At 64.2% G+C, this 52882-nt stretch carries 61 protein-coding genes (1 of these 61 cut by a window edge); 36 read left to right on the forward strand and 25 right to left on the reverse strand.

The genetic code is table 11. The features are described 5' to 3' along the window. Positions 1-140: 140 nt before the first annotated feature. Positions 141-1058 (reverse strand): AraC family transcriptional regulator, encoded by a 918-nt coding sequence (locus ACQ4N9_RS16540; protein WP_390970951.1) that lies wholly within the window; start codon positions 1056-1058, stop codon positions 141-143. Positions 1059-1160: 102 nt separating this feature from the next. Here ACQ4N9_RS16540 and ACQ4N9_RS16545 point away from each other — a divergent pair, with 102 nt between their 5' ends. The 5 genes from ACQ4N9_RS16545 to ACQ4N9_RS16565 are packed head-to-tail and all read left to right on the forward strand — an operon-like array spanning position 1161 to position 5595. After that, positions 1161-1721 carry a carboxymuconolactone decarboxylase family protein gene (locus tag ACQ4N9_RS16545; protein ID WP_258642108.1) on the forward strand — a complete coding sequence of 187 codons (561 nt, stop codon included), beginning with the start codon at positions 1161-1163 and terminating at the stop codon, positions 1719-1721. A gap of 8 nt (positions 1722-1729) precedes the next feature. Beyond that, entirely contained in the window at positions 1730-2830 is a 1101-nt protein-coding gene (locus ACQ4N9_RS16550; protein ID WP_390970953.1) for an acyl-CoA dehydrogenase family protein, read from the forward strand. Beyond that, a complete protein-coding gene (locus ACQ4N9_RS16555) occupies positions 2827-3648 on the forward strand; it encodes an ABC transporter ATP-binding protein (protein ID WP_390970955.1) in 822 nt (273 codons plus the stop codon). The genes ACQ4N9_RS16550 and ACQ4N9_RS16555 overlap by 4 nt, the downstream gene beginning before the upstream one ends. After that, entirely contained in the window at positions 3635-4840 is a 1206-nt protein-coding gene (locus ACQ4N9_RS16560; protein ID WP_390970957.1) for an ABC transporter substrate-binding protein, read from the forward strand. The genes ACQ4N9_RS16555 and ACQ4N9_RS16560 overlap by 14 nt, the downstream gene beginning before the upstream one ends. Beyond that, positions 4840-5595, forward strand: a complete 756-nt coding sequence (locus tag ACQ4N9_RS16565) for an ABC transporter permease (RefSeq protein WP_390970959.1) — start codon at positions 4840-4842, stop codon at positions 5593-5595. Before ACQ4N9_RS16560 ends, ACQ4N9_RS16565 begins: the two co-directional genes overlap by 1 nt. A 139-nt stretch (positions 5596-5734) precedes the next feature. Here ACQ4N9_RS16565 and ACQ4N9_RS16570 read toward each other — a convergent pair whose 3' ends face one another. Both ACQ4N9_RS16570 and argC read right to left on the reverse strand, forming a co-directional pair. Further along, positions 5735-6421, reverse strand: a complete 687-nt coding sequence (locus ACQ4N9_RS16570) for a GNAT family N-acetyltransferase (RefSeq protein WP_390970961.1) — start codon at positions 6419-6421, stop codon at positions 5735-5737. Between the two features lie 71 nt (positions 6422-6492). Continuing rightward, complete coding sequence (argC, locus tag ACQ4N9_RS16575) at positions 6493-7422, reverse strand: N-acetyl-gamma-glutamyl-phosphate reductase (RefSeq protein ID WP_390970963.1); 930 nt, start codon at positions 7420-7422, stop codon at positions 6493-6495. Positions 7423-7682: 260 nt separating this feature from the next. On the opposite strand from argC, the gene ACQ4N9_RS16580 reads away from it, so the two are divergent. Next, positions 7683-8564 (forward strand): LysR family transcriptional regulator, encoded by an 882-nt coding sequence (locus ACQ4N9_RS16580; protein WP_390970964.1) that lies wholly within the window; start codon positions 7683-7685, stop codon positions 8562-8564. Positions 8565-8572: 8 nt separating this feature from the next. Here the strand turns inward: ACQ4N9_RS16580 and ACQ4N9_RS16585 are convergent, their stop codons facing one another. Both ACQ4N9_RS16585 and ACQ4N9_RS16590 read right to left on the reverse strand, forming a co-directional pair. Then, positions 8573-8779 (reverse strand): tautomerase family protein, encoded by a 207-nt coding sequence (locus ACQ4N9_RS16585; RefSeq protein ID WP_390970966.1) that lies wholly within the window; start codon positions 8777-8779, stop codon positions 8573-8575. Positions 8780-8798: 19 nt separating this feature from the next. After that, positions 8799-9533: an SDR family NAD(P)-dependent oxidoreductase gene (locus ACQ4N9_RS16590; protein ID WP_390970968.1), complete on the reverse strand. Its 735-nt coding sequence runs from the start codon at positions 9531-9533 to the stop codon at positions 8799-8801. Positions 9534-9653: 120 nt separating this feature from the next. Here ACQ4N9_RS16590 and ACQ4N9_RS16595 point away from each other — a divergent pair, with 120 nt between their 5' ends. The 4 genes from ACQ4N9_RS16595 (at position 9654) to ACQ4N9_RS16610 (ending at position 12678) form a co-directional block, all read left to right on the forward strand. Then, complete coding sequence (locus ACQ4N9_RS16595) at positions 9654-10574, forward strand: LysR family transcriptional regulator (protein WP_390970970.1); 921 nt, start codon at positions 9654-9656, stop codon at positions 10572-10574. A gap of 102 nt (positions 10575-10676) precedes the next feature. Further along, positions 10677-10946: a hypothetical protein gene (locus tag ACQ4N9_RS16600; RefSeq protein ID WP_390970973.1), complete on the forward strand. Its 270-nt coding sequence runs from the start codon at positions 10677-10679 to the stop codon at positions 10944-10946. A 67-nt stretch (positions 10947-11013) separates the two neighbouring features. Next, complete coding sequence (locus ACQ4N9_RS16605) at positions 11014-11712, forward strand: MOSC domain-containing protein (RefSeq protein ID WP_390970976.1); 699 nt, start codon at positions 11014-11016, stop codon at positions 11710-11712. A 30-nt stretch (positions 11713-11742) separates the two neighbouring features. Continuing rightward, positions 11743-12678: a 5'-nucleotidase gene (locus tag ACQ4N9_RS16610; RefSeq protein ID WP_390970978.1), complete on the forward strand. Its 936-nt coding sequence runs from the start codon at positions 11743-11745 to the stop codon at positions 12676-12678. Positions 12679-12714: 36 nt separating this feature from the next. Here the strand turns inward: ACQ4N9_RS16610 and ACQ4N9_RS16615 are convergent, their stop codons facing one another. The 4 genes from ACQ4N9_RS16615 to ACQ4N9_RS16630 form a co-directional block, all read right to left on the reverse strand. Then, positions 12715-13365 carry a TIGR04211 family SH3 domain-containing protein gene (locus ACQ4N9_RS16615; protein ID WP_390970979.1) on the reverse strand — a complete coding sequence of 217 codons (651 nt, stop codon included), beginning with the start codon at positions 13363-13365 and terminating at the stop codon, positions 12715-12717. Positions 13366-13575: 210 nt separating this feature from the next. Beyond that, positions 13576-14595: a branched-chain amino acid aminotransferase gene (locus tag ACQ4N9_RS16620; protein ID WP_258704510.1), complete on the reverse strand. Its 1020-nt coding sequence runs from the start codon at positions 14593-14595 to the stop codon at positions 13576-13578. A 543-nt stretch (positions 14596-15138) separates the two neighbouring features. Next, the gene (locus ACQ4N9_RS16625; RefSeq protein WP_390971051.1) at positions 15139-15492 is read right to left on the reverse strand and encodes a hypothetical protein; all 354 of its coding nucleotides are present in this window, start codon (positions 15490-15492) and stop codon (positions 15139-15141) included. Further along, positions 15489-15857 (reverse strand): glyoxalase superfamily protein, encoded by a 369-nt coding sequence (locus ACQ4N9_RS16630; protein ID WP_347151530.1) that lies wholly within the window; start codon positions 15855-15857, stop codon positions 15489-15491. The genes ACQ4N9_RS16625 and ACQ4N9_RS16630 overlap by 4 nt, the downstream gene beginning before the upstream one ends. Before the next feature lie 278 nt (positions 15858-16135). Between ACQ4N9_RS16630 and ACQ4N9_RS16635 the strand changes: the two genes are divergently transcribed. The 11 genes from ACQ4N9_RS16635 to ACQ4N9_RS16685 all read left to right on the forward strand — a co-directional run bounded on the left by ACQ4N9_RS16635 (position 16136) and on the right by ACQ4N9_RS16685 (position 23689). Further along, positions 16136-16969, forward strand: coding sequence for an urease accessory protein UreD (locus ACQ4N9_RS16635; RefSeq protein ID WP_390970983.1), 834 nt, complete (start codon positions 16136-16138; stop codon positions 16967-16969). An 11-nt stretch (positions 16970-16980) separates the two neighbouring features. Continuing rightward, positions 16981-17283: an urease subunit gamma gene (locus tag ACQ4N9_RS16640; RefSeq protein WP_390970985.1), complete on the forward strand. Its 303-nt coding sequence runs from the start codon at positions 16981-16983 to the stop codon at positions 17281-17283. A gap of 10 nt (positions 17284-17293) precedes the next feature. Then, entirely contained in the window at positions 17294-17611 is a 318-nt protein-coding gene (locus ACQ4N9_RS16645; RefSeq protein ID WP_125861332.1) for an urease subunit beta, read from the forward strand. Beyond that, positions 17608-19311 carry an urease subunit alpha gene (gene ureC, locus ACQ4N9_RS16650; RefSeq protein ID WP_258704507.1) on the forward strand — a complete coding sequence of 568 codons (1704 nt, stop codon included), beginning with the start codon at positions 17608-17610 and terminating at the stop codon, positions 19309-19311. Before ACQ4N9_RS16645 ends, ureC begins: the two co-directional genes overlap by 4 nt. A 110-nt stretch (positions 19312-19421) precedes the next feature. Beyond that, positions 19422-19913: an urease accessory protein UreE gene (gene ureE / locus ACQ4N9_RS16655; protein ID WP_125464412.1), complete on the forward strand. Its 492-nt coding sequence runs from the start codon at positions 19422-19424 to the stop codon at positions 19911-19913. A gap of 19 nt (positions 19914-19932) precedes the next feature. Next, on the forward strand, positions 19933-20478 hold the full coding sequence (locus ACQ4N9_RS16660) for a HupE/UreJ family protein (protein ID WP_153786423.1): 546 nt from the start codon (positions 19933-19935) through the stop codon (positions 20476-20478). Then, positions 20478-21152: an urease accessory protein UreF gene (locus tag ACQ4N9_RS16665; protein ID WP_390970988.1), complete on the forward strand. Its 675-nt coding sequence runs from the start codon at positions 20478-20480 to the stop codon at positions 21150-21152. Before ACQ4N9_RS16660 ends, ACQ4N9_RS16665 begins: the two co-directional genes overlap by 1 nt. Before the next feature lie 11 nt (positions 21153-21163). Then, positions 21164-21787: an urease accessory protein UreG gene (gene ureG, locus ACQ4N9_RS16670; RefSeq protein ID WP_390970990.1), complete on the forward strand. Its 624-nt coding sequence runs from the start codon at positions 21164-21166 to the stop codon at positions 21785-21787. Between the two features lie 157 nt (positions 21788-21944). Beyond that, entirely contained in the window at positions 21945-22187 is a 243-nt protein-coding gene (locus ACQ4N9_RS16675; protein ID WP_390970991.1) for a hypothetical protein, read from the forward strand. 222 nt (positions 22188-22409) lie between these two features. Continuing rightward, a complete protein-coding gene (locus ACQ4N9_RS16680; RefSeq protein ID WP_390970993.1) occupies positions 22410-22556 on the forward strand; it encodes a hypothetical protein in 147 nt (48 codons plus the stop codon). Between the two features lie 227 nt (positions 22557-22783). Further along, entirely contained in the window at positions 22784-23689 is a 906-nt protein-coding gene (locus ACQ4N9_RS16685; RefSeq protein ID WP_153786428.1) for a LysR family transcriptional regulator, read from the forward strand. Positions 23690-23828: 139 nt separating this feature from the next. Here the strand turns inward: ACQ4N9_RS16685 and ACQ4N9_RS16690 are convergent, their stop codons facing one another. Then, a complete protein-coding gene (locus tag ACQ4N9_RS16690) occupies positions 23829-24062 on the reverse strand; it encodes a hypothetical protein (protein ID WP_390971053.1) in 234 nt (77 codons plus the stop codon). Between the two features lie 413 nt (positions 24063-24475). On the opposite strand from ACQ4N9_RS16690, the gene ACQ4N9_RS16695 reads away from it, so the two are divergent. Then, positions 24476-25108, forward strand: a complete 633-nt coding sequence (locus ACQ4N9_RS16695; RefSeq protein WP_390970995.1) for a LysE family translocator — start codon at positions 24476-24478, stop codon at positions 25106-25108. 36 nt (positions 25109-25144) lie between these two features. Here ACQ4N9_RS16695 and pbpG read toward each other — a convergent pair whose 3' ends face one another. After that, the gene (pbpG, locus tag ACQ4N9_RS16700) at positions 25145-26071 is read right to left on the reverse strand and encodes a D-alanyl-D-alanine endopeptidase (RefSeq protein ID WP_390970997.1); all 927 of its coding nucleotides are present in this window, start codon (positions 26069-26071) and stop codon (positions 25145-25147) included. Between the two features lie 272 nt (positions 26072-26343). Here pbpG and ACQ4N9_RS16705 point away from each other — a divergent pair, with 272 nt between their 5' ends. Further along, positions 26344-26640, forward strand: coding sequence for a hypothetical protein (locus tag ACQ4N9_RS16705; protein WP_390970999.1), 297 nt, complete (start codon positions 26344-26346; stop codon positions 26638-26640). Positions 26641-26781: 141 nt separating this feature from the next. On the opposite strand, the gene ACQ4N9_RS16710 is transcribed toward ACQ4N9_RS16705, so the two are convergent. From ACQ4N9_RS16710 to ACQ4N9_RS16725, 4 genes are all read right to left on the reverse strand, one after another. Further along, entirely contained in the window at positions 26782-27606 is an 825-nt protein-coding gene (locus ACQ4N9_RS16710; RefSeq protein WP_390971002.1) for a hypothetical protein, read from the reverse strand. Positions 27607-27819: 213 nt separating this feature from the next. Continuing rightward, positions 27820-28146 carry a DUF2388 domain-containing protein gene (locus ACQ4N9_RS16715; protein WP_390971004.1) on the reverse strand — a complete coding sequence of 109 codons (327 nt, stop codon included), beginning with the start codon at positions 28144-28146 and terminating at the stop codon, positions 27820-27822. Between the two features lie 157 nt (positions 28147-28303). Then, the gene (locus ACQ4N9_RS16720) at positions 28304-28486 is read right to left on the reverse strand and encodes a hypothetical protein (protein WP_390971006.1); all 183 of its coding nucleotides are present in this window, start codon (positions 28484-28486) and stop codon (positions 28304-28306) included. A 101-nt stretch (positions 28487-28587) separates the two neighbouring features. Further along, positions 28588-28932, reverse strand: a complete 345-nt coding sequence (locus tag ACQ4N9_RS16725) for a hypothetical protein (protein ID WP_110994624.1) — start codon at positions 28930-28932, stop codon at positions 28588-28590. 162 nt (positions 28933-29094) lie between these two features. Here ACQ4N9_RS16725 and ACQ4N9_RS16730 point away from each other — a divergent pair, with 162 nt between their 5' ends. Continuing rightward, positions 29095-29916 (forward strand): shikimate 5-dehydrogenase, encoded by an 822-nt coding sequence (locus ACQ4N9_RS16730; protein WP_390971008.1) that lies wholly within the window; start codon positions 29095-29097, stop codon positions 29914-29916. A 205-nt stretch (positions 29917-30121) separates the two neighbouring features. Here ACQ4N9_RS16730 and ACQ4N9_RS16735 read toward each other — a convergent pair whose 3' ends face one another. The 3 genes from ACQ4N9_RS16735 to ACQ4N9_RS16745 form a co-directional block, all read right to left on the reverse strand. Next, positions 30122-30364 carry a hypothetical protein gene (locus ACQ4N9_RS16735; RefSeq protein ID WP_125463705.1) on the reverse strand — a complete coding sequence of 81 codons (243 nt, stop codon included), beginning with the start codon at positions 30362-30364 and terminating at the stop codon, positions 30122-30124. Positions 30365-30458: 94 nt separating this feature from the next. Continuing rightward, a complete protein-coding gene (gene gloA / locus ACQ4N9_RS16740) occupies positions 30459-30986 on the reverse strand; it encodes a lactoylglutathione lyase (RefSeq protein ID WP_390971010.1) in 528 nt (175 codons plus the stop codon). A 350-nt stretch (positions 30987-31336) separates the two neighbouring features. Next, positions 31337-31696, reverse strand: coding sequence for a histone-like nucleoid-structuring protein, MvaT/MvaU family (locus ACQ4N9_RS16745; RefSeq protein ID WP_110994653.1), 360 nt, complete (start codon positions 31694-31696; stop codon positions 31337-31339). 356 nt (positions 31697-32052) lie between these two features. Between ACQ4N9_RS16745 and ACQ4N9_RS16750 the strand changes: the two genes are divergently transcribed. Beyond that, complete coding sequence (locus ACQ4N9_RS16750) at positions 32053-33342, forward strand: OprD family porin (RefSeq protein ID WP_390971012.1); 1290 nt, start codon at positions 32053-32055, stop codon at positions 33340-33342. A gap of 65 nt (positions 33343-33407) precedes the next feature. Beyond that, positions 33408-34157, forward strand: a complete 750-nt coding sequence (gene cobF, locus ACQ4N9_RS16755; protein ID WP_390971014.1) for a precorrin-6A synthase (deacetylating) — start codon at positions 33408-33410, stop codon at positions 34155-34157. Positions 34158-34187: 30 nt separating this feature from the next. Here cobF and ACQ4N9_RS16760 read toward each other — a convergent pair whose 3' ends face one another. Then, entirely contained in the window at positions 34188-35402 is a 1215-nt protein-coding gene (locus ACQ4N9_RS16760; RefSeq protein WP_390971016.1) for a glycosyltransferase family 4 protein, read from the reverse strand. A 143-nt stretch (positions 35403-35545) separates the two neighbouring features. Further along, complete coding sequence (locus tag ACQ4N9_RS16765; RefSeq protein WP_390971018.1) at positions 35546-35896, reverse strand: response regulator; 351 nt, start codon at positions 35894-35896, stop codon at positions 35546-35548. 257 nt (positions 35897-36153) lie between these two features. On the opposite strand from ACQ4N9_RS16765, the gene ACQ4N9_RS16770 reads away from it, so the two are divergent. The 6 genes from ACQ4N9_RS16770 to ACQ4N9_RS16795 all read left to right on the forward strand — a co-directional run bounded on the left by ACQ4N9_RS16770 (position 36154) and on the right by ACQ4N9_RS16795 (position 44767). Then, complete coding sequence (locus ACQ4N9_RS16770) at positions 36154-39621, forward strand: response regulator (RefSeq protein ID WP_390971020.1); 3468 nt, start codon at positions 36154-36156, stop codon at positions 39619-39621. Positions 39622-39625: 4 nt separating this feature from the next. Then, a complete protein-coding gene (locus ACQ4N9_RS16775; RefSeq protein WP_390971022.1) occupies positions 39626-40447 on the forward strand; it encodes a CheR family methyltransferase in 822 nt (273 codons plus the stop codon). Further along, positions 40444-41019, forward strand: a complete 576-nt coding sequence (locus ACQ4N9_RS16780) for a chemotaxis protein CheB (protein ID WP_390971024.1) — start codon at positions 40444-40446, stop codon at positions 41017-41019. The genes ACQ4N9_RS16775 and ACQ4N9_RS16780 overlap by 4 nt, the downstream gene beginning before the upstream one ends. Beyond that, the gene (locus ACQ4N9_RS16785; protein ID WP_390971025.1) at positions 41013-42239 is read left to right on the forward strand and encodes a hybrid sensor histidine kinase/response regulator; all 1227 of its coding nucleotides are present in this window, start codon (positions 41013-41015) and stop codon (positions 42237-42239) included. Before ACQ4N9_RS16780 ends, ACQ4N9_RS16785 begins: the two co-directional genes overlap by 7 nt. A gap of 45 nt (positions 42240-42284) precedes the next feature. Continuing rightward, positions 42285-42662, forward strand: a complete 378-nt coding sequence (locus tag ACQ4N9_RS16790) for a response regulator (protein ID WP_390971027.1) — start codon at positions 42285-42287, stop codon at positions 42660-42662. A gap of 464 nt (positions 42663-43126) precedes the next feature. Continuing rightward, positions 43127-44767 (forward strand): methyl-accepting chemotaxis protein, encoded by a 1641-nt coding sequence (locus ACQ4N9_RS16795; RefSeq protein ID WP_390971030.1) that lies wholly within the window; start codon positions 43127-43129, stop codon positions 44765-44767. 42 nt (positions 44768-44809) lie between these two features. Here the strand turns inward: ACQ4N9_RS16795 and ACQ4N9_RS16800 are convergent, their stop codons facing one another. The 5 genes from ACQ4N9_RS16800 to ACQ4N9_RS16820 form a co-directional block, all read right to left on the reverse strand. Further along, a complete protein-coding gene (locus tag ACQ4N9_RS16800) occupies positions 44810-45541 on the reverse strand; it encodes a peptidase (RefSeq protein ID WP_390971032.1) in 732 nt (243 codons plus the stop codon). A 68-nt stretch (positions 45542-45609) separates the two neighbouring features. Further along, positions 45610-46407, reverse strand: coding sequence for a transglutaminase family protein (locus ACQ4N9_RS16805; protein WP_390971034.1), 798 nt, complete (start codon positions 46405-46407; stop codon positions 45610-45612). Continuing rightward, positions 46404-47354: an alpha-E domain-containing protein gene (locus tag ACQ4N9_RS16810; RefSeq protein ID WP_125463716.1), complete on the reverse strand. Its 951-nt coding sequence runs from the start codon at positions 47352-47354 to the stop codon at positions 46404-46406. The genes ACQ4N9_RS16805 and ACQ4N9_RS16810 overlap by 4 nt, the downstream gene beginning before the upstream one ends. Positions 47355-47357: 3 nt before the next feature. Next, the gene (locus ACQ4N9_RS16815) at positions 47358-48767 is read right to left on the reverse strand and encodes a circularly permuted type 2 ATP-grasp protein (RefSeq protein WP_390971036.1); all 1410 of its coding nucleotides are present in this window, start codon (positions 48765-48767) and stop codon (positions 47358-47360) included. 394 nt (positions 48768-49161) lie between these two features. Further along, complete coding sequence (locus tag ACQ4N9_RS16820) at positions 49162-49866, reverse strand: FadR/GntR family transcriptional regulator (protein WP_390971038.1); 705 nt, start codon at positions 49864-49866, stop codon at positions 49162-49164. Between the two features lie 273 nt (positions 49867-50139). On the opposite strand from ACQ4N9_RS16820, the gene ACQ4N9_RS16825 reads away from it, so the two are divergent. The 4 genes in view from ACQ4N9_RS16825 to ACQ4N9_RS16840 are tightly spaced (at most 9 nt apart) and all read left to right on the forward strand, a layout consistent with a single transcriptional unit that may run on beyond the window. Then, complete coding sequence (locus ACQ4N9_RS16825; RefSeq protein WP_390971040.1) at positions 50140-50928, forward strand: transporter substrate-binding domain-containing protein; 789 nt, start codon at positions 50140-50142, stop codon at positions 50926-50928. Between the two features lie 9 nt (positions 50929-50937). Next, a complete protein-coding gene (locus ACQ4N9_RS16830) occupies positions 50938-51603 on the forward strand; it encodes an amino acid ABC transporter permease (RefSeq protein WP_390971055.1) in 666 nt (221 codons plus the stop codon). Beyond that, positions 51600-52250, forward strand: a complete 651-nt coding sequence (locus ACQ4N9_RS16835; RefSeq protein WP_347151459.1) for an amino acid ABC transporter permease — start codon at positions 51600-51602, stop codon at positions 52248-52250. The genes ACQ4N9_RS16830 and ACQ4N9_RS16835 overlap by 4 nt, the downstream gene beginning before the upstream one ends. After that, positions 52237-52882, forward strand: the 5' portion of a protein-coding gene (locus tag ACQ4N9_RS16840; protein WP_390971042.1) for an amino acid ABC transporter ATP-binding protein. The gene runs 83 nt beyond the window's last position; only the first 646 of its 729 coding nucleotides appear in the window; the start codon lies at positions 52237-52239; its stop codon lies beyond the right edge, outside the window. The genes ACQ4N9_RS16835 and ACQ4N9_RS16840 overlap by 14 nt, the downstream gene beginning before the upstream one ends.

Consider the following 52882-nt stretch of genomic DNA (forward strand, 5'->3'; position numbering starts at 1 on the left):
TTTGCCTACTTTGGCCAAGACCAAAGTAGGCCGCCGTAAGGGCGGAAAGGTGACTAAAAGTCGTCATCGCCGCCGAATGCGCATACATCTATCAAAACCAACACTTTGAAAGCCGAAGCCGAAGCCACACACCAAAAAAACTACCCCTCCCGCCCCTCATGCTGCTTGCGATAAGCCCCCGGCTGCACCCCCACCGCCTTGGCAAACGCCCGAGTAAACGCCGCCACCGACTGATACCCCACCCGCCCGCCAACCTGCTCGACCGTATTCCCCGCCTTGAGCAACTGACAAGCCTGGCGCATGCGCAGCGCCAGCAGCACCTGCCCAGGCGACTGCCCAGCCAGTTCATTGAAACGCTTGAAGAACGCCGATCGCGACAGCCCCGCACACGCCGCCATGCTCTCCAGCGTCCAAGCCTGCCCCGGCTCCTCTATCAGCCGCTCCAGCAGCCCGGCAAAAGCCGGCTGGCGGGCGAGGGCGACCAATCCACCCAGTGGCTGACCCGCGTGCACCTGCTGGCGCAGCACATACAGGAACAATAAGTGCGTCAGCCGCTCGAGCACCGTCTGCGACGGCTGCGGCGCCCGCCGGCATTCCTCGAGAATCAAGCCAAACAGCGCACGTGCCGCACTGCCGGCCGGATCATTGGCGCGCAGCAGGATCCAGTCCGCCAACCCCTCGACGATCAGCGACGACAAGCCCGTCTGGAAATGAAAGAAGCCACATACCAGCCCCACGCCATCGTCGGCCTGCAGGTCCAGCGCCTGCATGGCCCGGCGCGGCTGGGCGCAGGCGTCGGCGACGTCCTCGTCACCCGACAAGCGATAGGCAAGGTCACGCAGCAGAAACACCGCATCGCCACTCTCAAGCCGCACAGGCTCGGCATGGCCATCGACGTGCAGCCAGCAATGCCCCTGCACCACCAGATGAAAGCTTGCCCGGCCCATGCCCTGGGTGCTGGCGTGCCAGCCACCGCAATAACGCCCGACATGGAACAGGCTGGCATCAAGCTCAAGGCCTTCTAATAACCAATCGACAAGGTGGCTGGATGAAATCATCTAATGCAAGGACTCAGGAGCAAGGAAAGGCGACTGATGAATATGGATGCTACTTCTTATAACCAACAGACTGTAGCGACCTACATCAAAGGAGACCACTCCATGTCCGCGCGCATCACTCTACACAGCCTGCAGACCGCTCCGGAAGCCGCACGTCCGTTCCTCGAAAACGCACAGAAGAACTCCGGTTTCATCCCCAACCTGCTGGGTGTGCTGGCCAATGCCCCGGCCGCCCTGGAAACCTACGTCACCGTCTCGGCGCTCAACGGCAAGGCCGAGCTGACCCTGGCCGAGCGCGAAGTGGTGCAGTTGATTGCCGCTACCCAGCACGGTTGCGACTTCTGCGTTGCCGGCCACACCGCCGTGGCGCTGAACAAGGCCAAGCTGCCGCAGGCGGTGGTCGATGCCCTGCGCGCCCGTGGCGAGCTGCCAGACGCACGTTACGAAACCCTGGCCGAGTTCGCCCGTGAAGTCATCGCCACCCGCGGCAACGTCAGCGACGCCACCTACCAGGCTTTCCGCGAGGCCGGTTTCACCGAGGGCAACGCCCTGGAAGTGATTCTGGGCGTGAGCCTCGCAACCCTGTGCAACTTTGCTAATGTGTTCGCCCAGACGCCGCTCAATGACGAGCTGAGCAAATACCGCTGGCAGCCTTCGGCCTAAACCGCCCGATGCCGGCGTGTCCGGCGCACCAAAGGAGTAGGGACATGCTTGATAGCGCTTTTCGCCAATGGCTGGATGCCAACGCCGAGACCATCGACCAGGGCCAGTGCGACCCGCACCTGGTACTGGCGCACATCGCCGAATCGCAACTGCTGCGCATAGGCGTCGACCCGGCCCTCGGCGGCGCGGGCGGTGATGTCACCGAGGCGGTCGAAGCCATTGCCGCTATCGCCAGCCGCTCACTGGCGGCGGCTTTCGTTTGCTGGGGTCAGCGCGCCTTCATTGAATACCTGCTGCAAAGCCCCAACCAGGGGTTGCGCGAGCGCCTGCTGCCAGCGCTGCTCAAAGGTGAGCTGGCCGGCGCCACGGGGCTTTCCAATGCCATGAAGTTCCTCTCCGGCATCGAGGCACTGCAGGTGCGCGGGCGCCCCGCAGCCGATGGCTGGAACCTGGAAGGCCGGCTGCACTGGGTGACCAACCTGCGCAAGAGTGGTTTCGTGGTGGCTGCTGCCATCGAAGACGATGCCGGCGGCGCGCCGTTCGTGCTGGCCATCCCCTCCGATGCACCAGGGCTGGAGCGCTCCGACGACCTGCAGTTGATGGGCTTGCAGTCGAGCAACACCGCTGCGCTGGCCTTCCACCAGGTACCGTTGGCCCATGACTGGCTGCTGCACGACAACGCCCGCGAGTTCCTGCCCAAGGTGCGCCCGGCCTTCCTCGCCCTGCAGTGTGGCATGGCCATCGGCCTGGCGCGGCGTGCCCTGGACGAAGTGCAGGAACACCTGCAAGGCCGTGCTTCGTTCCTCGAAGAGGCGCGCCAGGTGCTCAAGGAACGCCTGGAAAACACCGTCGGCGAGCTCAAGCAGGGCCTGCTCGACGGCCGCTTCCTCAAGCAACCGGCCGCGTTGTTCAAACTGCGCATCACCCTCGCCGAAAGCGCTGCCGATGCCGTGCAGCTGGAGCTGCAGGCCAGTGGTGGCAAGGCTTACCTCACCGCCTATGGCGAAGGCTTCGCGCGCCGCTGGCGCGAGTCGGCGTTCGTGCCGATCGTCACGCCGAGCCTGGTGCAACTGCGCGCCGAACTGCAACGCCAGGCGAGTGCGGCATGACCGACGTGCTACTCGACGCCCGCGACATCAGCCTGGGCTACCCACGCGAGGGCGGCTGGCAGCCGGTGCTGGAGCAGTTCGACCTGGCGCTGGCGCCGGGCGAAGTGGTGACCATCCTCGGCCCCAGCGGGGTCGGTAAATCGAGCCTGCTGCGGGTGCTGGCCGGCCTGCAGCAGCCCCGTGGCGGCAGCGTGACCTTGCATGGCGAGGCGCTGCAAGGCCCGCACCCGCGCCTGGCGGTGGCGTTCCAGGACCCCAGCCTGCTGCCCTGGCTGAGCCTGGAGAAGAACGTCGCCTTCGGCCTCGACTTCGCCCGCCAGCCCAAGCTGGCCGCCAGCGAGCGCCGCGCACGCATCGACCACGCCATCGCCGCGGTGGGCCTGAGCCATGCTCGCAGCCAGTACCCGGCGCAGTTGTCCGGCGGCATGGCCCAACGCACCGCGCTGGCCCGCTGCCTGGCGCGGCAACCCGAAGTGCTGCTGCTGGACGAGCCGTTCGGCGCGTTGGACGAAGTGACCCGCGCCGACATGCAGCAACTGCTGCTGCAACTGATCGCCACCCACAACACCGCTGCGGTACTGATCACCCACGACATCGACGAAGCCTTGCTGCTGTCCGATCGCGTGCTGCTACTGGGCAACCACCCGGCGCGCACCCTCGGCCAATGGCACATCGACCTGCCGCAACCCCGGGCGCAGCGGGTCGAGGAACTGGGCGCGCTGCGCATCGAAATCCTCAAAACCCTACGGCGGGCAAGCCGCACAGCCGAACCCACCCCATCCCCCTTGCCCTCGGAGGCTGTCCATGTGCATGGATGACTGCTGTTCCACCACGTCCCGTCGCGATTTTCTCAAACTCAGCGCCATGCTCACCGCCGCTGGCGCCGTGCCGCTTTTGGCCAGCCTGCAGGCGCGCGCCGCCGCCGAGCCCGACGCGCCGGTGCGCATCGGCTACCTGCCGATCACCGACGCCACGCCTTTACTGGTGGCGCACAACAACGGCCTGTTCGAGGCCGAAGGCATCAAGGCCGAACGCCCGGTGCTGCTGCGTAGCTGGGCGCAGGTGATCGAGGCGTTCATTTCCGGCCAGGTCAACGTGATTCACCTGCTGTCGCCAATGACCGTGTGGGCCCGCTACGGCAGCAAGGTGCCGGCCAAAGTGGTGGCCTGGAACCATGTCGGTGGCTCAGGCCTGACCGTGGCCCCGGACATCACCGAGATGAAGCAGCTCGGCGGCAAGACCGTGGCCATCCCGTTCTGGTACTCCATCCACAACGTGGTGCTGCAGCAGATGCTCAACGACAACGGCCTCACGCCGGTGTCGAAACCGGTCAACGCACAGCTGGCTGCCAACGAGGTCAACCTGCTGGTGCTACCGCCGTCGGACATGCCGCCAGCCCTGGCCAGCAAGCGCATCGCCGGCTACATCGTCGCCGAGCCGTTCAACGCCCTGGCCGAGAACCTCAAGGTCGGCCGCGTGCAGCGCTTCACCGGTGACGTGTGGCGCAACCACGCCTGCTGCGTGGTGTTCATGCACGAACACGACCTCAACAACCGCCCGGAATGGTCGCAGAAGGTGGTCAACGCCATCGTCAAGGCCCAGCAATGGACCCGCGACCACCGCGCCGAGGCGGCCGCGCTGCTGTCCAAGGCCGGCCCCAACAAGTACACCCCGCACGAGCCTGCGGTGCTGACCAAGGTACTGGCGCCTGCCGCCGAGGACCGTGCCGGCTACATCGCCAGTGGCGCGATCCAGCACCAGCAGTGGGATGAAAAGCGCATCGACTTCCAACCGTACCCGTACCCCAGCTACACCGAGGAACTGGTCAAGCGCCTCAAAGGCACCCTGATCGAAGGCGAGAACGGCTTCCTCGCCGGGCTCGATCCCGCGCACGTCGCCCGCGACCTGGTCGATGACCGCTTCGTGCGCAACGCCATCGCCGCGGTGGGCGGCCCGGCAACCTTCGGCATTGCCGAGAACTTCCAGCGCAGCGAGGAGTTCGCGGTCTGATGCAAAGGCATGTCGTACATGGCGCCCTGGGCCTTGCCGGCCTGGCGCTGCTGTTGTTGCTGTGGTGGGCGGGGGTGCAGCTGTTCGGTGCGGCCGATGGCCTGTCGGCGCGCTTCTCGCCCCAGGCCACCTTGGCGAGCCTGGTGGAGTTGCTGGGGCAGGGCGAGGTGTACGGGCATATCTGGGTGAGCCTCAAGCGCATCCTGATCGGCCTGTTGCTGGCGCTGTTGATCGGCGTGCCGTTGGGCTTGCTGGTGGGCAGCTACCGGCACCTGGAGGCGGCAACCACGCCGGCGTTCCAGTTTCTGCGGATGATCTCGCCGCTGTCGTGGATGCCGGTGGTGGTGATGCTGATGGGCGTGGGCGACCAGCCGATCTACTTCCTGCTGGCCTTCGCCGCGCTGTGGCCGATCCTGCTCAACACCGCCGCCGGGGTGCGCCAGCTCGATCCGCGCTGGTTGCAGCTCTCGCGCAGCCTCAGCGCCACGCGCTGGGAGACCTTGTGCAAGGTGATCGTGCCGGGGGTCATCGGCCATGTACTGACCGGCGTGCGCCTGGCCATCGGCATCCTGTGGATCGTGCTGGTGCCGTGCGAGATGCTTGGGGTCAGTGCGGGGTTGGGGTATTTCATCCTCGATACCCGTGACCGGCTGGCGTATTCCGAGCTGATGGCGATGGTGCTGTTGATCGGGGTGCTGGGGTTCATGCTCGATGCGCTGGCCCGCGGGTTGCACCGGCGCTGGGTGCATGGCTGAAGATTGCCGGGGGCGCTTTGCGCGCCCTTTCGCCGGCAAGCCGGCTCCCACAGGTACAGCGCAAGTTTTGAAACCGGCGTGGTCGGTGTGGGAGCCGGCTTGCCGGCGATGGGCTGCAAGGCAGCCCCAGCGGTCTACATCAATGCCGCGTCAGCCGCTGCCTCACACACGCCTTGGCCTGTTCCGCCAACTCATCCAACCGCTCATCGCGCGATTGCTCCGCCTCCATCATCACGTCTTCCCCGTTCTGATTGAGCAGGTAGGTATGGATCTGCATCACCTCGACCGTCTGGTAGATCGGCGCAATATCCAGTCGGCCGATCAGCGCCCCGCTGGCACGCCCGGTACTGCTCATCAGCACCTGTGGCCCGGCGCTGGCAATCACCTGCAAACCCATGGCCTCGAACCACGGCACCTGCTCGGCGAAGGCGCTCAGCTCGACGCAGGCGTAGCGGCTGCGCAGGTCATCCAGCAAGGCGCGGGCGATGCCCTGGCGGCGATGGTCCTGATGCACGGCCAGGAACGCCAAGCTGCAAGCCTGCGCATCGTCCTGGGCCGGCAGCGCCAGGGCAAAGCCGAGCAACTGATCCGGGGCGTCGGCATCCAGCGCCAGGGTCAGCTGCACGGCCAGGCCGCGGGTGCCGTCCAGGGCCATCAGGTACTGGTGCACCTCCAGGCCGACGCCGTACTGGTACAGCGGGTACAGCGGGTTGGCCGGGCTGATGGCGACGCTGCTGAGCTGGCCGACATGGTCGATCACCAGCTGGCGGATCTGGTTCTGGAAGGACTCGGGCGGCACGCCGTCGAGGCGGCGGAGGATGAACATCGCGGGTAGGGCTCCGGGTGGGCTGAAACGCCCGCCTCGAACGAGGCGGGCGCCCAGTTTACCCGGTGTGGCTAGCGCAGCCCAGCCAGCAGCAGGTCGAGGTTCTGCACTGCGGCGCCCGAGGCCCCCTTGCCGAGGTTGTCGAACACCGCGGTCAGCAATACCTGGCCGTGCTCGGGGTTGGCGTACAGCGCCAGGCGCAGGTCATTGCTGTCGTTCAGCGCCTGCGGGTCAAGCGCCGGGGCTGGGCCTTGCTGATGCAAGGGCAGCACCTGCACATGGCGGGCGCCCTGGTAGTGCTGCTCCAGGCAGGCCTGCAGTTGTTGCGCGGTGACGCCGGGCAACAGCCGCAGTTGCAGGGGGATGCTCAGGACGATGCCCTGGCGATAGGCGCCGTAGCCGGGCACGAACAGCGGGCGGGCGCTGAGCCCGGCGTGCTGCTGGATTTCCGGCACATGCTTGTGCGCCAGCTCCAGGCCATACAGCTGCAAGGTCGGCAGATAGCCTTCGGCGGGCTGCTCATGGCGCTCGACCGCCGCCCGGCCACCGCCGCTGTAGCCGGAAATGGCATGGATGCTCAGCGGATAGTCCGCTGGCAGCAGCCCGGCCTTGACCAGCGGGTGCAGCAGGGCGATGGCACCGGTGGGGTAGCAGCCCGGGTTGCTGATGCGGCTGCTGGCGGCGATGCGCTCGGCCTGGTGCTGGTCGAGCTCCGGCAGGCCGTATACCCAGCCTGGCGCGGTACGGTGCGCGGAGCTGGCATCGATCACCCGCACCGCCGGGTTGCGGATGGTTGCCACGGCGTCACGGGCAGCGTCATCGGGCAGGCACAGCAGGGCGATGTCGGCGCTGTTGATCGCCTCGCTGCGCCGCGCGGGGTCTTTGCGTTCGGCCTCGGGCAGGGTGAGCAGGCGCAGGTCCTGGCGGCCGTGCAGGCGCGCGTGGATCTGCAGGCCGGTGGTGCCTTGGTCGCCGTCGATGAAAACGAGTGGCTGGTGCATGAGGAGTATCCGAATGAAAGGGGAGTGGGCCTATGCTCGCCTGCGGCTGGACGAAAGAAAATTTGAATATCATGATCGGTACGTTCATTAATTCTGAATCAGTTACCCAGCAGGCGACACTTCTCCTGTGGGAGCTGGCTTGCCAGCGATGAGGTCAGTCGCAACAGTGAGGTCGTCCAGGCTGACGTTTTCGCTGGCAAGCCAGCTCCCACAGAAGGGCGATGTCGTCTGTAAATGCTCATCCACCTGTCAGAGCCCCCATGCGAGAAATCAGCCTCGACCGCCTGCGCACCCTGGTGGTGATTGCCGAACACGGCTCCTTCGCCGACGCCGCCCGCCAGCTCAACCTGGCGCCGCCGACCATCAGCCTGCACGTGGCCGAGCTTGAGGCGCGCATCGGCGCGCCCTTGCTCACCCGCACCCGAGGCCAGGTGCGCCCGACCGTCATCGGCGAAACCCTGCTGGCCCGTGCCCGGCGGCTGCTGGCCGACGCCGACCAGGCGCTGGATGAGGTCCGTCGCCAGGTCGAGGGCCTGACTGGCCGGGTACGACTGGGCGCTTCGACGGGGGCCATCGCCCATTTGCTGCCGCAGGCTCTCGAAACATTGCGGGTAGACCATCCGGGCATCGATGTGCAGGTCCAGGTGCTCACTTCACAGGCCTCGCTGGCACGGTTGCGCGAAGGCAGCCTGGATATCGGCCTGGTGGCGCTGCCGCAGGTGGCGGGCAAGGGCGTCAGGCTGACGCCTTGGCGACGTGACCCGATCATGGCCTATGTGCCCGCCGACTGGCGCCCCCCGGCACGGGTCACCCCTGCTTGGCTGGCCGGACGCGCGCTGATCCTCAACGACAACACCACGCAATTGTCACGGGTGACCGGCGAGTGGTTCGCGGCTGCCGGCCTCTACCCGGATGCGCGTATCGAGCTGAACTACAACGACGCCATCAAGAGCCTGGTGGCGGCAGGTTACGGGGCCACGCTGCTGCCCCAGGAAGGCGAAATGCAGCAGCATGACCCGCGCATTGCACGGCGGCCGTTGCGGCCGGGGTTGTGGCGGCAGCTGGGTATTGCCTGCCGCGAGGGTGAGGTGGAGCGGGCGACGGCGCATGTGCTGGAGGCGCTGGACAAACTGCGCCAGTAACCCAGGCTTCAGCGCCGCTCGCGCTGCCTCAACGCTGTCACGGTCTCGCCGCCAACCCCCCAGTTGTCGGTGGGCACCTCTTCGATCACCACGAACGTGCTGGCCGGTGGTTTGCCCAGCACCTCCTGCAACAGTCGCGTGGTGCCTTCGATCAACTGGCGCTTGTGCTCGGCGCTGACGCCTTCATCGGTGACGCGGATATGGACATAAGGCATGGTTCGATCCTCTGCTTGTTCAGTGCCAGGTGCCGGCGGTGCTGCCACCGTCGACGGGCAGGATGACGCCGCTGACGAAGCGTGCGTCGGTCAGGTACAGCACGGCGTCCACCACATCCTGCGGCTTGCCGGTACGGCCACTCGGCGACAGCGCGCCCAGCCCTTCGGCCTGGTCGCCGTGCAGCGGGGTGTCGATGATCCCCGGGGCCACGGCGTTGACCTGCACGCCGCTGCCCGCCAGCTCCAGAGCCAGGCCCTTGACCGCCTGGTTCAGGCCGCCCTTGACCAGCACCGGCAGCAGCGCCGGCACCCGGGTATCGGGTTGCAGGGCGATCGAGGCCGTGATGGCGATGATGTGCCCGTGCCCCTGTTGCTGCATCACCCGCGCGGCGGCCTGGGCAGGGTAGAAGAAGCCCTTGAGGTTGGTGCCGACCAACGCATCGACGTCAGCCTCGCTGTAGTCCACCACCGGTTTCGGGATGAAGATGCCGGCATTGTTGACCAGGATATCCACCCGGCCAAAGGCCTTGAGCGCAGTGGCGAACAGGCGCTCGGCGGTGGCTTTTTCGGCGATGTCGCCGGCCACGCCGACGAACCCGGCCGGGTTGCCGAGCTGCGCGGCGGCGGCGTCCAGGCGCGCTTGGCTGCGGGCGTTGCCGACCACGTTGTCGCCGCGTTCGAGGAAGGCCTGGGCGAGGGCGAAGCCCAGGCCGCTGGATGCGCCGGTGATGATGACGGTGCGTGGGTTGCTCATGGGGTGATCTCCAGTGGATGAGCCTTGGCTCGGGGTGGAATCACTGTAAGTTGCAACGTTTGCTTGAAAAATGAGGTGCATGGCATTTCAATCGATACACCGTGTAATTAATCGAGCCGCATGACCCGCCATTTCGATGACCTGCAACTGGGCAGCCTGGAGCTGTTCTGCCTTGCCGCCGATGCCGGCAGCTTCACCGAGGCGGCCACCTTGGCCGGTGTCACGCCTGCCGCCGTGAGCCGGTCGGTGGCCCGCCTGGAAGAGCGCCTGGGCGTGCGCCTGTTCGTGCGTACCACCCGGCAGATGCGCCTGTCCGAGGCCGGGCAAGCCTACTACCAGCAATGCCGCCAGGCCTTGGGGCAATTGGTGGAGGCCGAGCGGCAGGTGACGGGCGGGCAGCTCGAACCCAGTGGCCGGCTGCGCATCAGCGCGCCGACGCCCTATGCCCACCACCGCCTGCTGCCGTTGTTGCCGCGCTTTCGCGAACGCTATCCGCAGGTGTTGGTGGATGTGCACGTCAGCAACCGCAATGTCGATTTCGCCGAGGAGCAGTTCGACCTGGCCATCCGCGGCCGTGCTCCGGCTGACTCGCGGCTGGTGGCTAGGCGCCTGGAGGACGCCGAGCTGGTGATCGTCGCCACCCCGGGCTATCTGGCCCGGGCGGGGGTGCCGCAGACACCGGATGACCTGGCCGGGTACGACTGCATCCAGTTCGAGATGCCCAGCAGTGGGCGCCGCCCGCCCTGGAGCTTCCAGCGCGACGGGCAACTGATCGAGCTGGACACCCAGGGCGCCTTCACCTGCCTGGGCGACTTCCTCGCCACCAGCACGTTGGTGCGCCACGGCGGCGGCCTGATGCAGGCCTACCGATTCACCGTGCAGGACGCCCTGGACAGCGGTGAACTGGTGGAGGTGCTGGCGGACTTTGGCGGCACCTCGCGGCCCTTCATGCTGGTTTACCCGCAGGCCAGGCACATGCCGTTGAAGGTGCGCGTGTTCATTGACTTCCTGGTGAGCGAACGGCCTCTGCCGTTTGGCTGAAGCCCACGCAGGGCGTGCGTTGGAGCACTATTCTTGTCGCTGCGTCGGCGCGTTGTGCCGCCGACCTTTCAGCAGTCCGGCTATTTCCCAGGAGAACGCTCCATGAAATCCATGACACTGCTAGTGATTGCCTCGGTACTGAGTTTTGCCGCACAGGCCGAGGACAGCGCGGCGACCAACTGTGATGCCAAGATCAATGACCTGGAGTACATCAGCAAAACCGAGGGCCAGGCGCTGCATGGCGGTATGGCGCACGACTACCATGAGCTGCTCAAGGAAGCCAAGGCCGCCAAGGCCAGCGGTGACATGGCCAAGTGTCAGGCCTCGGCCGACCGTGCCAAGACCATCTACAACAAAGCGCGCGGCAAGTAGCCAGGAGCCTTTGGGAGGGCGCGGGGTCTCGTGTAAGCTCGCTTGGGTCATCTCACGAGAGCTCTCCATGATCCCGTCCAGCCCGCGCCTCGACAGCCTGCTTACCGGTATCGCCCGGCCCTTCACCCGCCCAGGCTCGCACAGCGCTATCGACAAGCAGCCTCGCCAGGGGGCCTTGCAGGTGACCGCGCTCGGTATCGCGGGTGATGAACAAGGCGACCTGCGCGTACACGGCGGGGTCGACAAAGCCATTCATCACTACCCCCGTGAGCACTACGCCGCCTGGGCTGCCGAGCTGGGCGAGCACCCGCTGCTGGCGCAGCCCGGCGCCTTTGGCGAAAACTTCAGCAGCAGCGGTTGGACCGAGGCCGATGTCTGCCTGGGAGACCGCATCCGTGTGGGCTCCGCCTTGCTGGAAATCTCCCAGGGGCGCATGCCGTGCTGGAAACTCAACGACCGTTTCGACGTGGCGCAGATGGCCCTGCGGGTGCAGCAGAGCGGGCGCACCGGCTGGTACTACCGGGTCGTGGAGGAAGGCGAGGTGCAGGCGGGCGACAGCCTGCAACTGGTCGAACGCCCCCATGGGTTGTGGTCGGTGGCGCGGCTGTCGGCGGTGCTGTTCGACAAATGCCTGGAGCCTGAACTGCTGCAGGAATGCCTGGCGCTGCCGCTGGTACCGAACTGGCGGCGGACCCTGGAAAAGCGCCTGGCGCAACGCCAAGTCGAAGACTGGTCGTCGCGCCTGCAGGGGCGTAGCGACGCCTGAACATCTGCCCTACAAGACAAGGAACCCAGCATGCCCTTCGAACTGGACGACCGCCTGGTGATTGGCGTCGCGTCAAGCGCGGTGTTCGACCTCAGCGAAGCCGATGCGGTGTTCCGCCGCGATGGCGAGGCGCAGTACCGCAAATACCAGGAGCAGCACCTGGACGTGCCGCTGGGCAAGGGCATCGCCTACCCGTTCATCAAGCGCCTGCTGGCGCTCAATGACCTGCGCGAAGACCCGGAGGACCCGCTGGTGGAGGTGGTGCTGCTGTCGCAGAACGACCCCGACACCGGTTTGCGGGTGATGAAGACCATCGGCCACTACGGGCTGAACATGACCCGGGCGATCTTCACCCAGGGCCGCTCTCCTTATGAATACATTCCGGCACTGAACATCGCGCTGTTCCTGTCCGCCGACAAGCAGCATGTGGACGCGGCGATCCAGGCCGGTTACCCGGCCGGGCAGGTGCTCGACTCGCAGTTCGATGACGACGAAAGCGACGACAACCTGCGCATCGCCTTCGACTTCGATGGCGTGCTGGCCGGGGACGAGTCGGAGGCGGTGATGCAGTCCGGCGGGCTGGGCAGCTTCCATGCCCATGAAGTGCTGAACAAGGCCCAGCCGCACAACCCCGGCCCGCTGAAGGAGTTCTTCGTGCGCATCGCGCGGATACAGGCAGCGGAGGAGCAGTTCAAACTTGGCCACCCCGGCTACGAGAACCGCCTGCGGGTGTCGATCGTCACCGCGCGCAACGCGCCATCCCACGAGCGGGCGTTGAACACCTTGAAGAGCTGGGGGGTGATGGCCAACGATGCGTTCTTCCTCGGAGGCATTGAGAAACGCCGGGTGCTGCAGGTGCTCAAGCCGCACATCTTCTTCGATGACCAGTCCGGGCATTTGAAAAGCACCAGCACGGTGGTGCCGTCAGTGCATGTGCCGTTTGGGGTGACCAACCGTTCGGCGTGACATGATCGACCCTCATCGCGGGGCAAGAAGATCGCCTCAGAACCACCGGTCGTTACGCTTTCGCCCCCGGGTCAGCGCCGGCAGGATCAACCCCAGCAGCAACCCGGCACCGGCAATGCTGCCGCCGTAGACCATGTAGCGCATCATCACCTGCTTGTTTTCATCCCCCAGTCGGGCCTGGGTGTCGCGCAGGTTCGACTGGGCCTCGGCGAGCTGCTCGTTGAGCACCTTGTTGCGGGTTTCCAACTCGTCGATCAGCGCCTTGCGCGAGTCCAAGGTCTCCTGCATGCCTTGCACGCGGCTCTTCCAGCTGTCGTCGATGGTTTTCAACTGGCCGGACAGGTCGGCCACCTGCTGGTCGAGCTGCGGTAGGCGCTCGCTCTGGCCCGGCAGCGCCTGCAGGTCACTGCTGAGGATCCACACCAGGTCGCCGCTTTGGCCGCGCACCTGGCTGTAGTTGCCCTGGCTGGTCACCAGGCTGACTTTCTGCCCCGACTTCAGTGAGCCGACGATCCGATGGCCATCGGTGGGGCCACTGCGCACGTAGGTACTCAGGCTGTCGCTGACCCAGCGTGCATCGCTGGCCGGCTCTTCGGCATGGGCCGGGGCGGCGAGGGCGATCAGGGCGGCGATCAGGCTGCCACGCAGGGCGGGGAGGGCGGAGTTGGCGGGCTGCTTGTCTGGCATGGTGGTCTTCGCTGAAACGGGACAAATGAAGGCCCGATGACTGGGCCGGCGATCCGGTCGGGTGAATTGACCGTCAGCCAAAGACCGCTTTTTTGTAGGCAGGTTCACTGCTTGGTGCAGGAAATGCCTACAGAGTGTTGCCGGATGTACACATAAACGAAAACGGGGCAGGCCATCGCTGGCCTGCCCCGTTCATGTCAACGCGCCGGATCAGGCGACCTTGACGATCCAGCCTGCCGGTGCTTCGACGTCACCGCTCTGGATGCCGGTCAGCTCGTTGTAGAGCTTCTGGGTGACCGGGCCGACCTTTTCCAGGTCGTGGAATACGTGCAGCTTGCCGTTGTACTCGATGCCGCCGATCGGCGTGATCACCGCGGCAGTGCCGCAGGCGCCGGCTTCGATGAAGCGGTCGAGCTTGTTGATCTCGACATCGCCTTCGATCACGGTCAGGCCCAGGCGCGATTGCGCCAGTTCCATCAGCGACAGGCGGGTGATACCCGGCAGTACCGAAGCCGATTTCGGGGTGACGAACTCGTTGTTGGCGGTGATGCCGAAGAAGTTGGCCGAGCCGACTTCTTCGATCTTGGTGTGGGTCAGCGGGTCCAGGTAGATGGCGTCGGCGAAGTTGGCCTTCTTCGCTTCGGCGCCCGGCTGCAGGCTGGCGGCATAGTTGCCACCGACCTTGGCCGCGCCGGTGCCCTGAGGGGCGGCACGGTCGAAGCTGGAAATCTGGAAGTTGTGCGGCTTCATGCCGCCCTTGAAGTACGAACCCACCGGGATGGCGAAGATCGAGAAGATGAACTCGGGCGCGGTGCGCACGCCGATGTTGTCACCGGTGCCGATCACGAACGGGCGCAGGTACAGGGCACCCTTGCCGTGCGGCGGAACGAAGTGCTCGTTGGCCTTGACCACTTGCTTGCAGGCATCGATGAACACGTCGGTGGGCACGTGCGGCATCAGCAGGCGGGCGCAGCTGCGCTGCATGCGCGCGGCGTTCTGGTCGGGGCGGAACAGGTTGATCGAGCCGTCCTTGCAACGGTAGGCCTTCAGGCCCTCGAAGCATTGCTGGCCATAGTGCAGGGCGGTGGAGCCTTCACTGATGTGCAGCACGTTGTCGTCGGTCAGGGTGCCCTTGTCCCACTCGCCGTTACGCCATACGGACAGGTAACGCTTGTCGGTCTTGATGTAGTCGAAGCCCAGCTTGTCCCAGTTAATGCTTGCGTTGCTCATGACACCCTCATAGCTCAAAGCCCGAACACGGCGGGCTGCTGTTATATGCGCACCACGCCACCTTAATACATCCGGCGCGGATCGGAAACGGCCAGTCACGAATTGGCTGGGGGGGTGGCTGTGTTGTTGGTTGATTCAGGGTTTGAGTTGGGTCGTCAGGTGATCGTCGGGATACTGAGTGAAAGCCACCAGGTGCTCGTCGGTGTTTTTGCAGCGCCTATGAGATCGAGCGCCGCCCGCGCGGCGCATCGCTGGCAAGCCAGCTCCCACATCTGTTTCGGGCCAGTCACTCCTGCAAGCTCATCACTGTTCGCCTTTTTTGGTACGACGCGGTTTCAGCGTGGGCGTTGCCGCCGCCCCACATGACTTAAGACATGCACCAAGGCAGGCGCCGGTACTTTCACAGGAATAATTGGCCCGAAATAAACTGTGGGAGCTGGCTTGCCAGCGATGCGCCGCGCGGGCGGCGCTCGATCTTGAGAGCGCTGCAGATCTATCGCCTTGCACCTGCCGGCCCTCATACGATCCAAGATGGGCGCGAACTCAGCGCAACCGCCGATTCCAGTCCCCGCCATGATCGCGCCAGCACGCCTCTTCACTGTCATAGCGCACATGCCAGGCCACATGGTCCAACTGCACACCGGCCTCATCCAGCGCCTGGGTGGTCAGTGCCAGTATCCGCGCCTTGGCCGCACCGGCCAGGGCATCGGCCTTGGCCGTGTCGTCAGTGAACACCCAGGTGATGCGCAGGCTGGCGGGGAAGTCGTCGAGGTCGACCTGGTGGGTGAGCCAGGCAAAGCCGACGATCTCGGCCTGGGCAGTGGCGCAGGCCTCGGCGAGGCAGGCGACCATCTCCCGCTCCAGGCGCGCCAGCGCGCGTTTATTGCTGGCCATCAGGCGTCGTCGATCTGCTGGCAGAAGCGCAGGCGGTTGCCGAACGGGTCGGCGATCTGCATTTCCAGGCCCCAGTCGACCTTCTCGGCATGCGGGCGGGAGTAGCCGTACTGCTTGGCCTGTAGTTCCCCTTCCAGGGCCTTGAGGTCCTCGACCCGGGCGAAAATCGCCGACCCCGGGGTGGCATCGCCGTGGTGTTCGGACAGGTGCAGGATCAGCCCGTCGCGATGGACCTGCATGTACAGCGGCAGGTCGGCGGCGAAACGGTGCTCCCAGTCGAGGGTGAAACCGAGGAAATCAAGGTAGAACTCCCGGGCCTTGTCGACCGAGAAGATCCGCAGGATGGGGATGGCAGCGGCGAATTGCATTGGAGCTCCTGTGCTGTGCATTTTCCTGGGGCGTGAGTGTAACGCCGTCGGCACCGCTTGAGGGCGCGCTTTTGCCCCGCAATTGCGCAGTACGAGGCCCGTGGCAGCGTCGGTTGAATACATCGTAGGAAAATTCATTCGGATTCATCTGATTACTTGGCCTGCAACCTGCAACATCCCGTTCATCAATTTTGATCGATTGGTCAGGCAGCCGCGCTGGCATGGTGTTCAAGACGCCACGCCAGAGCGGCCCAGGCCACGGATGACGGGGGTTTTGCATGTCCTTGCCGGAGCCGCACACGGCACACGATGAGCAGGCGGGCTGGAGCGCGCACCTGCAGCTGCGCTTCGTCCAGCGCGAGGGCGTGACCCGGCTTGGTGCGCGCCGCCATGTCGGACCTCTTTTGGTGCAGCGGCCGTTCTACCCCGAGGGCGCCCCATGCCACGTTTATGTGCTGCACCCGCCTGGCGGCATCGTGGCCGGTGACCGCCTGGAGCTGGACATTCACCTTGAAGCGGGCAGCCACGCGCTGCTGACCATGCCCGGCGCCAGCAAGTTCTACCGCAGCATCGGCCCGACCGCACGGCTGGCGCAGCGCTTCCACCTGGCGGCCGGCAGCACCCTGGAGTGGCTGCCCCAGGACAGCATCTTCTTCAATGGTGCCCGCGCCAGCCTCGACAGCCGTTTCACCCTGGCGCCCGGTGCCCGCCTGCTGGCCTGGGAAACCCTGTGCCTGGGCCGCCCGGTGATGAATGAACGGTTCGAGCAGGGCGCCCTCGACAGCCGGCTGTGCATCGAACTGCCCGACGACCCCGGCTTGCACGAGCGCCTGCGCATCGACGGCGGGCGCCTGGACAAGCTCGGCGGCCACCCATTGCTCGCCACCTTCTGTGCAGCGCCTGCGAACGCACAGGTGCTGGAGCAGGTGCGCGCACTGCTGGATGAACTGCCCACGCCGGCCGGCGCAACCCTGCTCGGGCCACTGCTGGTGATCCGCCTGCTCGACCACGACAACCAACACCTGCAACACCACCTGCAGCGCCTCTGGCACTTGCTGCGCCCGGCCGTGCTCGGCCTGGCGCCTTGCCCGCCGCGCATCTGGGCCACCTGAAGAGAGCCTCCATGGAGCTGACCCCAAGAGAGAAAGACAAACTGCTGCTGTTCACCGCCGCCTTGCTGGCCGAACGGCGCCTGGCCCGTGGCCTGAAGCTCAACTACCCGGAGGCCGTGGCGCTGATCAGCGCGGCGGTGCTCGAAGGCGCCCGCGATGGCCGCACGGTGGCCGAGCTGATGAGCCTGGGCCGCGAAGTGCTGGTGCGCGAACAGGTGATGGAGGGCGTGCCGGAGATGCTCCACGACGTCCAGGTCGAAGCCACATTCCCCGACGGCACCAAGCTGGTGACCGTGCATGACCCTATCGTCTGAGGTGCTGCCCATGATCCCCGGAGAAATCCAGGTCGCCGCCGGCGACATCGAACTCAACGTCGGCCGCGCCACGGTCAGCGTCAGTGTGGCCAACCATGGCGACCGGCCGGTGCAAGTCGGCTCGCACTACCACTTTTATGAAGTCAACGATTGCCTGGTGTTCGAGCGCGAGCCGGCCCTGGGCTTTCGCCTGGACATCCCGGCCGGCACCGCCGTGCGTTTCGAGCCGGGCCAGGCGCGCACCGTGCAGTTGGTGGCCTATGCCGGCAAGCGTGAAGTGTATGGCTTCCAGGGCAAGGTGATGGGCGCGCTGGAGAGCAAGGTATGAGCCGTATTTCCCGTCGGGCCTATGCCGACATGTTCGGCCCCACCGTCGGCGATCGCGTGCGCCTGGCCGACACCGCGCTGTGGGTGGAGGTGGAGAAAGACTTCACGGTCTATGGCGAAGAGGTCAAGTTCGGCGGCGGCAAGGTGATCCGCGACGGCATGGGCCAGGGCCAGATGCTGGCGGCCGAGGCCATGGACCTGGTGCTGACCAACGCGCTGATCATCGACCACTGGGGCATCGTCAAGGCCGATATCGGCGTCAAGCACGGGCGCATCGCCGCAATCGGCAAGGCCGGCAACCCCGACGTGCAGCCCGGTGTGACCGTGGCGGTCGGGCCGGGCACCGAGGTGATCGCCGCCGAGGGCAAGATCGTCACCGCCGGTGGCATCGACTCGCACATTCATTTCATCTGCCCGCAGCAGGTGGAAGAAGCGCTGACCAGCGGCGTCACCACCTTCATCGGGGGCGGCACCGGGCCGGCCACCGGCACCAACGCCACCACCTGCACCCCCGGGCCCTGGTACCTGGCGCGCATGCTCCAGGCCGCCGACAGCCTGCCGATCAATATCGGCCTGCTGGGCAAGGGCAACGCCTCGCGCCCCGAGGCGCTGCGCGAGCAGATCGCCGCCGGTGCGGTGGGCCTCAAGCTCCACGAGGACTGGGGCTCGACCCCGGCGGCGATCGACTGCTGCCTGGGCGTGGCCGAAGAAATGGACATCCAGGTGGCGATCCACACCGACACCTTGAACGAGTCCGGTTGCATCGAAGACACCCTGGCCGCCATAGGCGATCGCACCATCCACACCTTCCACACCGAAGGTGCCGGCGGTGGCCACGCCCCGGACATCATCCGTGCGGCGGGGCAGGCCAACGTGCTGCCGTCATCGACCAACCCGACCCTGCCGTACACCGTCAACACGGTGGATGAGCACCTGGACATGCTGATGGTCTGCCACCACCTGGACCCGAGCATCGCCGAGGACGTGGCCTTCGCCGAGTCGCGCATCCGCCGCGAGACCATCGCCGCCGAGGACATCCTCCACGACATGGGCGCCTTCGCCATGACCTCGTCCGACTCCCAGGCCATGGGCCGGGTCGGCGAGGTGGTGCTGCGCACCTGGCAGGTGGCGCACCAGATGAAGCTGCGCCGCGGCCCGCTGGCGCCGGACAGCAGCTACAGCGACAACTTCCGGGTCAAGCGCTACATCGCCAAGTACACCATCAACCCGGCGCTGACCCATGGCATCGGCCACGAGGTCGGCTCGGTGGAGGTGGGCAAGCTGGCCGACCTGGTGCTGTGGGCACCGGCGTTTTTCGCGGTCAAGCCGGCGCTGGTGATCAAGGGCGGCATGATCGTCACCGCGCCCATGGGCGATATCAACGGCTCGATCCCTACGCCGCAGCCGGTGCACTACCGTCCGATGTTCGGAGCCCTGGGCGCGGCGCGGCATGCCACGCGCATGACCTTCCTGTCCCAGGCCGCCATGGACCGTGGCCTGCCCGAGGAGCTGAAGCTGCAAAGCCTGATCGGCGTGGCCCGCGGCTGCCGACAGGTGCGCAAGGCAGACATGCTGCACAACACCCTGCAGCCAGTGATCGAGGTCGACTCACAGACCTACCAGGTACGTGCCGACGGCGAGCTGCTGGTGTGCGAGCCGGCCAGCGAACTGCCGCTGGCCCAGCGTTATTTCCTGTTTTGAATGGTTTGGCTGGACGGGTATCTGTGGGAGCGGGCTTGCCCCGCGATGGATGGCACCGCCGTTCCCACGTCCCCAGGCCCGCAAGACCGATTTGTTTGAAAGGAGTGAACATGATCGTACTAACCCGCAGGGTCGCCGACGCCGAAACGGTGACCGGCAGCGTCACCCTGACTGTCGACAGCCGCATCAAGAGCCGCCTGCGCGTGACCCTCGACGACGGCCGTGATGCCGGTTTGATGCTCGAACGCGGCCACCTGCTGCGCGGTGGCGAGCTGCTCGCCGATGCCGAAGGCGGCCAGGTGATTCGTGTGCTCGCCGCGCCCGAAGCGGTATCCACCGTGCGTTGCAGCGACCCGCACCTGCTGGCGCGCGCCGCCTACCACCTGGGCAACCGCCATGTGCCGTTGCAGATCGAACCGGGCTTGCTGCGTTACCAGCACGACCATGTGCTCGACGACATGCTGCGTGGCCTGGGGCTGACGGTGGCTGCCGAACAGGCGCCGTTCGAGCCCGAGGCCGGCGCCTACCAGAGCGCACCGCATAGCCACAGCCATAGCCACGCTCACGACCATCCCTTCGTGCGCCTGCAAGCCCATTCCTGAACACCTCCTGGAGCTGACCATGAAAAAGACTTTCGCCCTGATGCTGCTGATGGTGGCCCTGCCGGCCTTCGCCCACCCAGGCCACGACGCCAACCCGTTGCAAGATGGCCTGCTGCACCCGCTGACCGGCCTCGATCATTTGCTGATGCTGCTCGGCACCGGCGTGCTCGCCGCGTTGACCGGCCGCACCCTGGCCCTGCCGCTGGCCACCTTGGCGGCCATGTTCGGCGGCGCGGTGTGCGGCCATCTGTTCGGTGATGTGGTCGGCATGGAGCAGATGATCCTCGGCTCCCTGCTGGTGGCCGCCGCGGCCATGCTGCTGCCCAGCCGCCAACTGCTGCTGTCGCTGATCATGCCGGTGTTCGCCCTGTTCCATGGCTGGGCCCATGGCGTCGAGGCCACGCCCAGCGCGTTCTGGCAGTTCAGCGCCGGCTTCGTCACCGTCAGCGGCTTGCTGCTGGCCGCAGGCTTTGCCGTCGGTTGCCTGCTGCGCCGCCATGCCGGCCTGCAGAAGGCCTTCGGCGGCGGCCTGCTGGCCGGTGCCGCGCTGGTGCTGGCCGGCTGATGAACAGCGACCTGGCGCTGCTGCGCCTGCTGCAGCTGGCCAGCCCCGGCCTGCCGGTGGGGGGCTTTACCTACTCGCAGGGCCTGGAGTGGGCGGTCGAAGCCGGCTGGGTACGGGATACCGCCAGCTTCGCCGCCTGGCAGCGTGAACAGCTGCACGACACCCTCGGCTACCTCGACTGGCCGCTGCTGGCGCGCCTGTACCGTGCCTGCCAGGCGGGCGACGCCCAAGCCTTCGCGCACTGGAGCCGCTTTCTGCTGGCCAACCGCGAAACCGCCGAGCTGCGCCTTGAAGAGCAGCAGCGCGGCAGCGCCCTGGCGCGCCTGCTCGATGGCTGGCAACTGGGCCAGGCGCCGGCCTGGCGGCCCAGCCTTGAACTCAGCCAGCTTGGCGGCATGGCCTGGCTTGGCGCGCACTGGTCGATCCCGCTGCGCCAGCTCGCCCTCGGCCTTGGCTTTGCCTGGCTGGAGGGGGCGGTGATGGCCGGGGTCAAGCTGGTGCCGTTCGGCCAGCAAGCGGCGCAGAGCCTGCTGCGTGATCTGGGCGAGGCGTTGCCTGCGGTACTCGATCAAGCCCTGGCGCTGGACGACGACCAGCTCGGCGGTGGCCTGCCACTGCTGGCCATCGCTTCGTCACGCCACGAAACCCAATACACCCGTTTGTTCCGTTCCTGAGGACTGCCTAGATGGAAAACTACCAGCAACCCCTGCGCGTCGGTGTCGGCGGCCCGGTCGGGTCCGGCAAGACCGCGCTGCTCGAATGCCTGTGCAAGGCCATGCGCGATCACTACCAGATTGCCGTGGTGACCAACGATATCTATACCAAGGAAGACCAGCGCATCCTCACCGAGGCCGGCGCGTTGGAGCCCGAGCGCATTGTCGGCGTGGAAACCGGTGGCTGCCCGCATACCGCGATCCGCGAGGATGCCTCGATGAACCTCGCGGCCGTGGAGGGGCTGGCGCGCAAGTTCGGCAACCTTGAAGTGATCTTCGTCGAGAGCGGCGGCGACAACCTCAGCGCCACCTTCAGCCCTGAGCTTGCCGACCTGACCATCTACGTGATCGACGTCGCCGAAGGCGAGAAGATCCCGCGCAAGGGTGGGCCAGGCATCACCAAGTCGGACTTCCTGGTGATCAACAAGACAGACCTGGCGCCCTACGTCGGTGCCTCGCTGGAGGTGATGGAGCGCGACACCAACCGCATGCGCCCCGAGCGACCCTGGACCTTCAGCAACCTGAAGAAGGGCGACGGGTTGCAGGCGGTGATCGACTTCATCGTTGAGCGGGGGATGCTCGGCGAAAGAGCTTGAATGCGCTTGCGATCTTGGGCTTGCGAGGGCGCTCCTACAAAACAAGAAAGGATTTCCGGGGGCGCATCGGCCTTCACCTGAATGCAGTGGCAAGGTTCAGGTCTAGAGTCTTTGACGTTGGCACGACTCGCCAGCGAAGCCCATTCAAGGAGTCGCAATGAGAAAGATCGCAACAATCGCGCTGTTGGCCGCTGCAAGTGTGCTCCAGGTTGCCTATGGCCAGGAGCCCACACCGCGGGATGTGGCCGAGCGTGAGGCCATTTCGCCGTTTGCCCCGCGCAACGCTGCCCCTGGCGTGAGCATTCGCTTGGCGAGCCTCGGCGTCCCACGAATGGCTTGCCCGAAAGGCACCTTGCGCACCCCGATGGGGCATTGTCAGCCGTCATTCGATTTTGATTGAACCTTGCGCGTTTGGTGGATGTTCATGCGGTCGCGCAGGAGGCGTAGCGCTGTGGCATAAGTTGTTCCTACGAGGTGTCGTTAAGTTTCCGAGGCATGCGTGGGGCTTTACCTAAAGTCGTAGGTTTGGACCGAAGGATAAGGTCTGTCTGGCTGTCGGCAGGGGAGTAAGACAACTCACCTGCCGCCGCTAAAAGCAGAAATCCCACTCAAGGAAACATGTATGAAAAAGCTCGTCCTGATCGCCCTGTTGACCACTGCTGGCCTGAGCCAACTGGCCCACGCGTATGGTGGGTACATTCCCCCTTGCCCAGAAGGCACATACCGGACTCCGATGGGCCACTGTCAGCCTGACTTTGACTTCGACTGAGTCGTCAGCCTTTTGAAACCACTCGACGGTCCTGGGATGTTCCGGGGCCGTCGGGAGGTTCTATCCAGTATTCGAGAATCGTAGCGAGGGCCAAGTTCAGCGCAACAAATAATATGCTCAACCCCTAGGTTAATCCTTGCCTGCCACAACCGTCCGAGACCCGGTCACACAGAGTAAGCTTGTGGGAAAAATCCCAGCGTGCCGGCCACGGCGCCACAGAGGTACCCATGGCTTCATACACCCTGCGTCAACTCAAGTACTTCGTCACCACCGTAGAGGCCGGCAGCGTTGCCGAAGCCTCGCGTCAGCTGTACATCGCCCAACCGTCCATCTCCACGGCGATCAAGAGCCTGGAAGAAAGTTTTGGCGTACAGCTGTTCATTCGTCATCACGCCCAGGGCGTGTCACTGACCCCCAGCGGCAAGCGTTTCTACGCCAAAACCCGCGCCTTGCTGCAGATGGCCCACGAGTTCGAACAGAACGCCCTGGCCGACAACGACACGGTGGCCGGGCATATCGATATCGGCTGTTTCGAGACCGTGGCGCCGCTTTACCTGCCACGACTGATCGCCGGTTTTCGCGCACGTTACCCCGGGGTGGACATCCGCCTGCGCGACGGTGAGCAGCAGGAGCTGATCCAGGGCCTGACCGCCGGAACCTTCGACCTTGCGTTCCTCTACGACCATGACCTGGACGGCACAATCGAAGCCGAGCCGCTGATGCCGCCGCAGAAGCCCTACGTGCTGTTGCCGGAGAAACACCGCTTTGCCGGCCAGGCCCAGGTGTCGCTGCGCGACCTGTGCCCGGAGCCGATGATCCTGCTCGACGTGGCGCCCAGCCGTACCTACTTCGTCAGCCTGTTCAACGAACTGGGGCTCACGCCGAACATCGTCTTCAGTTCGCCGTCGATCGAGATGGTGCGCGGGATGGTGGGGCAGGGCTTCGGGTTTTCGCTGCTGGTGACCCGGCCGCATACCGAGTTCACCTATGACGGCCAGCGCCTGGTGATGTTGGATATTGCCGAGCCGGTGACGCTGTCGGGGCTGGCCGCGGCGCACCTGAAACGGGTGCAGTTGACCAAGCCGGCACAGCTGTTCGTGGAGTTTTGCCGGGAAGAACTGGCCAGGTTCTGAATAAGTATCGCGGGGCAAGTCGCATCGGCGCACCGCTGCTCCCACGCCAGTTTAAGCGTGTGGGCTTGCCCCGCGATGCGCCGCGCGGGCGGCGCTCGCTCTTCAGAGTGCTGCGACCTCATCGCCCTGCACTCGAACGTCAGCCTGTTCGTCCTCGTGCATTCTTCACTTGCTGCATCTGCACACCATCAAGCAGCGCCTCGACCACCGCCTTGGCCGCATCCAGCCCATGGTCGTTGGCCAGCAGCAGATCCCGGCAGGTGCCGGTCGCCAGTTCCATCGCTTTCAGATTGGTCGCGAATGCCCCCTTGAGCAGGGTGGACAGGTGCACCAGCGCATCCTCGAAATCGACGCCATCGCGTACCGCGAACAAAGAAGGGTGGCTGCACTCGCAGTTGCCGAAGTCGGCATGCGCCGTGGTGGCGCGGGCAGGGGGATCAGGTAAGCCTTTTGTCATTGTGTCGCTCCTTGATTCAATGGAGCCGCCACATATCGCTACCAAACGAATGGTGACGGCTGTACGTAGGTTGGTAGACCGGGAATCAAGGAAACCGGCGCGCACGGAGGCGCCCTACGCACAGCCGCCATTGAACGAAACCGCGGGCACAAAAAAACGCCAACTGAATCGCAGAGCGGGCGCTTGTGCGCCTTGATTGATCGCGGGCTACCAAACCCGGCCGCTGGACTTACAGCAGCGCGCAAAGGTTACCGGGCATGGATCGGCGTTTCAAGGCGGGATCATCTGCGGATACACTTCGCCCACTCACCACCACAAGGACGTGCACGATGCCTGATTTCACCAGCCTGCTGGCCTTCGCCCTGATCTGCCTGGGCATGGTCCTCACCCCCGGCCCGAACATGATCTACCTGATCTCCCGCTCGATCTGCCAGGGCCGTGCGGCCGGGCTGATTTCGTTGGGTGGTGTGGCCCTGGGGTTCGTTATCTACATGCTGTGCGCGGCACTGGGCATCACCGCGTTGGTGATGGCGGTGCCGCTGGCCTACGACGCGTTGCGCATCGGCGGTGCAGTGTACTTGCTGTACCTGGCCTGGCAGGCGCTGCGCCCGGGTGGCCGCTCGCCGTTCCAGGTGCGCGACCTGCCGGCGGACAGCCCGCGCCGGTTGTTCGGCATGGGCCTGTTGACCAGCCTGCTCAACCCCAAGATCGCGGTGATGTACCTGTCGCTGATGCCACAGTTCATCGAACCGGGCCACGGCAGTGTGCTGGCCCAGTCGCTGGCGCTGGGCTGCACGCAGATCATGATCAGTGTGTCGGTGAATGCGTTGATCGCAGTGATGGCCGGCTCCATCGCGGTGTTTCTCGCCGGGCGGCCGGTGTGGCAGCAGGTTCAGCGTTGGCTGATGGGGACCGTGCTGGCGGGGCTGGCCGTGCGCATGCTGGCCGAAGGCCGCCGCTGAAGGCGTGCCCCGCGTCCTGCGGGGCGGCGCGGGCTTTCAGTCCTGAACCAGGCGCGGGCGGGTCTGGCGCTCGCTCTTGTACTGCATGGCCACCGACGGTGCCGCCTTGGCGCTACCGGTTTCCAGCCATTGGCGCATGCGGCTGGCATCGGCGAAGTGGGTGTACTTGCCGTAGGCGTCGAGAATCACCATGGCCACCGGGCGGTTGTCCATCCGGGTCAGCAGCACCAGGCAGTGGCCCGCCTCGTTGGTGAAGCCGGTCTTGGTCAGCTTGATGTCCCAGTTGCTCTTGTTGACCAGGTGATCGGTGTTACGAAAGCCCAGGGTGTAGTTGGGTTTGCGGAACGCCACGGTCTTTTCCGGGGTGGTCGAGAGTTCGCCGAGCATCGGGTACTTGCGCGAGGCCATCAGCAGTTTGGCCAGGTCCTGGGCGGTTGACACGTTCAGCGTCGACAGGCCGGTCGGCTCGACGTAGCGGGTATGGCTCATGCCCAGTGCGCGGGCCTTGGCGTTCATGGCCTTGATGAACGCGCCGTAGCCACCAGGGTAGTGGTTGGCCAGGGTGGTGGCGGCGCGGTTCTCCGACGACATCAGGGTAATCAGCAGCGTCTCGCGACGGTTCAGCTCGCTACCCAGGCGCACCCGCGAATACACGCCTTTCATCTCCGGGTTGTTGGCGATGGTCATGCTGAGCATTTCGTCCATGGGCAGCTTGGCGTCGAGCACGACCATCGCGGTCATCAGCTTGGTGACCGAGGCGATGGGGCGCACGCGATCGGCGTGGCTGGCGTACAGCTCCTGGTTGGTGTTGAGGTCGATCAGCAGGGCGCTGCCGGAGGCCAGGTGCAACTTGCTGGGGTCACGTTGGGCCTGGGCCGGGGGTTGTGCAGCAGCGGTCGACGGGAGGGTCGCAGTACCTGTGAGCAACAGCAGCAGGCTGAGGATGGACAGGGAAGTTTTCACGTTGAGGCTCACTAAATGTTGGTATGTCGTTGGCTGTGCAAGGGTTTTCCCCCAAAAACCGATGCATTGTGGAGTATGGCTTAAAGGCTGTCGAATGCCTTATATCCAAAGGGCGCAAGGTGAACGAAATTTAATCCTGTACCGATTCTGTACCCATTACCTTCTCTTCCGGCTTGGCGATTTTTGGCCCGGTCGTTGGTGCAGGGCGCTGGCGGCCAGCGCCAAATTGGACTACTGCTTCCGTCTCGATCAATCCACTCAAGGAATGTGAGATGAGGCGACTACTGCTGGGTGTCATGCTGGTTGCGTCGGGCGCTGCTCAGGCTGGAATTCCGCTAGTGAACGCCACGTGCCCAGGCAACATCGAGGTGCACGCCGACAAGGGTGGCCCTATCTACATCAATGGCAAGGAAGGCAAGCTGAAGAGGTTCAACGACAACTACTTCGAAGCCAAGGGCAGCGGTGTGACGATCTCGCTGTCGATCAACCCGGACGGCTCTGCGAGCGTTTCCTATACCGGTAAGAACCGAGCCAATGGCATCTGCCAGGTGAAGGGTGATGGCTCTTGAGGCGCTGTCGGGCAGAGCCGAAGTTCTAGTTGCGGATCAGCAGGCCTTATCCGATGCGATATAGGCCATGACTGGGCCGACCTGTGAGTGAACTTGCCAGTCACTCACAGGCTCTGCGCTTCAACGGCGAGACGTGCGCGGTTATACCCGCTCTCCCTTGGCCCACAACTGCTGCCTCCAGTTGTTATTCCAGTTCCTTTGATGCACTTCGACTGCGGAACCATCCCGGGGCGCTTTGCGAGCCTCAACTTTAGCCAGGATTTGCGCACTGATATCAATGGTCTTGGCGTAGTTTTGTCGATTGAACGCTATCGTGGCACTGAAACTCTCTGCGTCGAAGACTTCAATCTGAGCGTCGGCTAACTCATTGGCCTGTTTTACCAGGCGTTCAGATCCATTCAGTACCTTGAGCAGCCGGTCCGCTTGGTCCTTGCTGAGTTCGTCAGCGTTCACCAGGACTATTTCCCTGGCCGCGTTGACACTGAAACCGAAGGATAGCCCCCTTAAATCAGGGTGGTCGGTAGAGACTTTTTCAAGGACATCTAGATAAGTCGATTCGATCTGCGCGTCCGCAGCGCGGCGGCGAACATGTGCTACCTCCATGGACGCCAACTTCTGGTTGATCGTATCCCACTGTATGGCAATGGAGTCCCTGGACATGCTGGAAACTAACTGCCTGCTTTCTTCCTCCCCCAGTGCATCAGGGTCGAGGATCTTGGCTCCACCAGAAAGCGCATGCTCGGCACCGGCAGAGGCGGCCGCCTTCAGCGCTTCGGCGTAGTTGCTGTATTTATCCAATGCCTCTTGGCTAATGTGTACGTGGTTGCCGACTTCTATCTGGTCACCATCTTCATTCACCGTCGCTACTTGGCTTGGGTTGACCTCGGTGGGCTTGGTTGCCCGCCAAATCTGGATGGATTTGTTGTCGGTGACAGTAAATGAATTGAATGTCGGAATGTTACTCATGGAAAATCCCTTTCGTCGCCATCCTGGATTTAGAGTGCGTCGGCAGGCGCCTCCAATTCTTTAGTTTGAGCGTGACGAAACCCAAGGATTTCGTGGGATTGGCAACGCACTTAAGCTCAGCGAAACCCGACGAACACTGCCGGAGTACTGCTGAGTCGCTGTCGAATGCCTTGTAGCCAAAGCGCGCAACGCGTGGTTGTTTGATCCTGCAAGTCAATATGTCGTCACGATCGTCAAGGCCAATTGCTGGTCATTCATTAATGGCGCAGGAGCGCTTTCATGGTAATGGCGCACTGCCTGTTCGAACTGTGCGCCGCGAATACCCTCGTTCGAACCAATGAAGGCCAGAGCATCTGACTTGGCAGACTTGAAGATCTCGGGGATCAGCGTCGTCAGCCCGGTGGTTCCCGCAACAAGGATCGATGGCGCTATCGTGGTGATGAACAGTGCCTGGTCGAACGGGTTGTCACGGGGCTCTGCCAATGCACTGTTGCTTGACGATGCAAGCAGCGCGATCGCCATTATCTTCCAAGCATCCATGCCCTGGCGCCTCCCTGCTGCCTGGTTGAAAGTTTGCCACCCTAGCAGGCCTGGTTGCCGCGCAGAAGCCGCCGCTGTTTTGCGCAGGCAAAAAAAGCCCGCCATGAAGGCGGGCGAGGGGACGCTTGGGGGAGCAACACACAACAACAGATTCGGTTCAGGCAATAAGGCAGTTGTCGAGCAACTGCCCGGCCAGGGTCTCGGCCGAGGAGCGGGTGGTCAACGGGCCGCTGATGGCTTCGCCGTTGCGCATCAGGTACCAGCACGCCAGTTGGCCTTGGGCACGCAGGCTGGCCGGTACGGCGCTGCCGATGACGGACATGATCTGGATCGGGGCCATGGGGGATCTCCTGTGAAACATGGCCCCACATTACGCAGACGCCGTGAAGGTTTGAAATCGATGGCTTCGATAGTGGTCATTGATTTCATCAACTGTGCCGACTACCAGCGAGGCGGGCCGTAGTAGACCGGCGGCGGGCCGTAGTAGCGGCGATACACCGGTGGCGGCGGTGCCGGCACATACTGTTCGACCACATACGGCTGGTAGTAAACGGGCGGCGGCGGTGCCTGCACATACACCGGTGGCGGTGGGTAATAGGCGGGCTGGCGCTCGACGTAGACGGTACGGTCATGCCCACCGCTGACGGCTGCCCCGACCACCGCGCCCACCACTGCCGCGCCGATCACCGGCCCCGGGCCATACCAGCCGCCACCGTGGGCGGACGCCTGCCCGCTGACGGCCAGCGCGCCGACCAGCAGGGCGATTCCGGGGATGAAACGCTTCATGGTCAATCCTCGCAAGACAACCCCACGCTTGGGGCCTGATTACTATGACCGCAGTCAGGGTCAAGTGAGCGCAGGGGAAGGGTAAAGGTTGTGTAAGGGGCGACCGGCGGCTACCTCTGTTACGCTCAGTCAATCGTTTCAGCAGCCTCGACAGGAGCGGCAATGAATCCTTCCCCCAGCAGCGCCACCGTGCTGTGCATTTCCCTGGCCGGACGCCCCGGTACCTTCGGCGTGCGCTTTCACAATCACCTCTACCAGCAGCTCGGGCTGGATTACTACTACAAGGCCATGACCACCCAGGACCTGCCGGCCGCGGTGGCCGGCATCCGCGCCCTGGGCATTCGCGGCTGCGGTGTGTCGATGCCGTACAAGGAGGCTTGCATGGCGCTGGTGGATGAGGTCGATCCGTCTGCGCTGGCGATCGAGTCGGTCAACACGCTGGTCAACACCGACGGTCACCTCAAGGCCTACAACACCGACTATCTGGCGGTACGCCAGCTGCTGCAGCGCCACCAGGTCGACCCTGGCACCGGCTTTGCCTTGCGCGGCAGCGGTGGCATGGCCAAGGCGGTGGCCAGCGCGCTGCGTGACGCGGGCTTTGCCGACGGCACCATCGTCGCCCGCAACGAACAGGCCGGGCGGCACCTGGCGGATGTCTGTGGCTATCGTTGGTTGCCCGAGCTGGGCGATCTATGCCCGCCGATGCTGGTCAATGTCACGCCGATCGGCATGGCTGGCGGGCCAGAGGCCGATCAGCTGGCGTTTTCGGAAAATGCGATTGCCGCGGCCGAGCGGGTGTTCGACGTGGTGGCGATGCCAGCGCGCACACCGCTGATCCAGCGGGCGGAAACGCTGGGCAAGCCGGTGATCAGCGGGCTTGAGGTGATTGCCCTGCAGGCGCTGGAGCAGTTCGTGCTGTATACCGGGGTGCGGCCGACGGACGAGCAGGTGGCGGCGGCGGTGGCGTTTGCCCAGGGCGGCTGAACGCAGCGGCCCCCACAGGGTACGCATGGCTTGAAGTCAGCTCGGTCGGGGTGGGAGCAACTGTTTACTGTAGGAGCGGCCTTGTGCCGCAAAAGGGCCGCAACGCGGCCCCAGCAATCTCAGCATGGTTTGGAGATCCCGGGGCTGCTGCGCAGCCCTTTCGCGGCACAAGGCCGCTCCTACAGTGGGCGTGCATACGTTGGGCTCAAAACACCTTGTGCCCGTCATCCAACTGATGGTCCACCAGCGCTCGCCCATGGGCCAGTGACACATGCTGGGCGTTCTCCAGGTCGGCGAAGAATTTCATCGGCAGCGACAGGCGCTTGCTGGTATGCCCGCCTGGATCGGTAATCAGGCAGCCGGCGGCATAGGGCAGGGGGGAATCGGGGTGGGGCATCACACTGGCGGTGATGGTGTGCTCGCGGTATTCACAGTGAAGGGTTTGCATCGTCCTTACCTCGCTGTGGCTATGGAAGGGTTACTTCCATATACCACGGCAAGGGGCCGGTAGTTCCCGGCCCGACGAGCGCGAGCGCCGTCTGTCAGTCTTTCAGCGCGGTCGGTTGGATGACTTCGACCCAGTAACCATCCGGGTCCTTGACGAAGGCCAGGTGGTTCATGCGGCCATCGGCCAGGCGCTTCTGGAAGGGCACGTCCAGCGCCTCGAAACGCGCGCAGGCTTCGCGTACGTCCGGCACCGAAATGCAGATGTGGCCAAAGCCGCGCGGGTCGGTGTTGCCGTTGTGGTAGGCGAACTCAGGGTCGTTCTCGGTGCCGTGGTTGTGGGTCAGTTCGAGCACGCCAGGGATCGATTTCATCCACTGGTGGCGCTCGGCGTCGTCGGCAGGGATCTGCGCCGGGTCGACCAGGGCCAGGAAATACAGGCTGAAGGCCGCTTCCGGGAAGTCGCGCTTGTCCACTAGGCGGAAGCCCAGTACACGGGTGTAGAAGTCCAGCGATTTCTCGATGTCCTTGACCCGCAGCATGGTGTGGTTGAATACGAATCGGGCGGTGGCGGTGTCTGGCTGGGCGGTGACGCCGGGCAGGGTGTTCAGATCATGCAGGCTCATGGGAACTCCAGAATCAGGGCCTAGGGTTTGTACGAAAAGTCGCCGAGCGGCGATCAGGCAAGGCGAAAACAGGCGAGGAAGCGGAGTTGACTGGTTGTCAATGAGCATTCCGAGCCTGTTTTCAACGCAGCATGATCGTCGCGCAGGCACTTTTCGTACAAAGCCTAAATACAGACGGGCATGATACGGCAGTGAGCCTCGAGCGCAAACGAAAGCGCCCTGCACGAGTGCAGGGCGCCGGAATTAGAGGCCCGCATGTGCGGGCGCGTGATGGGGTCGCTAGTCCTTTAGCTGGTTCGATACTGTTACAGCGCTTGTGAAAAATGTGTGAAGCGGGTGTTGATATTTCATCAGCGAACCCAGCTTTCCACGGTCTGCGCCCCGTACTGTTCTTTCCAGGCCTTCAGCCCACGGTGGTTGCCGCCTTTGGTCTCGATCAGCTCGCCGGTGTGGGGGTTCTCGTACACCTTCACCACACGCGGGCGGCGTTGCTGTTTGGCGGCAACTGCCGGGCCCCGCGCGGTCGCTTTGGGGTCGAGAATGGCGATGATGTCGCGCAGGCTCTTGTCATAGCTTTTCATCAGGCCGACTAGTTTCTGCTCGAATTCGATTTCGCGTTTGAGGCCGGCATCCTTTTTCAGCGCTTCCAGTTGTGCCATCTGTTCCTGTAGCGCTTTTTCGGCAGCACGAAACTCTGCAAGTCTGGACACTGTCATCACTCCTGTAAGTCTGCCGTGGCATGGCGTAACGAACATGGAAATCACACTAGACGCCGGCCACGCGGGTGGGTATTGCTGTTCGCTGTTAGTGAGTGTAGTAGTCGCGGGCAGGGGGGTAAACAGTAAACTTTCAATTGATTATCCGGGAACTTTGCCGGTTTTTCGCAACCGCTTTGAAATTGCTTCAACAGCTGTTCTCGGCTGCGCTAGACCATGGTCCAATGGCTCATTCCAGAGCCTTCGGGGCAAAATTGGCGATGATGGTCGAGATCTGTTCGTTCATCGCGTAGTGCCGGTGCAGGTGACTGCCCGGATTGTTTTTTGCCTTTCTCTGGATGTTCCCTCGCATGTTTGCCCCTTTTCCTCTCGCCCCCGGGCGCAGTGTTGCCGGCTTGTTCTTGCTGTGCGCCGGTGTCAGTGCCCAGGCCGCCGGTTTTGTTGAAGACAGCAGTGCCAAGATCGAAGCCCGCAATGTCTATTTCAACCGCGACTTCCGTGATGGTCACAGCAGTTCCAGCCAGGGCGCGTCGAAGCGCGAAGAGTGGGCGCAAGGGTTCATCCTCAATGTCCAGTCCGGGTATACCCAAGGCCCGGTAGGGTTCGGGGTGGATGCCTTGGGGATGTTCGGTTTCAAACTGGATTCCAGCCCGGCTGACAGTAACAGCGGGCTGCTGCCGTCGTCCGGGCATGACCCGCGCCACTCCGCCGACCAGTACGCCAAGATGGGAATTGCCGGCAAGCTGAAGGTCTCCGAGACCGTGCTCAAGTACGGTTCGATGATGCCGGATGTACCCCTGCTCAAGTACAACGATGGCCGTTTGTTGCCGACCATGTTCCACGGTGCCTGGCTCACCTCCGAAGAAGTGCGTGACCTCAAGTTCACCCTGGCGCGCCTGAACCAGTACACCGCGCGGGATTCCACCGACCGCCAGGACATCCGCGTGCACTGCAAGAACAAGCGCTATGCCTGCGATATCGAGGCCAACCACTTCGACCTGGGCGGTATCGATTACCGCTTCAACGAACGTGTCAGCGCCCAGTACCAGGTGTCCAAGCTCGAGAACATCTATCGCCAACACTTCCTCGGCCTGGTTGCCAGCCAGCCGCTGCAGGTGGGTACGCTGTCGGCCGACCTGCGCCTGATCAAGAGCGATGACATCGGCAACGCCCGCGCAGGCAACATCGACCACCGTGCCTTCAGCGGCATGCTCGGCTACAGCCTGGGCGGCCACAAGCTCAGTGCCGGCTGGCAGCGCATGTATGGCGAAAGCGCCATGCCGTACCTCGACGGCACCAACCCGTACCTGGTCAACTACGCCCAGGTCAACGACTTCGCCGCCGCCCAGGAGCGCTCCTGGCAGCTGCGTTACGACTACGACTTCAAGGCCATTGGCGTTCCCGGCCTGACGTTCTTCACCCGCTATATCAACGGCGACAACATCAAGGTGCCGGGCAGCACTGCCGAAGGCAAAGAGTGGGAGCGCGACACCGAGCTCAAGTATCAGGTGCAAAGCGGCACCTTCAAGGATGTCAGCGTGCGCCTGCGCAACTCCACTTACCGCAGCAACTACGAAAAGTGGGCGCGGGACATGGACGAGACGCGGGTTATTGTCAGCTACAACTTCTCGGTGTTCTAAGCCCCCCTTTGCCAAATACCGGTGGCCATCCGAGAATGACCGCCGGTAACCAGGCAGGGCAGGTGATGAAGCAACTTCTGTTGATTGGTATCGGCCCGGGCGACCCGCGCCAGGTCACCTACGAGGCCGTCGAGGCCATGGGCCGTGCCACGGTGTTCTTCGTGCTCGACAAGGGGCAGGAGAAGGACGAACTGGTGGGCCTGCGCAAAACCATCCTCGAACGCTACCTGCCTGATGGCGGCTATCGCCTGGTACAGGTCGCCGACCCACGGCGCGATGCCCAGGCAGCGGACTACGTTGCGGCCGTGCACGACTGGCACGTGCAGCGCGCCGCGCTGTATGCCCGGCTGATCGAGGACGAGCTCGGTGCCGATGATGTCGGCGCTTTCCTGCTCTGGGGTGAGCCGGGGCTATATGACAGCACCTTGCGCATCCTCGAGCTCGTGCGTCAGCGTGGCCTTGCGCTGGGGCTTGAGGTGATTCCCGGTATCAGCAGTATCCAGGCCCTGGCGGCCAGGCATCAGGTTCCCCTCAATCGCATCGGCGAGCCGTTGACCGTACTGCCGGGTCGTCGCCTGGCTGGGCAGGCGCAGATCGACAATGTGCTGGTGATGCTCGATGGCCAGTGCGCGTTTGCCGCACTGGAGGACCCGCAACTGACGATCTACTGGGGTGCCTACCTGAGCACGGCCGACGAGCTGTTGATTGCCGGGCCGCTGCAACAGGTCAAGGCGCAGATCCTCGACGCTCGTGAGCAGGCCCGGCGGCGCAAGGGCTGGATCATGGACACCTACCTGTTGCGCCGCGAATCCTGAGGCCGGGCTGCCGCGTTGGCAGGCAGCCGGTTAGCGGCGTTCGCGCCGCAGCATGGCCCCGACGAAGTTGTACAGCCGCTGTTCTTGCATATGCACGAGGCTGTGTTCAATACGCCCGAGCAGCACGGTGGCATGCCGCTGGCGGTCGAAGCGTGCCTTGAGCAGCGGCTCGCAGGCGTCATGCGCCCGTTGCCACTGTGCCGCGTCGCCGTACAGCTGCGCGGCCGCCTTGGCCAGCCCTTCGGCGGTGTCGGCAACGCTGCCCGGCCAGGGGTGCTGCCCTTGGATACCTACAGCACCCACCGGGGTGGTCACGCAGGGCGTGCCATGGCGCAGCGCCTCGAGCAGCGGGCCGTCGATGCCCGCGCCGGACCGTAGTGGCGCCAGGTATACACGGGCGCTGCCCAGCAGTGTCTCGACACATGCCACCTCGCCCATCACATGCAAACCCTGCTCCGGCGCATGCAAGGCCATGCTCCTGGCTGACGGGTTGGCGCCGTGGAGGTACAGCTGCGCTTCAGGCAGCTGGCGGCGCAGCACCGGCCAGAGGTTGTGCCTGAGCCACAGCAGCGCATCATGCTGGGCCGCCGAGGCGAAGTCGCCCAGGCACACGAAGTGCTGGCGCTCGGCGAACGGGCGCGAGGTAACGGCTGGCTCGACCATCGGCGGGCAGTAATGCAGCAGGAAATCCGGCACACCGAAGCCGTTGACCAGCAGGTCGAACTCGGCTTGCGAGGTGATTAGCGTCAGGTCGCAGCGCCAGATGGCCGCCAGTTCACGTTGGGTCAGTTCGCTGGGCGCCATCTGCCGATACAGGTCCGGGCCGCTGGTGGCGAACAGGGCGCGGAAGTCGTTTGGGTCGAGGCCTTCGATCAGGCGGCGGCGCAGCAGTTGCTGGCGCGTCTCGCGCAGGCTTTGCAGGCCGCCGGTGAGCAGCACGCGCAGGGCTTGGGGGATGTGTTGGGTGACCTGGCTGGCGTAGCGCTCTTCGCTGGTGAAACTGTCGAACAGCACCACGTCTGCGGCCTGGCTGGCGAAGAAGCCCTGATCATCAGCGCGGATGTGCTGCTCGATCACGCCAAGTGCCGCCAGGTCGGCCTTGCGCTCGCAGGGTTGGGCCGAGCTGGCGAAGGTAACCTGCCAGCCGCCGGCCAGGAAGGTTTGGAGAATCTGCTGCAGGTGCTGGCCGGCGCTGCAGGCCTGTGACTCGGGCCAGCTGTGGCTGAGGACCAGGAGATGGGGCATGGGGGGAGGGCCTTGGGGCAAAGGGCGCTATTTAAGCATATGGGGATGGGGTGGGCTGCCATGGGCATGACGGGGCATTTCCAGCGCCTGTCACGGCGAACACCTCGCAGCCCTACACCAAACCTTGAAGAAAGCACCCCACCTCAACCCGCCCCAAGAATCTCCCGCACTTTGTCCCGCAACCGATCAATGCTGAACGGCTTGGCAATCATGTACATGCCTTCAGGCACACTCACGTTCTCGGCAAAGCCACTGGCAAACAGTACAGGCAGCAGGGGCCGCAACTCACGGGCCTTGCCCGCCAGTTCTTCACCGCGCATATCCGGCAAACCGACATCGGTCATCATCAACGCCAACGACTGCCCGGCATCTTCGAGAACCTTCAGTGCAGCAGCGGCATTTTCCGCCTCGACGGTTTTGTAGCCCAGTTCGTCGAGCACATCGACTATCAACATACGAACGATGTCGTCGTCCTCGACTACCAGAAGATGCATTGTACGGATCCTGTTTCGCGTAAGGGGTATCTACTCTGTGCCCGTGGCGGAGTAGAAGTTCCCCAGCTTAACGGCGTGTGCAATCAGATGGAACGATTGGCGCACAGCGCCTTCAAATACTGGCTAAATGCCCTGCCAGAACCGCCAAAGCTGGTTAGACTCGCTGTATTCCCGGTCGGTGTGGCGCAGGGTCTTAAACTTGCAGGATGTAGCCGCCAACACTGTTCAATGGACTTTTTTCGCTCGGGCCTTATCACATGATGCAAACAGCCTCGATGGATCAACGCAGCTTTCGCAAGCTACTCGCCCGCAACGTCGGCCTGCCGCTGGGCGTCGGGCTGCTGGGCGCCGTGGCGTTTGTGGCGGTGATCAACTACCTGCTCTCGGCCATGCAATGGGTCGAGCACACCGATCGGGTGATCGGCAATGCCAACGAAACGGTCAAGCTGTCGATCGACATGGAAACCGGCATGCGCGGTTACCTGCTGACCGGCGAAGAGCGTTTTCTTGACCCCTACGAGGTGGCCAAGCCGCGTATTTTCAGCAGCCTGGACAGCCTCAAGGGGATGGTGGCGGACAACCCGCAACAGGTCGAGCGGATCGAGCGGCTGATCGCTCTGCAGCGGGAGTGGAACAACTTTGGCGGCGAGATGATCAACCTGCGCCGTAGCAAAGGTGACTATCAGCTGCCGATCGGCTCCGGCCGTGGCAAGCGCATCACCGACGAGATCCGCAAGGAATTCGACAGCTTCATCAGCACCGAACAGCAACTGCGCATGGCACGCAACGAGAAGGTCAGTGCGGTCACCGTCACCGCCATCTCGGCTTTCGTCCTGTTCATCGTTGCCCTCAGCGGGCTGCTCGCCTTCCTTGGGCGGCGCGACCTGCTGGCGCTCTCGGCCAGCTACGCCGACAACCTGCAGGCGCAGCAGCGCGCTGCCGAGGGCCTGGAGCACCAGGCCTGGCTGCGCGCCGGGCAGACCCAGCTGGGCGAACAGATGATGGGGCAACTGACGCTGCCCATGCTCGGCGACAACATCCTGCGTTGTTTCGCCGGCTACCTGGGGAGCGTGGTCGGCGCCCTTTATGTGCGTGACGAGCACGGGCACCTGGTGCGGGTGGCCAGCTACGGCCTGGATGCCGAGCAGCAAGGCAAAGAGCAGGTGCTGGGAGAGCATGGCGGCCTGCTGGCCCAGGCCGTGATGCAGGGGCGGCTGATCCGCCTGGATGACTTGCCCGAGGATTACTACCAGCTCAGCTCCGGCCTTGGCCGTGGTTTGCCGCGCAGCGGCCTGCTGATGCCTGCCCGGGATGATGGCCGTATCAATGGGATCGTAGAAATCGGCTTCCTGCGCCCATTGCACGAGCGTGATGTCGAGCTGCTGGAACGCGTTGCCGAGAACATCGGCATCTCCATCGAAAGCGCCCGCTACCGCCAGCGGCTGCAGGAAGTGCTGGCCGAGACCCAGCAGCTCAACGAGGAACTGCAGGTCCAGCAGGAGGAGCTCAAGTCGGCCAACGAAGAGCTGGAAGAACAGTCGCGGGTGCTCAAGGAGTCCCAGGCCTACCTGGAGACGCAACAGGCGGAGCTGGAGCAGACCAACGAACAACTGGCCGAGCGCACCGATGCCCTGGACCGCAAGAACAGCGAGCTGAACCAGGCCCAGGTGGAGCTGCAGGCGCGCGCCGACGACCTGCAGCGATCGAGCAAGTACAAGTCGGAATTCCTCGCCAACATGTCCCACGAGCTGCGCACGCCGCTCAACAGCTCGCTGATCCTGGCCAAGCTGCTGGCCGAGAACGGTGAGGGCAACCTCAGCCAGGAGCAGGTCAAGTTCGCCGAGTCGATCTACTCGGCCGGCAACGACCTGCTCAACCTGATCAACGACATCCTCGACATCGCCAAGGTCGAGGCCGGCAAGCTTGAAGTGCGCGCCGAAACCACCCCGCTGGAGCGCCTGGTCGAAGGCCTGCAGAGCATGTTCCGACCGCTGGCCCAGGACAAGGGCCTGGACTTCGAGGTACAGCTCGAACAACCCCTGCCGGCGACACTGTTCACCGACCGCCAACGCCTCGAGCAGATCCTCAAGAACCTGCTGTCCAACGCCGTCAAGTTCACCGAGCGCGGCCAGGTGAGCCTGCGCATCAGCCACCAGGTGGGCATGGGCATCGTGTTCGCCGTGCGCGACACCGGCATCGGCATTGCCGCCGACCAGCAGCAGGCGATCTTCGGCGCCTTCCACCAGGTCGACGGCACCAGCAACCGCCGCTATGGCGGCACCGGGCTGGGCCTGTCGATCTCGCGCGACCTGGCCCACCTGCTCGGCGGGCAGATCAGCGTCGACAGCAGCCCGGGGCAGGGCAGCGTGTTCAACCTGATCCTGCCCGAGCGCTACGAGCCCTCGGGCGAGCAGAAAACCGTGCACAGCCTGCGCCCGGCGGTCGATGAACTGCCCCCGGCGCCGCAGGTAGTGGTGCCGGCGCGTGCCGAACGGCCGAAACCTGCGTTCACCGACGACCGCGAACTGGCGCCGTTCAGCAACCGCTGCATCCTGGTGGTCGAGGACGAACCGAACTTCGCCCGCATCCTCTACGACCTGGCCCACGAACTGGGCTACAGCTGCCTGGTGGCGCAGAGCGCCGACGAAGGCTTCGAACTGGCCGCCCAGTACCTGCCCGACGCCATCCTGCTGGACATGCGCCTGCCCGACCATTCCGGGCTCACCGTGCTGCAGCGCCTCAAGGAGCAGGCCGGCACCCGGCATATCCCGGTGCACATCATCTCGGTGGAAGACCGCGTCGAGGCGGCCATGCACATGGGCGCGGTGGGCTACGCGGTAAAACCCACCAGTCGCGACGAGCTCAAGGCTGTGTTCGCCCGTCTGGAGGCCAAGCTTACCCAGAAGCTCAAGCACATCCTGCTGGTGGAAGACGACGACCTGCAGCGCGAGAGCATCGCCCGCCTGATCGGCGACGACGACATCCAGATCACCGCCGTGGCCCTGGCCCAGGACGCCCTGGCGCTGCTGCGCGAGAACATCTACGACTGCATGATCATCGACCTCAAGCTGCCCGACATGCTCGGCAACGAGCTGCTCAAGCGCATGACCGCCGAGGACATCCGCAGCTTCCCGCCGGTGATCGTCTACACCGGGCGCAACCTCACCCGCGAGGAAGAGGCCGACCTGCTCAAATACTCGCGCTCGATCATCATCAAGGGCGCACGCTCGCCGGAGCGCCTGCTCGACGAAGTCACGCTGTTCCTGCACAAGGTCGAGTCGCAGCTGTCCAACGAGCGCCAGCGCATGCTCAAGACCGCGCGCAGCCGCGACAAGGTGTTCGAGGGGCGCAAGATCCTGCTGGTGGACGACGATGTGCGCAACATCTTCGCCCTCACCAGCGCCCTGGAGCACAAAGGCGCCATCGTCGAGATCGGCCGCAACGGGCGTGAAGCCATCGAGGCGCTCGAGGCCAACGACGACATCGACCTGGTGCTGATGGACGTGATGATGCCGGAGATGGACGGTTACGAAGCCACTCGCCTGATCCGCCAGCAGCCGCGCTGGCGCAAGCTGCCGATCATCGCCGTGACCGCCAAGGCGATGAAGGACGACCAGCAGCGCTGCCTGCAGGCCGGCGCCAACGATTACCTGGCCAAACCGATCGACCTGGACCGCTTGTTCTCGCTGATCCGCGTGTGGCTGCCGCAATTGGAGCGAATCTGACATCTTGACCAGTGAACGCAACACCGACATTGAAATCCGGCTGCTGATCGAGGCGATCTACCTCAAGTACAGCTACGATTTTCGCGACTACTCCGGCGCTTCGATCAAGCGCCGGATCCTGCACGCCCTGCGCCAGTTCGACTGCCGCACGGTGACCGCGCTGCAGGAGCGCGTGCTGCACGACCCGGGCATGTTCATGGAGCTGCTGCAGTACCTGACGATCCCGGTCAGCGAGATGTTCCGCGACCCCGGGCACTTCCTGGCGCTGCGCAACGAAGTGGTGCCGCTGCTGCGCACCTGGCCCTCGATCAAGATCTGGATCGCCGGTTGCAGCACGGGCGAGGAGGTCTATTCCATGGCCATCCTGCTGCGCGAGGAGGGCTTGCTGGAGCGCACCATCCTGTACGCCACCGACATCAACCCGCACTCGCTGGAGCGCGCCAAGCAGGGCATCTATTCGCTGCAGAGCATGCGCGAGTACGAAGAGAACTACCGCAAGGCCGGTGGCCAGCGCGACTTCGCCGAGTACTACACCGCCGCCTACGGCAACGCCATCATGGACAGCAGCCTGCGCGACAACGTGACCTTCGCCGACCACAGCCTGGCCACCGACAGCGTGTTTTCCGAGACCCAGCTGGTGTCGTGCCGCAACGTGCTGATCTATTTCAACAAGACCCTGCAGGACCGCGCCCTGGGGTTGTTCCACGAGTCGCTGTGCCACCGCGGCTTCCTGGTGCTGGGCAGCAAGGAGTCGGTGGATTTCTCGGCCTACAGCGACGGTTTCGAGCCGCTGGTGCGGCCTGAACGGATCTACCGCAAGTCATGAACGGCGTGCGTGCGGTGGTCATCGGTGCCTCGGCGGGCGGCGTCAGCGCGCTGTTCAGCGTGCTCGGCGCGTTGCCGCAAGGTTTCGCCATCCCGGTGCTGTGCGTGCTGCACCTGCCGGACAACCGCCACAGCCAGCTGGCTGAAGTGCTGCAGCGCCGCCTGCACCGCCCGGTGCGCGAAGCCTGCGACAAGGCACCTATCGAAGCGGGGCTGATCTACGTCGCCGGCCCCCGCTACCACCTGTCGGTGGAGCAGGACCTGACGCTTTCCCTCAGCCAGGAAGAGCCGGTGCATTTTTCCCGGCCGGCCATCGACTACCTGTTCGCCTCGGCGGCGGACGCCTACGGCCCGGGCCTGCTCGGTATACTGCTGACCGGTGCCAACGAAGACGGCGCCCGGGGGCTGTTGCAGATCAAACAAAGGGGCGGCCGGACCGTGGTCCAGGACCCTCGCGATGCGCAGGTCGCGCTGATGCCGGAGGCCGCCCTGGCCCTGCACCGCCCCGACCATATCCTTTCCCTGAGCGGTATCGGGCAGTTGCTCGCCACCTTGGAACCCCACGCATGCTAAGCAACATCACCGCCAAACTGCTGATCGTCGACGACCTGCCGGAAAACCTGCTGGCCCTCGGTGCCCTGATCCAGGGCGAGGACCGCGAGGTCCACCAGGCCCAGTCGGCGGAACAGGCGTTGTCGCTGCTGCTCGACCACGAGTTCGCCCTGGCCATCCTCGACGTGCAGATGCCCGGCATGAACGGCTTCGAACTGGCCGAGCTGATGCGCGGCATGGAGAAGACCCGCAACGTGCCCATCGTCTTCGTCACGGCTGCCGGGCGCGAAATGAACTACGCCTTCAAGGGGTATGAAAGCGGCGCGGTGGACTTCCTGCACAAGCCGCTGGATACCGTCGCGGTGAAGAGCAAGGTGTCGGTGTTCATCGACCTGTTCCGCCAGCGCAAGGCCCTCGACCGCCAGTTGCAGGCGCTGGAGCGCAGCCGCGCCGAACAGGAGCAACTGCTGGCGCAGCTGCAGGTGGCACGCGGCGAGTTGGAGCGAGCGGTGCGCATGCGCGACGACTTCATGTCGATCGTCTCCCACGAGGTGCGTACCCCGCTCAACGGCCTGATCCTGGAAACCCAGCTGCGCCGCATGCACCTGTCGCGCGGTAACCTGGCGGCGTTCAGCGAAGACAAGCTCAAGGCCATGGTCGAGCGTGACGAACGGCAGATCAACAGCCTGATCCGCCTGGTCGAGGACATGCTCGACGTGTCGCGCATCCGCACCGGCAAGCTGTCGATCCGGCCCAAGGCCTTCGACCTCGGCCAGCTGGTGCAAGGCCTGGTGCAGAACTTCAGCGCCCAGGCCGGTGCCCTTGAAACCCATATCGAACTGCAGCGTTGCCAGACCCTGCACGGTGAGTGGGACGAGTTTCGCATTGAGCAAGTACTGGCCAACCTGCTGTCCAATGCCTTGCGCTATGGCGAGCGCAAGCCGGTGCAGGTGCGTTTGTTCGAGGATGGCGCCATGGCCTGCGTGCAGGTGCAGGATTCAGGCATCGGCATCAGTGCGCAGAACCAGCAGCGGATCTTCCAGCAGTTCGAGCGCGTCGCCGCCCAGCAGGCCAGCGGCGGGCTGGGCCTGGGGCTGTATATTTCCGAGCAGATCGTATTGGCCCATGGCGGGCGGATCCAGGTCGACAGCAGCGAGGGCAGCGGTGCCACCTTCAGCGTCTACCTGCCGTTGCCACGGGTGCAGCAGCAAAGCGACCACACACAGGCAACCTCGGCGTAGTGCCGGGGTCTGATTGCCAACTGAGTTGAATGTGAAGGCGTTGTCATGAGCGAAGATGCACAAGATGTCGTATTGATCGTCGAGGACGAACCGGCGATCCGCATGATCCTGCGCGATTACCTGGCGGGCGAGGGCTACCACGTGCTGGTGGCCGAAGACGGCGAACAGGCGTTCGCGATTCTGGCCAGCAAACCGCACCTGGACCTGATGGTCACCGACTTTCGCCTGCCGGGCGGCATCACCGGGGTGGAGATTGCCGAGCCTGCGGTGAAGTTGCGGCCTGAGCTGAAGGTTATCTTCATCAGTGGCTACCCGGCGGAGATCCTCGAGTCGGGCAGCCCGATCGCGCGCAAGGCGCCGATCCTGGCCAAGCCGTTCGATCTGGATACGCTGCATGAGCAGATTCAGCTGTTGTTGCGTTAGGTTTTGCACGAAAAGTGGCAACCATGTCTGCGCACACCTGTCCACCCTGTGTCCGGTCCATGCATATCGGGTAAAGGAGCGCTTCACGCTCCATCGCGGGGCAAGCCCGCTCCCACAAGACTTTTCGTACAGAGCCTGGACATGTTTTGAAAGCATGGCTGGTAAATATAAGTTACACACCTGTGCGGGTGTTTAAGTGATGCTTGAAACTTTCCAAGAATATTGCCGCTAAGTTCAAGCATTTCTAAGGGCTGTTAATGAGGCTCTCAAAGTGTTGTAAAGTTTTTTTAACGCGCAGGTTTGCGCTGCATTCGGCGCCTGCGGGCATGGACGTATGACAAGTGACAACGGCCATCAAAAAGAACTGCAACTGAAGGCAAAATGCCATTAAGATTCGCCGGTCTTGTACGACAACATGATATTCGCCCAGCTTGGATGGCCAGGCACCTATTGGATTCTTCTCCATGCTTTTGCGTAACTTGCGCTTGCAAACCAAACTCTTGTTGGCACTTACCGTGGTCAATGTGATCAGCATTGCCTCCTTCATCAGTTACGCCCAGTACTCCAAGTCCCAGGATATTCGCCAGCAGATCGACAATCGTCTGCGCACCGTCGCTTATGCGGTGCCGCGGCTGCTCGGCGCGGACTACCTCGAGCGCACGCGTCAGCCCAACGGTTTGAAAGAGGGCGAGTACCAGGCCCAGGTGCTCAATCTTGGGGAGTATGCGGCGCAGGTTGATCTGAAGTATGCCTACGGCTTGATGGTCGATGCTCAAGGGCAGGTGTTCTATCTGGCCGACGGCGCCAGTGCCAAGGATATTGCCTCCGGCAACTACTCCAAACACATGGAGCATTACCAAGACGCCAGCCCGGCCGTCATTGAAGCGGCACGTAGTGGTCAGGTGCAGTTCGATGAGTACACCGACAGCTATGGCAGCTTTCGCTCGATCTTCCTGCCGCTGCGAAGTGCCAGCGGCCAGGACTATGTAGTGGGCGTGGACGTTACTCTCGATGCACTGCAACAGGCGATCCAGGCCAGCCTGCAGCGCTTGCTGCTGATCGGCGCGGCGACGTTCCTGGTGGGGCTGCTACTGTCCTGGATGGCTGCACGCATGCTGGTGCGCGGCATTCATCACCTCACCGGCCAGCTGAACCACATCGCCGACAGGCGCGACCTGTCTTCCACGGTCACCGTGCTGTCCGGCGATGAAATGGGGCAGATGGGCGAGCGTCTGTCCAACCTGCTGCAGGACCTGCGCGAGACACTGGGCAGCGCCTCCGGCATGGCCGACAGCAACCAGCGGCTGGCAGACATCTTCCTGCAGCTTTCCGACGAGATCACCCTGCGTATCCAGCAGGCGGGTGGGCAGTTGGCCGATATCAACCAGCACGGCCAGTCGATTCGCCAGGCCGCCGAGCATTCCTCCAGCCTGGCCGACACCGTTCGCGTAGATCTGAAGTCCGCTGTCGGCGAGCTGAGCCGGACCCACCAGGAATTGCAGCGGCTGATCGGCGACGTGCACCAGAGCACGTCGGCAAGCATCGAGCTGGCAAGCGACCTGCAGCACCTGAGCAGCGAGGCCGAGCAGATTGGCCAGGTACTGCAGATGGTCGCCGGGATTTCCGACCAGACCAACCTGCTGGCGCTTAACGCCGCCATCGAAGCTGCCCGTGCCGGCGAAGCCGGGCGAGGTTTTGCGGTGGTCGCTGACGAAGTGCGCAAGTTGGCCTTGCAGACCCAGGGCGTGCTGGGCGATGCCAACCAGGTGATCAATTCGGTCACCAGCGGCATTCGCCAGATCGCCGAGCGCATGGGCAGCACCGCAGAGCAGTCGCGCAACCTGGCCGTGGCATCCGACAGTACGCTGGGCGTCATCGATGGGCTGGTGCGGCAGATGGGGCAGGTCAGCGGTACCATGGACCGCGCCCTGGCCAGCAGTGAAGAAATCCAGCATGCGGTCACCGACATCACCGGTCGCCTGGGCGGCATGCATGAAACCTTCGAGCATACCCATCAGGGCATTGCCGAGATCCATGATTCGGCCAGCGCACTGGGCAGCACCGCCCGGGCACTCAAGGGCGGCTTGAGCGTGTTCCGCACCTGAACGCTCGGCGTGCCTCGAGCGTTCAAGGCAAGAGCACCGATGTCAGCCCATGTAATCCGCGGGCGGCGCCGGCAGCTCGGCCAGTAGATTGCGCAGCCCTGTGCACCATTGGCTGCGAATCTGGCTGTAATAGGGATCATCCTGGGTAATGCGATAGCTCTGTGTCGGGCCGAATGCATCCTTGCGATACACCAGCACATCCAGCGGCATGCCCACCGACAGGTTGCTGCGGATGGTCGAGTCGAACGAGATCAACCCACAGCGCAATGCCTCGTCCAGTGACGTGCGGTAGGTCAGGTTGCGGTCGAGGATCGGCTTGCCGTACTTGCTTTCGCCCAGTTGCAGGAACGGTGTGTCCTCCGTGGCCTGAATAAAGTTGCCTTGCGGATACACGCTGTAGACCCCCATGGGCCCGCCGGCGATCTGCCCGCCCACCAGCAACGAGCAGCTCAGGTCGACCTTGCTCGCCAGCTTGCTGCGGTCGCGGGTGACCACCTCGCGAATGGTCGCGGCCACCAGCACGGTAGCGTCGTACAGCGTGCGTACGTTCAACAGATGGCTGCCCGTGCCGTTGCAGCGCTGGCGCAGCAGGTTGACCACCGATTGCGAGGTGGCCAGGTTGCCCGCGCTCTGCAGGACGATCAGGCGCTCGCCGGGGGTGCTGAAAATGAACAGTTTGCGAAAGGTCGAGATCTGGTCGATCCCGGCGTTGGTGCGCGAATCGGAGACAAACACCAGCCCGTCGGCCAGGTGCATGGCCACGCAGTACGTCATGTGGTTTACCTGTGTAGGTTGAATGACCCCGGCGTCAGTGCAACGACGGGGTCGCTGTGGGTCTTGGCTTACTGTTGCTGCCCCTGCAGCAGTGACCGGACCTGGACCTGCGCCAGCATCGACTCGGCGCCGCCGCCCCGGCGCATGCCGCGGACCGGGCAGGCGTCGAGGTAGTCCAGGCCCACCGCCAGTTTCAGGTGGCGATCGGGCCTGGCCAGGCGGTTGGTCACATCGAAGCTGTACCAGCCATCGCCTAGCCAGGCCTCGGCCCAGGCGTGGCTGGCCAGGTGGCTGGCATCCTCGGTGCACAGGTAGCCGGACACGTAGCGCGCCGGGATGCCCAGGCTGCGGGCGCAGGCGAGGAAGGCATGGGTGTGATCCTGGCACACGCCCACCCCGGCGGCAAAGGCCTCGGCAGCGGTGCTGTCGACCGCCGTCGCCCCTGGGCTGTACAGCATGCGCTCGGCCAGCCGCTCCATCAGCATGACCAGCGCGGCACGGTCGCGGCGGCTACCGCAGTGTTGCCTGGCAAAGTCGATCAGCGCTGCGTCGGCCTGGGTCAGGCGGCTGGTGCGCAGGAACGGCAAGGGCGACTGGCTGTCGTGCTCGACCTCGAGCGTGGGGTCGATCTCGACCTGGCCCTGGGCACTCAGCGCCAGGGCGCTGTGCGGCTCTTCCAGGGTCAACACGTGCAGCACGTTGCCGTAGGGGTCGAGCTGGCTGCGCACCTGCTTGGGCATCTGCACCTGCCAGGCGAGGATCTGCTGGCGGGCGTTGCTCTGCGGCGTCAGGCGCAGGAACTGGATGCTGGCGCTCACCTGGTTGGCGTAGGTGTAGCGGGTGTCGTGGTGGATGGCGAGCTTCATACGACCTCCAGGTAGGAGTGGTGAACAGTCTGGCTGAGCTGGCGAATGCGCTCGATGAAGTCGGTCAGCCATGGGTGCAGGCCGGCTTCGAGGATTTCGTCGATGCCGGTGTAGCGCAGCCGCGCATTGAGCTCGGCGGCCATGCGCTGCGAGGCGCGGCCACTGGTGCTGGGCAGGCCGGCGAGGATATGGTCCAGCTCCTCGATGCAGGCATGCAGCGAGCGCGGCACGTCGGCGCGCAACAGCAGCAGCTCCGACACCTGGCGGGCGCTGGGCGCGTTGCGGTAGATCTCGTTGAACGCCTCGAACGATGACAGCGCGCGCAGCAGGGCGCTCCACTGGTAGTAGCCACGGGCCGAGTGGTCGCTGACCTCTTCCGATGCCTCGCCGAACATTTCGTAGCGCACATCCAGCAGGCGCAGGGTGTTGTCCGCTCGCTCCAGGAAGGTGCCCAGGCGAATGAAGCAGTAGGCGTCGTTGCGCATGATGGTGCCCGCCGTGGCGCCGCGGAACAGGTGCGAGCGCTCCTTGACCCAGTCACAGAACTGGCTCATGCCATAGCGTGCCAGGCCGTTGCTGGCGATGTTGCGCATCTCCAGCCAAGTGGCGTTGATGTTCTCCCACATGTCGCCGGTGATCCGCCCGCGTACCGCATGGGCATTGGTGCGCGCCGCCTGCAGGCAGCAGTAGATGCTGCCGGGGTTGGTCTCGTCGAAGGCGAAGAAATGCAGCATGCGCGCGGTGTCGAGCTCGGCGTGGCGCTGGTTGTAGTCATCCAGGGTGCCGGCCGCCAGCAACGACATGGCCAGTTCGGCGCGGCCGTCGCTGCGCCCGGCCTGGGGCATCAGCGACAGTGAATAGCTGACTTCGAGCATGCGCGCCAGGTTCTCGGCGCGCTCCAGGTAACGGGACATCCAGTAGAGGTCCGAAGCGGTTCTTGAAAGCATGTGTCAGTCCTCCACTACCCAGGTGTCCTTGGTGCCGCCACCCTGGGACGAGTTCACCACCAGCGAGCCTTCGCGCAGCGCCACCCGGGTCAGGCCGCCGGGCACCAGGCGGGTTTCGCTGCCCGACAGCACGAAGGGGCGCAGGTCGATATGGCGCGGGGCGATGCCGTTCTCGACGAAGGTCGGGCAGGTCGACAGGCACAGCGTAGGTTGGGCGATGTAGGCCTCGGGGCGGGCCTTGAGGCGCGCGCGGAAGTCTTCGATCTCTGCCGCCGTGGCCGCCGGCCCGACCAGCATGCCGTAGCCGCCGGAACCCTGGGTTTCCTTGACCACCAGCTCCGGCAGGTGGGCCAGCACGTGGGACAGCTCCTTGGGGTTGCGGCACTGCCAGGTCGGCACGTTGTTGAGGATCGGCTCCTCGTCGAGGTAGAAGCGGATCATCGCGTCGACATAGGGGTAGATCGACTTGTCATCGGCAAGGCCTGTACCTATGGCATTGGCCAGCACCACGTTGCCCGAGCGGTAGGCCGCGATCAGGCCGGGCACCCCCAGCATCGAGTCGGGGTTGAACGACAGCGGGTCGAGGTAGGCATCGTCGAGGCGCCGGTAGATCACGTCCACCTGCCTGGGGCCGGCGGTGGTGCGCATGAACACATGGCCGTCGCGCACGAACAGGTCGGCGCCTTCCACCAGTTCCACACCCATCTCACGGGCCAGGAAGGCATGTTCGAAGTAGGCGCTGTTGAAGCGGCCCGGGGTCAACACCACGGCGGTGGGGTTTTCCAGCGGGCTGGCGCTCTTGAGGGTATCGAGCAGCAGGTTGGGGTAGTGGTCGATGGGCGCCACCCGCTGGCTGGCGAACAGCTCGGGGAACAGGCGCATCATCATCTTGCGGTCTTCGAGCATGTAGCTCACACCGCTGGGCGTGCGCAGGTTGTCTTCGAGCACGTAATAGCTGCCGTCACCGTCGCGCACCAGGTCGACGCCGGCGATGTGGGCGTAGAGATCGCGGTGCAAGTTCAGGCCTTGCATGGCGATCTGGTAGCCCTCGTTGGCCAGCACCTGCTCGGCCGGGATGATGCCTTGCTTGAGGATGTGCTGGTCGTGGTAGACGTCGGCCAGGAACAGATTCAACGCCTGCACCCGCTGGATGCAGCCGCGCTCGACTTTCTTCCATTCGCTGGCCTTGATGCTGCGGGGGATGATGTCGAAGGGGATCAGGCGCTCGGTGCCCTGTTCGTCGCCATACAGGGTGAAGGTGATGCCGGCGCGGTGGAACAGCAAGTCCGCTTCCCGTCGGCGCTGCGCCAGCAACTCGGGCGGTGTGTCTGCCAGCCAGCGTGCAAACGGCTGGTAGTGGGGACGGCAGGCACCGTCGGCGTCATACATTTCATTGAAAAAAGCTCGGGACATACCGCACTCCTTGCCGCACAAACCCACGGCATTTTCCTGCAACTTGGCTATTTCACGATGCGAGATCCTGCGAGCGAAGATGAGTTCTGGTTTTTATCGGCACCTCAGTGTGCGTTGACAACTTCCTGCTGCGCGTCGAGCGGGCGATGCGTTGCGCAGGTAAACAAAGTCTTTGCAATGGAAGTGCCGGAAATCCAATAAGCCGCGAATCAGCTGATTATTTTTAAAAACAATCGCTGGCGCGCTTTATTTATTCAATAAAGCGACGCTTTTGGCTGGGGGAGGCGGGGTGGGTTTGTTTGCGTGCTGACGGACTGCCAGGCGAGCCCGCGCCAAAACGGGGCGTGGCAGGCCGGCGTTGGTGTTTTTGAACCAATACGGGGAGGGCGGCCGTTCAGGCCGAGAATACGATCCCGGTGCGCAAGGCGGCACTGCGGATATGTTCCTGCATCGCTTTCTGCGCGGCAGGGGCCGAATGCCTGGCCAGCGCGTTGAGGATCTTCTTATGCTCTTTCCAGGTTTCCATGGCCCGTTCCGGGCGAATGAATGGCAACTTCTGGCTCTCTATGTAAATGGCCTCGCTGGCCATGACTATCTGTAGCATCGCCAGGTTGCCACTGGCCTCGAGAATGCCCCGATGAAACGCAAAGTCCAGGCGCGCCGCCGCTTCGAAGTTGCGCGCCTTCAACTCGATGCCCATTGCTTCCACATTCTCCGCCAGTGCATCGAGGGCCTCGGCGGTCAGGCCATTGGCAGCCTGGCCAGCGGCAAAGCCTTCGAGCACATAGCGCAACTGGAAGGTATCGGCGGCCGATACCTGGGCTGCAAACGGCCAGGCAAATCCTGAAGCCGAGGCTGGCTGTTCAGCTTTCGGCGCCTTGACGAACACCCCTTTGCCCGGCTGCACGCTGACCACGCCCATGGCACTCAAGGATGACAGGGCCTCACGCAGTGACGCACGGCTGACCCCCAGGTTCTGCGCCAGTTCGCGTTGCGCGGGCAGGGCGTCGCCCGGCTGGTATTCGCCCTCGTCGATCAGGCGCTGGATGGCCTGCAAAGCGAGTTCGGGAACGGCGCCGCGAAGGGGGGTGTCGAGCATCGGTACAGACCCATCCAATCAAAGAAGCTGCCGTTTTACGACGTTCTTCACCGTGCACGCAAGTTTGGCCCTGTGCTGGTGCAACGGCGCGGTCGCTGCCATTTAACGGGGATTTTTCTGCAGGATGCCGGGCCCGAGGGCGTCAACTGTTCAGACCAGTAATACCGCCAAGCACGAGGCCTGCGGGCGATTTCCCGGTGTTTTGCAGCGTCATGGCACGTCGGCTGCAAGGGTTCAGCAAACAGCTGCCCATCACCACCCGAGGTCTTGACCATGAACACTATGCGCAAATGCCTGCTGGCCACACTCCTGTGTGGCAGTGCCCTGATGCAGTCGATCGCCCACGCCGATACCCTCAGCGACATCAGCCAGCGCGGTGTGCTGAAGGTCGCCGTGCCCCAGGACTTCCCGCCGTTCGGCTCGGTCGGCCCCGACCTGAAACCGCGCGGCCTGGACATCGACACGGCGCAACTGTTGGCCGACAAGCTCGGGGTGAAGCTGGCCCTCACCCCGGTCAACAGCACCAACCGCATCCCCTTCCTGACCACCGGCAAAGTCGACCTGGTGATCTCGAGCCTGGGCAAGAACTCGGAGCGCGAGAAGGTGGTGGACTTCTCCAAACCCTACGCGCCGTTCTACCTCGGCGTGTTCGGCCCCGAAGCCAGCAGCATCGACACTCTCGATGCGCTCAACGGCAAGACCATCAGCGTCACCCGTGGCGCCATCGAAGACATGGAGCTGAGCGCGGTGGCCCCGCAAGGCGCGACCATCAAGCGTTTCGAAGACAACAACTCGACCATCGCCGCCTACCTGTCCGGGCAGGTCGACCTGATCGCCAGCGGCAGCGTGGTGATGTCGGCCATTGCGGCGAAGAACCCGGCCAAGGTGCCGGTGCTCAAGCTCAAGCTCAAGGACTCGCCGGTGTACGTGGGCATGGCCAAGGAGCAGCCGGCGCTGCGCGCCAAGGTCGATGAAATCCTGGTGCAGGCCAAGGCCGACGGCAGCCTTGGGCGCAATGCCGAGAAGTGGCTCAAGCAACCGTTGCCCGCCGATTTCGAGTGACCTTGAATGATGGCCTATCAATTCGATTTCGCCGCCGCATTGCAGCAGGGTGACCTGCTGCTCAAGGGCGCGCTGTTCACCCTGGAACTGACGGTGATCGGCACCCTCGCAGGCATTGCCCTGGGCATCGTCGGCGCGCTGGTGCGGGCCTGGCAGCTGCGGCCGTTCAACTGGCTGTTCGGGGTGTATGTGGAGCTGATCCGCAACACGCCGTTCATCGTCCAGCTGTTCTTCATCTTCTTCGGCTTGCCGGCCCTTGGCGTGCGTATGAGCGAGTGGCAGGCGGCGGTGCTGGCCATGGTGATCAACCTCGGCGCCTATTCCACCGAGATCATCCGCGCCGGCATCCAGGCCATCCCGCGCGGGCAGCTGGAAGCCGCCTCGGCGCTGGCGATGACGCGTTTCGAGACGTTCCGCCACGTGATCCTGCGCCCGGCCCTGGCCAAGGTGTGGCCGGCGCTGTCGAGCCAGATCGTCATCGTCATGCTGGGGTCGGCGGTGTGTTCGCAGATCGCCACCGAAGAGCTGTCGTTCGCCGCCAACTTCATCCAGTCGCGTAACTTCCGCGCGTTCGAAACCTACCTGTTCACCACCTTGCTGTACCTGGCCATGGCCATTGGCGTGCGGCAATTGCTGAACCTGTTCGGCCGGCGCGTGATCGTGGGGAGACGCTGATGGATTTCACCTTGTGGGATATCGTGCGCAACCTGTTCACCGGGTTGCAATGGACCTTGCTGCTGTCGCTGGTGGCGTTCGTCTGCGGCGGCGCCATGGGCTTGCTGATGCTGCTGGCGCGGATCAGCGACAACGGCTGCTTGCGGGTGTTGGCCCGTGGCTACATCGAGCTGTTCCAGGGCACGCCGCTGCTGATGCAGCTGTTCATCGTGTTCTTCGGCATCGCCCTGTTCGGCATCGACGTGTCGGCCTGGGCGGCGGCGGCGGTGGCCCTGACGCTGTTCACCAGTGCGTTCCTCGCCGAAATCTGGCGCGGCTGCGTGGAGTCGATCCCGCGCGGGCAGTGGGAGGCCAGCGCCAGCCTGGCGCTGCGCCGTGGCGAGCAGCTGCGCCATGTAGTGCTGCCCCAGGCGCTGCGCCTGGCCGTGGCGCCGACCGTGGGCTTTTCGGTGCAGGTGGTCAAGGGCACGGCCGTGACCTCGATCATCGGTTTCACCGAGCTGACCAAGACCGGCGGCATGCTGGCCAACGCCACCTTCGAACCGTTCCTGATCTACGGCCTGGTGTCGCTGGGCTACTTCATCCTGTGTTTTCCACTGTCGCTGGGTGCCCGCCACCTGGAGAGGAGGCTGCATGCCGCTGGTTAGCGTTTCTGCGTTGCACAAGTACTACGGGGACAACCACGTGCTCAAGGGCGTCGACCTGAGCATCGAGGAAGGCGAAGTGGTGGCGATCATCGGCCGAAGCGGCTCGGGCAAAAGCACCTTGCTGCGTACCCTGAACGGGCTGGAGTCGATCAATGACGGTGTGATCGAAGTCGACGGCGAATACCTGGACGCGGCACGCGCCGACTTGCGCAGCTTGCGCCAGAAGGTCGGGATGATCTTCCAGCAGTTCAACCTGTTCCCGCACCTGAGCGTGGGCGAGAACGTGATGCTGGCGCCGCAGTTGGTGAAGAAGACGCCCAAGGCCGAGGCCCGGCAACTGGCGCGCAGGATGCTGGAGCGGGTAGGGCTGGAAGCCAAGTTCGATGCCTACCCCGACCAGCTGTCCGGCGGCCAGCAACAGCGCGTGGCGATTGCCCGGGCGCTGGCGATGTCGCCCAAGGTGCTGCTGTGCGACGAGATCACCTCGGCGCTCGACCCGGAGCTGGTGAGTGAAGTGCTCGGCGTGGTGAGGGGGTTGGCCAAGGAGGGCATGACGTTGGTGATGGTCACCCATGAAATGCGCTTTGCCCGCGAGGTGGGCGACAAGCTGGTGTTCATGCACCAGGGCAAGG

This window comes from Pseudomonas sp. ES1, assembly GCF_050586605.1.
Taxonomy (GTDB): Bacteria; Pseudomonadota; Gammaproteobacteria; order Pseudomonadales; family Pseudomonadaceae; genus Aquipseudomonas; species Aquipseudomonas sichuanensis.

Excerpts from the sequence above, each read along its gene's own strand:
- ACQ4N9_RS16825 (WP_390971040.1), top strand. The coding sequence starts at position 50,140 with ATGAACACTATGCGCAAATGCCTGCTGGCCACACTCCTGTGTGGCAGT.
- ACQ4N9_RS16820 (WP_390971038.1), bottom strand. The coding sequence starts at position 49,866 with ATGCTCGACACCCCCCTTCGCGGCGCCGTTCCCGAACTCGCTTTGCAG.
- ACQ4N9_RS16760 (WP_390971016.1), bottom strand. The coding sequence starts at position 35,402 with ATGCCCCATCTCCTGGTCCTCAGCCACAGCTGGCCCGAGTCACAGGCC.
- ACQ4N9_RS16605 (WP_390970976.1), top strand. The coding sequence starts at position 11,014 with ATGATCCCGTCCAGCCCGCGCCTCGACAGCCTGCTTACCGGTATCGCC.
- ACQ4N9_RS16580 (WP_390970964.1), top strand. The coding sequence starts at position 7,683 with ATGCGAGAAATCAGCCTCGACCGCCTGCGCACCCTGGTGGTGATTGCC.
- ACQ4N9_RS16635 (WP_390970983.1), top strand. The coding sequence starts at position 16,136 with ATGTCCTTGCCGGAGCCGCACACGGCACACGATGAGCAGGCGGGCTGG.
- ACQ4N9_RS16665 (WP_390970988.1), top strand. The coding sequence starts at position 20,478 with ATGAACAGCGACCTGGCGCTGCTGCGCCTGCTGCAGCTGGCCAGCCCC.
- ACQ4N9_RS16645 (WP_125861332.1), top strand. The coding sequence starts at position 17,294 with ATGATCCCCGGAGAAATCCAGGTCGCCGCCGGCGACATCGAACTCAAC.
- ACQ4N9_RS16630 (WP_347151530.1), bottom strand. The coding sequence starts at position 15,857 with ATGCAATTCGCCGCTGCCATCCCCATCCTGCGGATCTTCTCGGTCGAC.
- ACQ4N9_RS16830 (WP_390971055.1), top strand. The coding sequence starts at position 50,938 with ATGGCCTATCAATTCGATTTCGCCGCCGCATTGCAGCAGGGTGACCTG.
- ACQ4N9_RS16565 (WP_390970959.1), top strand. The coding sequence starts at position 4,840 with ATGCAAAGGCATGTCGTACATGGCGCCCTGGGCCTTGCCGGCCTGGCG.
- ACQ4N9_RS16770 (WP_390971020.1), top strand. The coding sequence starts at position 36,154 with ATGATGCAAACAGCCTCGATGGATCAACGCAGCTTTCGCAAGCTACTC.
- ACQ4N9_RS16720 (WP_390971006.1), bottom strand. The coding sequence starts at position 28,486 with ATGGCCCCGATCCAGATCATGTCCGTCATCGGCAGCGCCGTACCGGCC.
- ACQ4N9_RS16695 (WP_390970995.1), top strand. The coding sequence starts at position 24,476 with ATGCCTGATTTCACCAGCCTGCTGGCCTTCGCCCTGATCTGCCTGGGC.
- ACQ4N9_RS16710 (WP_390971002.1), bottom strand. The coding sequence starts at position 27,606 with ATGAGTAACATTCCGACATTCAATTCATTTACTGTCACCGACAACAAA.
- ACQ4N9_RS16555 (WP_390970955.1), top strand. The coding sequence starts at position 2,827 with ATGACCGACGTGCTACTCGACGCCCGCGACATCAGCCTGGGCTACCCA.
- ACQ4N9_RS16780 (WP_390971024.1), top strand. The coding sequence starts at position 40,444 with ATGAACGGCGTGCGTGCGGTGGTCATCGGTGCCTCGGCGGGCGGCGTC.
- argC (WP_390970963.1), bottom strand. The coding sequence starts at position 7,422 with ATGCACCAGCCACTCGTTTTCATCGACGGCGACCAAGGCACCACCGGC.
- ACQ4N9_RS16590 (WP_390970968.1), bottom strand. The coding sequence starts at position 9,533 with ATGAGCAACCCACGCACCGTCATCATCACCGGCGCATCCAGCGGCCTG.
- ACQ4N9_RS16680 (WP_390970993.1), top strand. The coding sequence starts at position 22,410 with ATGAAAAAGCTCGTCCTGATCGCCCTGTTGACCACTGCTGGCCTGAGC.
- ACQ4N9_RS16595 (WP_390970970.1), top strand. The coding sequence starts at position 9,654 with ATGACCCGCCATTTCGATGACCTGCAACTGGGCAGCCTGGAGCTGTTC.
- ACQ4N9_RS16815 (WP_390971036.1), bottom strand. The coding sequence starts at position 48,767 with ATGTCCCGAGCTTTTTTCAATGAAATGTATGACGCCGACGGTGCCTGC.
- ACQ4N9_RS16550 (WP_390970953.1), top strand. The coding sequence starts at position 1,730 with ATGCCGGCGTGTCCGGCGCACCAAAGGAGTAGGGACATGCTTGATAGC.
- ACQ4N9_RS16735 (WP_125463705.1), bottom strand. The coding sequence starts at position 30,364 with ATGCAAACCCTTCACTGTGAATACCGCGAGCACACCATCACCGCCAGT.
- ureC (WP_258704507.1), top strand. The coding sequence starts at position 17,608 with ATGAGCCGTATTTCCCGTCGGGCCTATGCCGACATGTTCGGCCCCACC.
- ACQ4N9_RS16765 (WP_390971018.1), bottom strand. The coding sequence starts at position 35,896 with ATGCATCTTCTGGTAGTCGAGGACGACGACATCGTTCGTATGTTGATA.
- ACQ4N9_RS16725 (WP_110994624.1), bottom strand. The coding sequence starts at position 28,932 with ATGAAGCGTTTCATCCCCGGAATCGCCCTGCTGGTCGGCGCGCTGGCC.
- ACQ4N9_RS16810 (WP_125463716.1), bottom strand. The coding sequence starts at position 47,354 with ATGCTTTCAAGAACCGCTTCGGACCTCTACTGGATGTCCCGTTACCTG.
- ACQ4N9_RS16540 (WP_390970951.1), bottom strand. The coding sequence starts at position 1,058 with ATGATTTCATCCAGCCACCTTGTCGATTGGTTATTAGAAGGCCTTGAG.
- ACQ4N9_RS16615 (WP_390970979.1), bottom strand. The coding sequence starts at position 13,365 with ATGCCAGACAAGCAGCCCGCCAACTCCGCCCTCCCCGCCCTGCGTGGC.
- ACQ4N9_RS16600 (WP_390970973.1), top strand. The coding sequence starts at position 10,677 with ATGAAATCCATGACACTGCTAGTGATTGCCTCGGTACTGAGTTTTGCC.
- ACQ4N9_RS16685 (WP_153786428.1), top strand. The coding sequence starts at position 22,784 with ATGGCTTCATACACCCTGCGTCAACTCAAGTACTTCGTCACCACCGTA.
- ACQ4N9_RS16715 (WP_390971004.1), bottom strand. The coding sequence starts at position 28,146 with ATGGATGCTTGGAAGATAATGGCGATCGCGCTGCTTGCATCGTCAAGC.
- cobF (WP_390971014.1), top strand. The coding sequence starts at position 33,408 with ATGAAGCAACTTCTGTTGATTGGTATCGGCCCGGGCGACCCGCGCCAG.
- ACQ4N9_RS16800 (WP_390971032.1), bottom strand. The coding sequence starts at position 45,541 with ATGACGTACTGCGTGGCCATGCACCTGGCCGACGGGCTGGTGTTTGTC.
- ACQ4N9_RS16795 (WP_390971030.1), top strand. The coding sequence starts at position 43,127 with ATGCTTTTGCGTAACTTGCGCTTGCAAACCAAACTCTTGTTGGCACTT.
- ACQ4N9_RS16620 (WP_258704510.1), bottom strand. The coding sequence starts at position 14,595 with ATGAGCAACGCAAGCATTAACTGGGACAAGCTGGGCTTCGACTACATC.
- ACQ4N9_RS16730 (WP_390971008.1), top strand. The coding sequence starts at position 29,095 with ATGAATCCTTCCCCCAGCAGCGCCACCGTGCTGTGCATTTCCCTGGCC.
- ureG (WP_390970990.1), top strand. The coding sequence starts at position 21,164 with ATGGAAAACTACCAGCAACCCCTGCGCGTCGGTGTCGGCGGCCCGGTC.
- ACQ4N9_RS16585 (WP_390970966.1), bottom strand. The coding sequence starts at position 8,779 with ATGCCTTATGTCCATATCCGCGTCACCGATGAAGGCGTCAGCGCCGAG.
- ACQ4N9_RS16750 (WP_390971012.1), top strand. The coding sequence starts at position 32,053 with ATGTTTGCCCCTTTTCCTCTCGCCCCCGGGCGCAGTGTTGCCGGCTTG.
- ACQ4N9_RS16675 (WP_390970991.1), top strand. The coding sequence starts at position 21,945 with ATGAGAAAGATCGCAACAATCGCGCTGTTGGCCGCTGCAAGTGTGCTC.
- ACQ4N9_RS16570 (WP_390970961.1), bottom strand. The coding sequence starts at position 6,421 with ATGTTCATCCTCCGCCGCCTCGACGGCGTGCCGCCCGAGTCCTTCCAG.
- ACQ4N9_RS16610 (WP_390970978.1), top strand. The coding sequence starts at position 11,743 with ATGCCCTTCGAACTGGACGACCGCCTGGTGATTGGCGTCGCGTCAAGC.
- ACQ4N9_RS16805 (WP_390971034.1), bottom strand. The coding sequence starts at position 46,407 with ATGAAGCTCGCCATCCACCACGACACCCGCTACACCTACGCCAACCAG.
- ACQ4N9_RS16705 (WP_390970999.1), top strand. The coding sequence starts at position 26,344 with ATGAGGCGACTACTGCTGGGTGTCATGCTGGTTGCGTCGGGCGCTGCT.
- gloA (WP_390971010.1), bottom strand. The coding sequence starts at position 30,986 with ATGAGCCTGCATGATCTGAACACCCTGCCCGGCGTCACCGCCCAGCCA.
- ACQ4N9_RS16660 (WP_153786423.1), top strand. The coding sequence starts at position 19,933 with ATGAAAAAGACTTTCGCCCTGATGCTGCTGATGGTGGCCCTGCCGGCC.
- ureE (WP_125464412.1), top strand. The coding sequence starts at position 19,422 with ATGATCGTACTAACCCGCAGGGTCGCCGACGCCGAAACGGTGACCGGC.
- ACQ4N9_RS16560 (WP_390970957.1), top strand. The coding sequence starts at position 3,635 with ATGTGCATGGATGACTGCTGTTCCACCACGTCCCGTCGCGATTTTCTC.
- ACQ4N9_RS16790 (WP_390971027.1), top strand. The coding sequence starts at position 42,285 with ATGAGCGAAGATGCACAAGATGTCGTATTGATCGTCGAGGACGAACCG.
- ACQ4N9_RS16785 (WP_390971025.1), top strand. The coding sequence starts at position 41,013 with ATGCTAAGCAACATCACCGCCAAACTGCTGATCGTCGACGACCTGCCG.
- ACQ4N9_RS16545 (WP_258642108.1), top strand. The coding sequence starts at position 1,161 with ATGTCCGCGCGCATCACTCTACACAGCCTGCAGACCGCTCCGGAAGCC.
- ACQ4N9_RS16640 (WP_390970985.1), top strand. The coding sequence starts at position 16,981 with ATGGAGCTGACCCCAAGAGAGAAAGACAAACTGCTGCTGTTCACCGCC.